Genomic DNA, 57,671 nt, shown 5'->3' on the forward strand with positions numbered 1-57,671 from the left:
AGCTAAGCTGGTGGATATTTACTAAGCAGAAAAAGTTATCGTTTATATGTTTAAAGCCAAGTACTGTCATTAACTTGTGTTAATTTGTCTGCGGAAGTCTTGTAATAGGTGCTTTGTGTAAAGGCATCTTGACTACCAATAGAACAAACGGTTCCTTGAGATAAGGTCTTAGACAGCTTTTGTCCCTTTTGGTTATAAATGTGTGCTGTTGTCGTTGTTTCCAGACGGAAATCATTGGGAGATGCCGTTTCAATCATACTGTCATCAGTTTGAGTGTCTTTAGTTAAAATTTTAATATCACTAGCCTTGACGAATTCATCTTTCGATAGACGATAGTAAAAGCCTTGTGGCGTTAGATTTTTGTATGATGTCGTTGTTGCAGCTTGAACAGTGTCAGTTAGTGCAGGGATGCTTGTTACGCCTGTACCAATTACTAATAGAGAAGTTAAAAGTAGTGTCTTTTGTGTTAATTTCATAAGTTCTACCTTCTTAGATATTTTAATAAAATGTCTTTTCAACAATAACTAGAATAATTAATATCCTGTTATCAAAAAATATCATAACTTATCGGAAACTGAATGTCGTGTTTGGCGTGTAGCCATTCAGTATACAATCGCGTTGTGCTAGTTAAATATGCCACCTCCAGGAACAAGAAATTTAGGTCGGGGGACCGATTCGAGCCAAAGAGCGGTCTCAAATCTCGATTTTGAACCTCGCAAAAATACGCGAGTTTCAAAACTCGTCCCGTGGTGTAAGATCTAAAGCTCTAACGCCACCTTCACAGCGACCTAAATTCTTGTTCCTTCCGGCTAGTTTATTCGGCTTTTTTGATTCCGAATTATTGGAGTATCGAAACTTAAAGACGATTTAGAAATTTTTAATTTTTAGATACATATCAAGTTATGACAAAAAATAAATCATATGCATAATTTAAATTGGTGGCTATAAATCAACTAGCACGGCACGTTATACAAAAGAGACTGCAAAGAAAAGTAGTTTTTTTTATGCATTACAACAAAGAACCCAGCAATCCAAAATCGGATTACTAGGTTCTTTTGCTTTAGTGATTGAAAGTTGACTATGTTTCGTCGTACTTCCGTTTTATTAACTTAATTTCTTGATCCAGTGTTTTAGCACAACAAGTAATGCTAGGAAGAAACCACCGATAATCAAGAGTAAGTTATTTTCATTACCAGTCTGAGGTAACTTGTCCTTGCCATAACCAATACCTGTGTTTGCGTTAGGCATTGTTCCAACACTTGATGAGCTGCCATTGTTGTCAGTCGAAGGATAAACTACGCTAGGACCAGGATTTGGACTTGGTTTAGCGGGTTCACTAGGATTTGTGACAGGAGGTGTAGGTTTGCTTGGTTCAGTAGGACCAGGGTTAGTAACAGGAGGTTTTGGTTTACCGGGTTCGGTAGGACCGGGGTTAGTAACGGGAGGTTTTGGTTTACCAGGTTCGGTAGGACCAGGGTTAGTAACAGGAGGCTTTGGTTTACCGGGTTCAGTAGGGCCAGGGTTAGTAACAGGAGGTTTTGGTTTACCAGGTTCGGTAGGGCCAGGGTTAGTAACAGGAGGCTTTGGCTTACCGGGTTCGGTAGGGCCAGGGTTAGTAACGGGAGGTTTTGGTTCACCGGGTTCAGTAACACCAGGTTCAGTAGGTGTTGGCTTGTCTGTGGCTGTTACCTGAGCTTCCTGATCTTTGGTAATTGTGAACTTAATAGGAGTTGTATTAAGTTCATAACCGTCAGGGGCTTTTGTTTCAACAAAGTAATAGTCGCCAGCCATAAGGCTAGGGATTGTAAATTTACCATCTGCATTAGTTTTTAAATCAACTAACATAACGTCTTTGTTGCTATCTAGTAAATCATAAACTGCTCCGGGTAAAGGAGTTTGTAATGTAGCACCATATTTAGTAAAAACAACACTACCAGTATCGAAGTCAGACAAAATTGGATTATTGAGTTTAGTTAATTCAATAGGTGTTGTTTGACCAGCAACCACAGTGAATGGAATTGGTGTATTGCTAGGTAAATATCCTGCAGCGGGCTTTGTTTCAACAAATTGATATTCGCCAGGTGCTAAATCGGTGATAGCAATTTCGCCCTCACCATCTGTGACAAGATTTTCTTTGATTACGTTGCCATCTTTATCAAGCAAGTTAAAGGTTGCTCCGGCAATTGTGTCTCCGTATAAAGCATCGATTTTCTTTAGAATGACAGCGCCTTTTTCAGGTGTATCTTTTTGTTCAGCACTGACATCAACTTTATCATTATCAGGAATGGTAATTTCGATTGGTGTAGAGTTTAGAACATATCCATCAGGAGCTTTAACTTCAGTTAAGGTGTAGCTGCCGTAAGGTAAGTCGTTAATTCTTATTTGACCATCTGCGTCAGTTGTAATAGCTGAGTCAACAACATTGCCTTTGCTATCTTTTAGTTCATAGATAGCACCAGCTAAAACTTTACCAGTTGTGACATCAGTTTTGGTTAAAGTAATTGAACCAGTATCTGGTTCGCCGCCACCTGTACCGGAACCACCCCAAGAAGTTGAAGAGTCAACCGTATGTTCACCTTCACTTGAACCCATTGTGGCATGGTTTGTCCAAGTGTTTGTACCGCTCAGATTAGGATCGATTACTCTGACGGTATAGTAAATGTCAACAGCCGTAGTAATGGTACCAGGGAATGTAATAATAACCTTGTTACCACTAGTTGTAACAGTCGGAGATAGTTGTTGACCATTACTTTGGAAACTGCCATTTACAAACGATCCGGCCATTGCTGTCAATGAACCAGGGATATATTCTTGGTTAGGGCCAAGCGTATCAGTAAGAACAACATTTGTTAAAGTCTGACTGTTTGGATTAAAAGCAAGGTTCCAAGCTAATTCATTTGGAACTTTTCCGGAAGTTTCGGTCATAGCGTAGCCGGAAATCCAACCATTTTTATTGAACATCCAATTGCTACCGTCGTTACCATCGCCGTTATTAGAACCTTTAGCAATGAATGATAAGGTACCATGACGATTTTTGGTAGTATTAGATAAAGCATCGTTAAAAGTGATTGTACCAGTCGTTTGACCAGCTTTGATGGAAGCAGTACCGATTTGAACGTTGTTTGAATCATAAATTGGGAATGTTAAATCATTTACTTTTGTGATACCACTAGGAAGTTCAAATGTTACAGTATCGCCACTGTTGATTTTTTCACCGTCAGGAATATTCCAGTTGTAATTGATATTGAAATTCTCCCAACTGTAGAGATTACTTGAAGGATCAACCGGATTCCCTTTCATATCGGTAATGACGGCATCTTTACCAGTTAAACCTGAAACTATAAGTTCAGCTTTAGGTGTCGTATCGACGGTGCTGATTGTTGCTGTGGTAGTTTTAGTTGTAGAAGCAACAGTGTTGATCACAGGAGCTGCCGTTTTAGTCGTACTAGCAACGGGGCTAGTTACAGGCGGAGCAGTTTTTGTGGTAGTCGTGAGACTCTTTAGAGCGCTGCTGCTACTAGTTACTGGCGGAGATGTCGCTGTAGTGGCAGTAATTGGTGGAGAAGTTGTTGCCGCCTCAACAATTTGTGCGTTCGGCATAATCAGAAACCAGAAGGCAATGAATAGGCCTACAATAGCTATACCAATTAACGACATAGCCATCAGTTCTCTTTTTATTAATTTCATTTTTCAGGCCTCCAGTAAGAATGGAGTAAATTATTTATTTAGAATGTAATATCCTTATTCGCTATTACGCCGAAATTATATGGCCTAAGGTGGTAGAAAGTAAACTAAATTAACCATTTAATATTTTATACTGGTATATCAACATTTTTAATATATACCAATTTTAAATAGGCAAGAAAAAAGTCTTAAAATCATCAGACATATTATCTGCTGATTTTAAGACTTTTTGTTTTTGTAGTTTAATATGCCGTCTCCAGAATCGAGAAATAGTTACTGGCTATGCTATGCGGACCAGTCTGAGCCAAGGTCTCATACCTCGGTGTGAAGCCTCGCAAGCAAGTCTCCAAACACGCCCGGTGGTGTAAGTGCTAAAGCACTTACACCACATTCACAGCCAGTAACTATTCTCGATTCTTCCGACTGAAGTTTTTTTATGAATCTAAATTTCTTGCTTCTGGAGGCGGATTATTACAACCTCCACAGAACATTTAACTAGTACTAAGTGTATTCTATATATTTTGTAGTCAAGATAGATTGTAAGCAGATGAATTATCTGACTAAACCTCAGAATATTCGGCGGATTCTTTCGTGAAATCTATTTCGTTGAACCGCGATTTTCTGATGATGAAGAAAATAATTGTTAACAAGATAAAGGCGAGGGTGATTGATAAGATAATCATTATATCTGGGATGGCAGAATCACCAATCATTAAAGTTTGTCTCAAAGCAGCAACGCTATAACTCATTGGTAAGTAGGGATGAATGGCGTTGAAAAAGTTGTTTGATAGTTGAATTGGATAAGTTCCGGCTGATCCACCTAGTTGAAAGACTAATAAAATCATACTGAGGAATGAACCGACTTTTCCCAAGACTAAGTTCAACCAACAAACAATTGACATAAACATGCAGCTGGTTAGTAATAAAACGACAAACGTTGGAAATGATTGCACGGGTGCTAAACCATCAATTAAACTTAATAAAATGAAGACAGCAAGTGATTCACCTAAGGCAAAGACACCAGTTGTCGTAGCTTTACTTGCCCACCAAGCGATACCTGTTCTAGGAAACTTTCTTGGTGTATAAATGTCAAACATGAGATTGAAGGCGAGGGCTCCAACGAAGAGGGAAACGGACAACATATATGGCGCCATGCCGGTTCCGTTATTAGGGGCATCGTCACGTTCCGTATGCTTAGTTGTTGCTGGTTGAGCAATTTGATCGTAGGTTAGGTTGGTAGCCTTGATATTAGATTTTTTAGCTCCCTGTGCTAATTGGTTCGTCAATGTTTGGTTGCCAGAAGTAATTTGGTTAACCCCAGTTCCTAATTGTGCAGAACCTGTGGCTAAAGTTTGAGAACCGGAAGCAATTTGGGTTGCACCGTTAGTTAGTTGACTGGCACCACTGGTTAACTGTGAACCTTTGGAAACTAACTGATTGATGCCACCATTCAAGCTAGTAGCTCCAGTTGCTAATTGGTTGACTCCCGAAGTTAAGCTTGGCATTTGCGAGTTCATTTGACTGATACCACTACTCAAAGAATTAGCACCACTAGTTAAGGCCGAGCCATTATTGGCCAATTGATTTGTCCCAGAACTTAATTGATTAGTACCTTGAGCTAATTTGGAAGTATTGGCATTGATATCGGTGATACCTGAGTTTAGTTGGGACATTCCTCCTGCAACAGTACCTAATTGGGTAGTTAATTGTGAGGAACCTGTAGCTAGTTGTGCAATAACGGTGGATAAGTCGTTTTGAGATGAACCAATTGTTGCTTGAAGCGTATTTAGTTGGGTTGCGGCAGTGGCTTGTGTTGCCATTAAATCATTGATATCTGAGCTTAGGGTATTAGCGGCTTTAGTTAAGCCATCGCTATTTGAACTATTAACAGCTGTTAAAATCGCACTTTTTTGTGTAGCTGTTAAACCTTGCTGATCAGCTACTTGAGAAATTTTACTTGTTGTTGTCTCATTTTGATCACTAATAGCTTGTTGCAGATTAGTTAAATCAGTTTTAATCGTTTGAGCCTGTGTAGAACTATTGTCAGTTAATTGTTTTTTCATGTTTGCAATCGAATCGTCCAGTTGACTGGAATTGGTATTTAAACCAGAGCTGACTTTTTGAAGGTTAGTAGTCAAATCCTGACTAGCTGTGTGTAATTGTGACAAGCCAGAGTTCAATGTATTGGCACTATCTGATAGTTGGCTAGTACCATTTCCTAAAGCAGTAGCACCGGAATTCAAGGTGCCAGCAGCAGAATTAACAGAAGCTACACCTGTCGTGTAGTTTTGAAGACCAGATGTTAAAGCTAGTCCACCGTTATTTAATTTACTGACACCATTAGCTAAGCTATTAGATTTATTGTTGAGTTGATTTAGACCATTACTCAATGTCTGAGAACCAGATGATACTTGATTGACACCGGCAATGTATTGGTTGAGGCCTTGATTCAAAGTTTTAGTTCCACTTGCAAAGGTTAAAGAACTTTTAGATAAAGTATTTAAGCCATTAGTAATTTGTTGATTGGAACTTTCAACTTTTGTGCCACCAGTAGCTAACTTTTGACTGCCAGTTGCTGCCGTATGCATTCCTTTAGATACTTGTTTAATGGAATTGAACATGGTTTTGGAATAAGTCTTTGTAACTTGTTCGGAGACGGATTGAGCAGCTTTTTGAGCGGCCTGAGCAGTCATTTTGGAAGCTGTAAAGTTATGACCAGCGCTTGTTTCGTAGTTTAATACCATTTTCTGTGGTTTTTTGTCGAGTAAAGTCGTGGCATTTTTTGAGAAATTCTTGGGGATAGTAATGACCATGTAGTATTTACCATCCGACAAGCCTTTGTTGGCAGCAATGCTTGAATCCAGAATGTGAAAATCCATTGCAGTAGATTGACTGAGGCTTTTGGTTAAATCCTGTCCAACTTTTAATTTTGTTCCCTGATAATTAACATTTTTATCGTGATTAACAACCGCTACTGGGAGATTTTGCAGTTCTCCGTAAGGGTTCCACATTGATTTCAGGAACGTGACCGAATAAATTGATGGAATAAAAATCATAACTGCGAATACGATGACCATTAATTTGTGCTTTGCTATGTATTTCCATTCTGCTTTAATCATAGGTTTGCTCCTTTGGAAAATATGTTATAGTTGTCTTGAAAAATAATAATACACAACTGTGGCTTAAATAATAACGCAAAATAATTTCAAATCCACAACATAAATCCACAATGTGTGTAATATCTTTGAAAAACATAATCAGGTGAGAAAGAATGAAAAAAGTTGATCTTAGAGTTCAGAAAACTAATTTGGCTTTGCAACAGGCATTTCGGCAGTTGGCTAGCACAACGAGCTATCGAAATATTACGGTTAAGGAACTGACAGAAACAGCACATATTAATCGCAAGACGTTTTATCTACATTACGATTCAATTGAAGATTTTTCCGATACTGTGGTGGATGAAATTGCTGATAAATTATTGCAATTGATGATGGAGAAACCATTGCGACAAGGATTAGCTGAACCAGGTTTTATTTTTGACAAAGTTTTAGATTTTTTCCAAGAATCACGAGAGTTTTATACCATCATGATGACTTCAGACGACTACAGTTTTCTTGCACGGAAAGTGGAAACCAAGTTAGCAAAAGGTTTATCAGAGGCAATTTATAAGGATTTTGATATTTCCAAATTAGATTCGTTTGTCTGTGCTAACTTTTTGATTCGGAATACTATGATGCTGTTTCGAATTTATAATGGTGATCGGATGAACCTTGAAAGAAATGAGTTTCGAGACCGTTTGATTCGACTTGATTCCAGTGGACTAAGCTCCTTTATTGATGTTGAAAGAAATATAAGAAAATAAATTTTTTTAGAATAAATACAAATTAATAAAAAAGCGCTATCATTATAGTAGTTATTATGTTGGAAACGCTTTTAATAGACAATTAGTCTGATGATTTCTAATTTACTAATTAATAGAGGGGAGGGAACCTGATGGAACTTAAACAGAATTTAAATCAAAAACAAGTTCAAGGGTTGTCTTTAACGCAAGGAATGCGGCAATCAATTTTAATTTTGCAATCGGATGCCATTGATTTGGCTGATTATTTGAATGAACAAAGTTTGGAAAATCCACTCTTTGATGTACGGGTCAATTTGGATATGCCATTTATCGATAATGAGGGTAGTGGTTCATATCAAATTAAGGATGAGCAACAGTCGTTGTTTGAATATTTGTTGGACCAAGTCCAGCTGACAATGCGGAAAACTCCGTTGCGTGATTTAGTTGTTTATTTAATTGAGCAACTTGACCCAAACGGTTATTTAACATTATCAGATGAAGAAATTTTTGAAGAAGTAGACGATATCACACCAATTATGTTGCTGGATGCGAAGACTTTATTGCATCAACTCGATCCTCCCGGGATAGGGGCTCGTGATTTACAAGAATGTCTTTATTTACAAGCTGAGGCAGACAATGCTGATAAGGCTGTTATGTCAATGTTGAGTGATAATTTTGATTTATTTACTAAGCATGAATGGAAAAAGTTAAAACGTGCTTTGAAATTGTCCAACACTGATTTGCAAGAAGATATTAACTTTATTCAATCGTTATCAGCTAACCCTGGACAGCGTTATACATCACAAAATGAACAATACGTTGTACCGGAATTAGCCGTGAAGAAGAATGGCGATAAATTAACATTATCAATTACTAAATATGGTCAACCACAATTGATCTTTGCGGAAGAAACTTATGACAATTTAGTTAAATCTACTGACGAAGACGTTAAGAAGTATATTCGAGATAAATATAATCAATATCAAACCTTGGAATATAACTTACAACGTCGAATCGACACTGTTTCCATTATCGGTAAATGCATTGTGAAGAATCAGTATAAATTCTTTATGCAAGAAACTGAATCATTGGCACCATTGTTGATTCGGGATGTGGCTCAAAAACTTCAAATGAGCGAGTCAACAGTCAGTCGAACAATTAATGGTAAATATATCCAAACTGATTTTGGTATCTTTGAATTGAAACAATTCTTCTCACGTCGCAGTAAAGTAACTGTGGGTGAGGATCAATCAGTTGATCAAGTGAAGAATAAACTCAAAGGAATCTTGGATGCTGAGGATAAAAAGAAGCCTTTGAGTGACCAAAAGATTTCCGATATGTTTAAAGATGATGGTTTGCAAATTGCTAGAAGAACCGTAGCCAAGTATCGTGAGCAGTTGGGTTACCCATCGACTAGTCGCCGTCGAATTTAGTTAGAGAGTGTAAGGCGACCGCTTAGATTCCGAGCAATTTCCTAGCTCTCCGAATTATCCGCGTATTTTGCGGATGATTTGGGGAGCGTATTTTGCGGATGATTTGGGGAGCGTAGAAATGCACAGGAATCTGTCGCCTGAAACTCGTTTTAGTTAGAGAGCGAAGGCAGGGTGGTCAACTCCCGAGCATTTGCATGACTTCACGAATTATCCGCGTACTTTGCGGATGATTTGGGAAGTTAGGCAAAGCGGAAGGAGTTACCCTGCCGTAGCTCGTTTTAGAGCCACTGAATATATAAACCAAAAAATACTAGCAGTTCAGAATGAAATCGGATTACTAGTATTTTTTTTGCCCAAATACTCGAAAACTAACCATGTTTTCTTACACTCTTTCTTTTTGGCACGAAATATTTGTATAATGAACTAACCGAGGGGAGTACATTATATGAATATTGGACAATTGATCAATCAAATCGTTTTGATGTTTTGTTTAATGCTAGTTGGGGTTTTAATTAATAAATTAAAATTTATGCATTCACAGACGTCGAGTGATTTAACAAACGTATTATTGTACATTGTTTCACCATGTTTGATTATTAATGCTTTTGAACAACCATATTCTGGTAGCCGAATCAAACAATTTTTATTGGCTATTGCGGGTGTCTTTTTGCTATATATCATTGAGATTATTGTTGCTAAATTAGTCTTTGGACGTTTGAAGAATCAAAATTTACGACGAATTGCCCAGTATGGCAGTATTTATTCAAATGCTGGCTTCATGGGGATACCACTAATTAGTTCATTATTTGGCTCTGAGGGTGTTTTCTTCGCCGTCGTGTCATTGGCAGCGTTCAATATTTTCAGTTGGACACAGGGAGTTTCATTGTTCAAAGATAATGATAATGGAACAGTCGAGAAAACTGATTGGCGTCAAGTGTTGTTAAATCCTAATATTATTGCTATTTTTCTAGGTATTTTATTATTTATCTTCTCAATTAAAATCCCAGCTACACCAAATCAAGTCATTAAATATGTTGGGTCTATTAATACGCCTCTTTCAATGATTGTCATTGGTAACAGTTTGGCAAATATCAAATTTAGTCGTGATATGTTGAATAAAGAAATTGGCTTGACGATTTTATTAAGAAATTTATTGTTCCCAATTATTGGAATCGTGTTATTGAAAGTTATCGGCGTGACAGGAATTGCCTTTTATACCACCGTTGTCATGGCAGCTTGTCCAGTTGCAGGGCTAGTTGTACTGTTTACCTTGCAGGTTGACGGGGATACTGCTCCAGCCATTTCGTTGATGAGTTTATCAACTATTTTAAGTTTAATTACGATTCCGTTAGTGTTTGCTTTAGGAAATCTGATATAAAAACAAAAAAGTTATCAATTCATTTAAGGATTGATAACTTTTTTCATTCACCATGTTTTTTGCCACGAATAACGTGATCAGCGTGTTCGAGCATTTCGTTAATAACGTCCAAAATATGTGGATCATCTAGCCGATAATAATTAAATTTACCTTTTTTTTCAGAACTAACTAGCTGATGTTTTTTTAAAATTGATAATTGGTGGGAAACAACTGATTGCTCTAAATTAAGCATTTGACCGATTTCATTGACGTTCAAAGTATTGTCTTCTAATAACTTTAACATCTGTAAACGGTTGGGGTTACTCAATAATTTAAAGATTCGTTCCGATTCAATCAAATGTTTTGAATCAATCAATTTTACTTGCTCTTCTTTAGCCATTGTTATAAGTCCTTTGCAATGTAATTACATCTAGTATACAGCAGAAAAAGCTTAGAATAAGGCAATAAGGTGGCTAACTAAACCACTGTCCCAGAAGACGTACAAACCGATTAGCACGTAACAAACTTTCATCAACTTCTCACCGTGAGCTTCCATGACTTTCGAAACAGCAGGGATGTCAGCGACTATTTTGATTAAGAGAACAACCAAAATAGTTAAAGTACCAATAAATAAGAGTGTAATGAAAAAATTAGGAATCGTTTCACCAACTAAAACAGGCAGGAAAATAGAAAGATTACAACCAGCACAAACTGATAAGTAGGTAATCAGAGTACTAATAGTTTCTGATTTACGAGTGGCTTTTTGATTATCCACATCGTCATCGTCATGAAAAGCCATGTAGATAGGCAGGATACCTAAGATACCTAAAATCCATTCTGGCATAAAAGCAGCCAAAGCTTTACCAACAACAAAACTGGCAGTTAATAGGATAATATTTCCCAGCAAGTAACCCAGCATGACATGAGATAATTTATACTTCTTGAGTAAAAAAATTAACATGAAGAAAAAATCTAAATTAACACTTAAAAAAGTTAAAGCTAAAATCCAATAATTCAAAGAAAGCCTCCTAAAGATACATGTTATAGGTAACATATGTTATATACAACATATATAATACAACCACCATTAATATTTGCAATAAAAAATCAGTCGATAAGTTACTCCAGTAAACAAAAAAATAATCAAATTATTTCCTACTTATTTGGAAATAATTTGATTATTCATTTTAAGTTGATATATACATAATATTGAATAAATTAGCTTCCGGTTACCCCTTTAAGCTGTCATGAAAGAACTCCACAGTAATATCAAACAAAGGCTTAAGGATGGCAACAATCATCAAGGTCAAATCGACGAATAACAGTTTAATCATCCAGGCGACTGACATATCGGTCGTAAGGTGGAAGTAGAGGGCGAAGAGGCCCAAGAATACCGCCACGAACGCAAAAATATAAATTACAACCAGACCGATCAATTCTTCTGTTTCGTTTTCTTTGTGTTCCATAATAATCTCTCCTTTGAAGCCGAGCGCAAATCTTCCTCATTAACACCCCACGTTTTGTATACGCTTACATTATACCATTTTTTGGAACAAAAAAAGGCGCAAATCCATGTTAGACATGAGTTTGACGTCTTTTTTTTACAAGTTCAAATATTTACTTTCAATATAATAACCATCACTCAATTCAGCCCAGACACTGTAGTTGTCTAGTTGGACAATTTGCTTAACGAAAACATTTTGACCACCACGATAACGTTGATTATCCATGTCACCATAAGGTGTTTTCCAAGCTGTGATGTATTGGTCTTGGTAGTACATTACTTTAACTGAACGCTTGATTGGCATTTGGTCGATAACTGAGTAGGTGTAGCTGATATTGCTAGCCGTTTCAGCTAGAGGACTGTTTAGCATTTCTTGGCGTGGCGAAGTTTGTTTGATTACACGAGTTTTAATGCTTTCTGTCGTAGGAATCCAAGTGTTGCCACCGAGGTTGTACCAAATTGTACTGTTATAAGTTTCTTGAACAGCACGGTAAACTTTCCAAGTTGTTCCATAAGGCAATGTTTTTTCAAGTGGATTCTTGCTTAAAGGCTTGCTGAAGACGTGAACATTATTAGTCGTTTCAACAAACAAGTTTTTATTGATCTTGTAATCTTTCGTTGGCAAAACATTATAAACGTATTCTTGTTCTTGAACGTGTGAAGTAAATTGACCGTTAGCTTTTCTTGGTGAGTGAACTAAGAAATGGTCAGCTTCTTCAAGCGGTTTAGTGTCGAATTGACGGTTCAAATCGCCTTCAAGATATTGTGGATCAGAAATCAAGTTACCGTCGGTATTGCGGTGATAAACGATAACAGGAGCAGATAACTGACTCGCATAAACTAGATAGATTCCGTCAGAATTAGGGATAAATGTTTGTTGGAAATTAGTCACTGATGACAAAACATATCCTGGAATTTCTTGCCAAGGAATATCTAGCTTATCTAAATAATGTCCCTTGATCGTAGTTGGTTCGGCGATTTCTTGGCTAAGTGAGTCAACATAGTGAACTTTGATTTTAACATCATCGCGAGCTATTTTTTTGACTTTAGGTGAGAGTACATTATTTTCCATAGTTCTTTCCCCGTTATGGGAAAAGCGGTGCGTATTCTTATTTCCCATAATAATCCCTTCTAACATTAAATTAGTGTCATTCTAACATGAAAAAAATCCCCGAATCGCCTTTATATAGGTATCTTAAAGATATTTAAAAGAAACCTAACAAAGAGTAAAGAAAATTTTAAACATTTCTATTTTATGTCGTCCAGAAAACTATTGAATTGATTCCAGTTTTTTCTAGATAGGTCGTGACTGGAATATTAATTAATCTAAAAGTGGCATATTTGCACCTGTTAGTTTATATATTTCATTAAAAGTCAAATAATCTTTCTTATAAGTTAAATCATTTTAGCAAAGATATAATTATAGAAACTGATAATATTGACGAATTGTCTGATGATATACTTTTTATACATAAATAATGTAAGGGGTTTAATGATGCGGAAATCAAAAAAACGTTGGTTAATTATACTTATATTTATTTCCTTATTATCTGCCTCTTCGTTCAATCAAAGATATAAACAAGTAAAAGCTGACGATGCGGAGACGACAGTGGTAACGCCATATAAAAAACCAAGTGGTGATGCTAGTTCATTCTTAGGACTACGTACTAGAAGTGGCTATATTTTACAACCAGCTGAGCAGACATATATTGAGCTTGGTCAGACGAAAAGTATTTATGCGGATGCGAGAAGATCTTTGGCAGCTCAATTGGTTTGGGGAATACCTTACCCTAATCGAAGTTATCAGTGGTATAAATCAACTGATGGGAAAAACTGGTCCAAGGTATCTAGCAAAGAATCAGGAACTAAAAATACCTTACCTTTAACTCCAAGTGAAGTTGGGACAACATATTATCAATTAAATACTTATTGGACAGACTGGATTGGCTTCACTAGGAATAAACAATTGTATTCCAATGTAGCAACAGTTAATACAGTGCCAGAACCGGTTGACGCTGAAGATGTAAAAGTAACTACTGATGACGATTATTTGTACAATTCAGTTAATGATATCGTTAATACTGAAACATACGCCCATGCAACTCCAATACCAGCCAATTTTACAGGTACGGTTACTTGGAGTGTGGACGATACTAACTTAGCAACAATCGATTCAGAAACTGGGTTGATTACGGCTAATACAAATCGACTGGGTGGTGATTTAACTGTCACTGCTACTATGCACAATCCAATTGGTGATGATATTCAGGGTTCAACAAAAATTACGATTGGTGGCGGGCTAGAAGATCAAACAGTCCATGCCGGAAATACAGCTACCTTTGACCTTCGTGGTAACGTCGGTGATTTAGACGATGATGATGAGGACGATAGTGATGGTAATAGTGAATACACAGTTAAATGGTACAAAGAAGATCCAATAACTCACTCCAGAACGCAAATTCAAAAGGATAATCCACAGGCACTTTCATACACAACACCAGAGACCACTTTGGATGATGATGGGACGATTTTCTTAGCTATCGTACAAGTTAAGTATAATGGTAAGACATATTCGTACACGACAGCTGATGCTTATTTACACGTTTTACCAGAAGGTGGACCGGATTTATCTCTAACAAATACTTTGAGTAATGAAACTTATAAAGATAATAATAATACGGATACAGTATTGTTTGGCGTTAACAACGGTGATTCAATCAAGTATACCGATACCGTTAAAAATGAAAGTACTTCGGGAACTTTGAAAGATGCTAAATATACGTTGCCTTTACGTAAAGGGACTCAAGTTACGAGTGTTAAAGTTGATGGAAAAGATACAACTGATTATGAAACTGTTGCAAACGATGACACAAATAGTGACGATTTAGTTATCTCAGGTTTAAATTTCAAAATAAATGAAAGCCATTCAATTGAAGTTAACACGACAGTATCCGGAATTGATTCCAAGACAAGCTATACATCAGTACCGTATATCACAGGTAAAAATGATGACAACAATACATATCAAAAATTTGGTAATGATGAGACATTGAATTATACAACTAACTCTGTTGTAGTAAGCAAAGTTAGAGATATTGATTATGGAACGATTAATAGCGTAGGTACAGGAAAGACATTGGCACGTCAAGATGAATTGAACTTGCCAAATAATATGATGGAACTGGAAGACATGCGTCGTAATAAAGAACCACTAACAGTAACTGTTTCTCAAGACGCACCTCTACAAACCAAGACAGGGGATGTATTTGCTGGAAATCTACGTTTTTATAAAGATGGAGATTATACTGATTTGTTAGAAAAACCAGCAGTCGTTGCTACAACCAAAAAGGATGAAGAACTACTCTCACTTGGTTGGGACAAAGATAATGGAATTCTGTTATATCTCCAATCGAAACTAAACGTTGCAGGAACATACAAAACAACCTTGAGTTGGACAATCTCCGATAGTGTTTAGAAATTTAAGTAAAAAAGTAGTTATGAAAAGTTGAAATAAACTTTCTCATAACTACTTTTTTTGATTCTAAATTTTCGACATTAGAATAAGAAAGATGTTTAATATATCCAAAATGTACATTTAGGAGAAAAACATGAGCGAACAAACATTACCAGAAGCAATCAATAATTTCGTGAATTACACCAATTCAGCCGATTCAGAAAACTTCGTCAAATCATTTACCGAAGATGCAGTTTTGAATGACTGGGGAACAGAATATCAAGGTCAGAAGGGCATTGCCAGTTGGAATCAAACCGATAATATTGGGAAGAAGTCACAATTTAAAGTAGTTGATGCCAAAAAGGAGAACGACAACACATGGATCGTTAATCTAAAAGTGACAGGCAATGGTTTTAATGGCGTAAGTCCTTTTGAGATGGAAGTTAAAGACGATTTGTTACAGAGCGTTAAAATTTTACCAGACTAAAATAAATGTGTTTTGTTTTTTTGATTGACCACAATTTGTTTTAATAAACAGTAAAATTAGTCATATCCACGGAAAAGGGCTAATAATTCTAGCCTCCGGGTGTAGGAACGAAAGCCAGCAGTGACGGTGGTGTTAGCACTTTAGTGCTTACAGCACAGGACGTATTTTGAGATTCGCGTACTTTGCGAAGCTCAAAATCGAGTCTCGAGACCTTGGCTCGAGACGGTCCCACAGCAGGCTTTCGTTCCTACGCCCAGAGGCGGCAGCAAACAATCACAAAAAAAGCTCGACCAGTAATCCAATCAGGATTTGGTCGAGCTTTTATCATCAGCACCACTAATTATTCTTCAGTATCAGGTGCACTATACTTAGAAATTTTAATTTCATCTTTATCGAGATGTGCTTCTAGTTGCTTATCCTTTGGATGATCCAAGAAGTAGTCAGCAACTTTATCTTCAATTTGTTCTTCAATCACACGACGGAGTGGACGAGCACCCATCTTAGGATTGTAGCCCAAATCAACTAGCTTATCTTTAGCATCCTTAGTTACATGAATGCTTAAACCTTGATCGGCAATCATCTTGTTAGTATCTGTCAACATCAAATCAACGATGTGCAATAGATTGTCCTTTGTTAATGAGTTGAATTCAACGATACCATCGAATCTGTTCAAAAATTCAGGTTTAAAGAATTCTGACAAACGGTTCATAACTGAATTAGTTGTACCAGCTGATTCAGCACCGAAACCAACATTAGCTTCTTGCATGCCTTGTCCGGCGTTAGAAGTCATGATAATGATAGTATCCTTGAAACTAACAGTTCTACCTTGAGAGTCTGTCAAACGGCCATCATCGAGAATTTGCAAGAACATATGCATAACATCTGGGTGAGCCTTTTCGATTTCATCTAACAAAATCAAACTGTATGGATTACGACGAACCTTTTCAGTCAATTGACCGGCTTCTTCGTAACCAACATACCCTGGAGGCGAACCGATTAACTTAGAAACTGAATGTTTCTCCATATATTCAGACATGTCGAAACGAATCATTGAATCCTCAGAACCAAAGAGTTCTTCAGCGAGTTGTTTAGCAAGTTCAGTCTTACCAACACCAGTAGGTCCGACAAATAGGAAGGAACCAATTGGACGACCAGACTTATTGAAACCAACACGGTTACGACGAATAGCACGAGCTACATCACCAACAGCCTTGTCTTGTCCAATAATGTGACCTTTCAAATCAGATTCCAAGTTCTTCAATTGAGCTTGTTCGTTTGATTGAAGTTCACCAACTGGAATATTAGTCTTTTCTTCAATAATCTTTTCGATTTCCTTGTCAGTCACAATATTTTGACCAGCAGGTTCGTCTTTATTACTATTCTTCATATCTTGGAATTTAGTAACTTGATCACGATAGTAGGCAGCTTTTTCGTAATCTTCATTACGAAGGGCAGCTTGCTTTTGCACTTCGGCATCAGAAATCTTGTTATCTAAGTCTTCCATATCGACGTGGTTGATTTGTAAGTTCTTCTTAGAACCGGCTTCATCAATCAAATCGATCGCCTTGTCAGGCAAGAATCTATCCTGAATGTAACGAGCTGATAATTCAGCAGCAGCTTTAATTGCTTCATTAGAGTATTTTACATGATGGTAATCTTCATATTTAGGTTGTAGACCCTTAAGGATTTGAACAGTTTCTTCAACAGTAGGTTCATTAACTTGAACTGGTTGGAGACGACGTTCCAAAGCTGAATCCTTTTCAATTGTCCGATATTCATTTAAGGTTGTTGCACCAACAAGTTGAAGTTCGCCACGGGCTAGGGCAGGTTTCAAAACATTCCCAGCATCCATACCGCCTTCAGCATTACCAGCACCAACAATCTCATGAATTTCATCAATGAATAAGATAATGTCTTTTTGTTTTTGAAGTTCGTTGATCAATTGTTGCATTCTTTGTTCGAATTGACCACGAACACCAGTACCTTGAACAAGTGAGACAACATCAAGACGTACGACACGTTTGTGTTGCAACTTTTCAGGTACATCACCGTCGACGATCTTTTGGGCAAGACCTTCAACAACGGCTGTTTTACCAACACCTGCTTCACCAATTAATACAGGGTTGTTTTTTGTTCTTCTATTTAATATTTCAATTACACGACTGATTTCTTTGTCACGACCAATTACTGGGTCGATTTGTCCTTTTTTAGCAAGGGCAGTAAGATCGACACCGTATTGATCTAAGACTCCGTTACCTCGAGGTCTGCGGCCATTTCCATTGCCGTTACCAGTTTGGGTTTGGGGACCTTGTTGCTCGAAAGCATTAGGTTGTTGTCCGCCATTCAAAGCGTTGAACAAGTCTTCAAAACTAGAAAATCCACCGTTTGGATTTTGTGCCATATTATTCATACCTTCGTTAGCTTGATTTCTTAACTTTTGATAACAGTCTTGGCAGAGATTGATTTCCGTCCTTTGACCATTAACACTTGTATAAAGATGAATTGTTGCTTCATTCTTATGACAATTTTGACATAACATTCGCACCCCACCTTTCCTTAATCACAGGATACAACGGTAGTATATAATTAGCACTCGAGTAATGCAAGTGCTAAGTCTTGGATTTTTTTAAAATTTATCAAAATAATAGTAAGGAAAATTAATTTTTCAAATTTATGTGAAAAAAATTGATAATATAAACGCTTTCAGGCTCTAGTGTTGTAAGCGTTAAACGTCTTATCGATCTTGACTTATCTTAAGCTTTTTTGGATAAACCACTTGTGAAAATTTAAAGATAATGGTAAGTTAATTAGTGAATATTTGTAGTGTTACTACAGAATTTTATAATTATATGGTGAGGTATTTATTATGGAAAAGAAAGAATTTCACATTATTGCAGAAACAGGAATCCACGCACGTCCAGCTACTATGTTGGTACAAACAGCAAGTAAATTTAGCTCAGATATTAACATTGAATTCTCTGGTAAATCAGTAAACTTGAAGTCAATCATGGGTGTTATGTCACTTGGTGTTGGCCAAGGTGCTGACGTTACAATTACAGCTGATGGTGATGACGCTGCTGATGCAGTTGCAGCTATTGCTGATACTATGACAAAAGAAGGTTTGGCAGAATAATGGTTAAGACTATTAAGGGAATTGCAGCCAGTGATGGTATCGCTACTGCTGAAGCATACCTTTTAGTTCAACCAGATTTGTCTTTCACAAAGAAAAGTATTTCAGACACTGACGCAGAAGTTAGTCGTTTAAAGGGTGCTATTTCGACATCAGATGATGAACTTACTAAGATCAGAGATATCGCTAAAGAATCTCTTGGTGAAGAAGAAGCTCAAGTCTTTGATGCTCACAAGATGATTTTGGCTGATCCAGAATTTACGGGTGCAGTTGAAAAAGAAGTTACTGACAAGAGTGTTAATGCTGAACAAGCATTGCACGATATTTCAGAGAACTTCATTGCTATTTTTGAGGGAATGACAGATAACCCATACATGCAAGAAAGAGCCGCTGATGTACGTGATGTTACAAAGCGTGTTATGGCTCACTTGTTAGGTGTATCACTTCCAAACCCAGCTTTAATCGACCACGATGTCGTTATTGTTGCACATGATTTGACACCTAGTGACACAGCTCAATTGAACAGCTATGTTAAGGGATTTGTTACTGATATCGGTGGTCGTACAGCCCACTCAGCTATTATGGCACGTTCACTAGAACTACCAGCTGTTGTTGGTACTGATACAATTACTACTGATGTTAAAGAAGGAGATACAGTTATCGTTGATGGTTTGAATGGTGCTGCTATCGTTGATCCTTCAGATAGTGATATCAAACATTATCAAGAATTAGCTAAGAATTTTGCTGACGAAAAGGCAGAATGGGAAAAATTAAAGGACGAACCTTCAGTTACTGCTGATGGCAAGCACTTTGATATTGCAGCTAATATCGGTACACCTGATGATCTCCAAGGTGTTATTGAAAATGGTGCCGAAGGTATCGGTTTGTATCGTACAGAATTCTTGTACATGCAATCAGAAAGTCTTCCAACCGAAGAAGATCAATTCAAGGCCTACAAGAAGGTTCTTGAAGGTATGAAAGGTAAGCCAGTCGTTGTCCGTACTATGGATATCGGTGGTGACAAGCATCTTCCTTACTTACCACTTCCTGAAGAAATGAACCCATTCTTAGGTTACCGTGCTATCCGTATCAGTTTGGATAGACAAGAAATCTTCAGAACTCAACTAAGAGCTTTGCTACGTGCATCTGCTTTTGGTAAGTTACGTATCATGTTCCCAATGATTGGTACTTTGCAAGAATTTAGAGATGCTAAGAAGGTCTTTGAAGAAGAAAAGGCTAAGTTAGTTAAAGATGGCGTTGAAGTTTCAGACAGCATTCAATTAGGAATGATGATGGAAGTTCCAGCTGCTGCTGTTCTTGCAGACCAATTTGCTAAAGAAGTTGACTTCTTCAGTATTGGTACAAACGACTTGATTCAATACACTATGGCTGCTGATCGTGGTAATGAACACGTTTCATACCTCTACCAACCATACAACCCTTCAATCTTAAGATTGATCAAGCATGTTATTGAATCAGCTCATAAAGAAGGCAAATGGGCCGGCATGTGTGGTGAAGCCGCAGGTGACAACACAATGCTTCCATTGCTATTGAGCATGGGTCTAGATGAATACTCAATGAGTGCTACATCAGTTCTTCGTGTAAGAAGCTTGATGAAGAAGTTGAGTACTAAGGATCTTGCTACATTGGCTGATCGTGCCGTTAATGAATCAATCACTAATGAAGATAACAAGAAGCTTGTTGAAGAATACTTGAACAAGTAATAATGTAAATTAAAAGAGACTTGCAGAAATGCAGGCCTCTTTTTTTTATGCCGTCTCCAGGAGCAAGCAAGAATGCCTGCTGTGGGACCGTCTGGAGCCAAGGTCTCCAGACTCGGTTTTGAGCTTCGCACAGTTCACGAATCTCAAAACACGTCCTGTGCTGTAATGGCTAAAGCCATAACACCACTGTCACTGCTGGTATTCTTGCTTGCTCCCTCCGACTAAGTTAACTGATTTTTTGAAATAGTATTGTACAGTCAGGTGCTAATACATAAGTTCCAAATTAATAAATAAAGTAATTTTTATTCTATGAAAATAATTAATTGTATTTGGAATACATATAGATTTGCCGTCTTTGTGGTAACCTTTTCATATGAATACTAAATGATGTGGGGATTATTGAATGACAAAATATCGGTGGCAAGCTAGTGCTTTGGTTTTAGTTACTTTCATGCTGGGTTGTAATGAATTTATGGTTGTCGGGGTACTTTCGGATATTGCTAAGTCTTTGTCGGTAACTGTTGCGACGGCGGGGTACTTGGTGACGATTTTTGCGATTGTCTATGCGATTAGTACGCCTATTATTACGATTTTGGCTAATCGATTTGACCGTTATAAAACGTTGATGGTCTTGCTGGTTATATTTTTGATTGGTAATACTTGGAGCGGTTTTACCACTAGTTATGGGTGGTTTTTGGTTTCGCGAATGTTGACCGCAGCTGTAGCTGGTTCGATTGAATCGTTGGTGATTTTGTTTGCCAATGATATTGCCCCTCGAAGTAAACGTGCAATGTTGATTTCTTGGATTGCGGCTGGTTTTAGTATTGCCTCAGTTGTTGGGGTACCGATTGGAACGGCAATTAGTACAGCAACTAGTTGGCATGTGGCTTTCCATTTGATATCGGTACTTAGTTTTTTGACAGTTTTAGTTATGGCTTGGTTGTTGCCCAAGAATATTAAGCAAGTGTCAGGTGGTATTAAAGATCAATTGGTTTTGCTGACGGATAAACGAATTTATTTGGGTGCAGCCTTGATACTTTGTTCGGCAGCGGCAATGTACTCTTATTACACTTACATTAGACCACTACTGACAACTGGCTTGGGGTTTGGAATAGTTGCATTAAATTGGTTGTTATTTGCCATCGGACTGGTCAGTATTATGGGTAATCAATTATCCGGCACGGTCGCAAAACGCAGTGGTTTAAAGAGTATGCCAAAGTTTTACGTGGTTAATATTGTCTTGTTATTATTATTTCCCTTGGCAATGAATAATGCTGTGACTGGCTTTGCTTTGTTGATTGTATTGACGTTGATAATTACCGTGGTAAATTCACCAATACAGATTCACTTCTTAGATGTAGCTGAGGCTGATTATCCACAAGCAATTTTGTTAGCTTCATCTTTAAATGCCATATTTTTCAATATCGGTATTTCAGCAGGTTCGGCAACAGCAGCCTTAATATTAGCTAACAGTGATTTAAAGCAGTTAGGACTTGGTGGAGCGGCATTTGATATCTTAGCATTAATAATTGTAGTAGTGTTGAATCAAACAATACTTAAATATCAACAAGCAAAAATAACTCACGAAAAAGACTAGTATTTGTTTTACTAGCCTTTTTTTACCACTAAAATTTCGGGATTCAGGTATTATGTGTTTGTAGTATAGGTCATAAAAATACGATTAAGTGGGGATGAATACATGATTATTGCTCCATTATTTATTATTTTATTATTGCTAGCTATTGCAATTGTACTTTGTATTATCGGTTTTAAAATAACGAGAAAGTCGACTAAATTCAAAAAAAGTACTAGTGATATTGAAAATTTGCAACTCTCAATTAATCTGGCTAGAAAATATCCTCAAGAACTTCGCCATTTAAAAAAAATATATCTAATATTTTTAATATCTTATTTGGTCATTCTTATGAGTTTAGCTGCCATTATTGCCGGCTTATACATGGAGTTTATGTATAGTGATCAGACGATTACTAGTGTAGGTTTTCTAATAGCCTTTGTGTCGATAATAGTAGAAATGATTTTTTTACGGAAATTATTATTGTTGAGGATTAAAATGCAAACGAATCTGAAAGAAAGTTCTGATGAACAAAATCAACAGAGAATTATACAGTATATTGCATCTAATCAGAATATAATTGAGGGCCAAAAGTATATATCAATAGCATTTGCATTAATTTTTATCATCGTATTTATTATTCGATATGAACTCTTTTGAAGAGATGCTTTAATCCAAAAAGGAACATTGAAACCATCGGTTGGTTTTAATGTTCCTATTTTAATTCAATTTTTAAATTTTTACCCATGGCAGAAGCCAACTTAGTGAGCGTATCAATACTAGTATTATTGCCATTTTCAATTTTAGATATGGTGGAAACTGGAACACCTGAATGTTTCGATAGGTCAGATTTTGTCCATTGCAATTTTGTTCTGCATTGATGAATGGAAACAGCAATTGCTAAATAAATACTTTCCCGTTCGAAGTCTAATTTAAAGTCTGGATCTTGTAGCTCTTTTTCAAGTAGATTATCGAGAGTATTATTTTGGGCCATAGAGTAACTCCTTTATAAAATATTATTTTACAATCCGCCATGCAACAAAGTAGTTAAATATTTATCAGCAGTTTCTTTATCCACATCGGGTTGTTCAAAAAGACACCATTCCAGCATCCCCACAATCAAATCGCTATAAAAACGAGCTAACAACTTAGGTGGAACTCGTTTTGAAGTGCTAGGTAAGCAGTATTCAACAATAATTCTATTAGCTTCTCGTTTCAAATAGCCTGCTGTATTGTGCCACAAATGAGAGTCAACACCGTTACTTTTCTTAATGTTTTCCAATAAAGGTTTGTTACTGTGGAAAAAGTCGAGTAGGAGATTGAAAGTTTCAATTAATCCATCTTCATTACGGGTAATGTCAGGTATTTTTTTGAAAATATCGCGTCCAATGTATGACCAAAGATACTGCAATAAATCTAATTTATCATCGAAATAGTTATAGAAGGTGGCTCGAGGGTATTCACTCTTTTGGCAAATATCGTTAACGGTAATTTTATCGAATTCCTTTTCACCTAATGCTTCAAACATGGCAATTCGAAAAGCTTTAAGGGTTCTTTTTGCACCAAGTGTCAGGTGCTGAGTAATGTCAATCTTCATTTCCTAGTTTCCCCCAAAATTCATTTATACATTTAATCATTAGTTTTAGTCTAGCATATTGTAAACGTTTTACTTAAATAAATGAGTGTCTAAATTTTTACAAAATATAAATAGTGTCTAAATATAGGCTAATATATAAAATTTGTCTCTTGTATAAGAGTTTCATTGATTTTATTATTATCAGTGAATTTTCAGAAAGTATTATGATGGTATTCATGTAAGGAGATAGAGCTATGCAAAAGAAGTTGAGTCGATATATTGCAGCTTTGATTGGTTGGATCATTGTGGTTGTTATTGCTTTAGTAGCGATGCCGAATGTTTCGCAACTGGTCAGAAATAAGGGGAATTTCACATTACCCAATACTGCTGAAAGTCAGAAAGCTTCCAATATTGAAAAGAAAGCCAATGGCAATAAGGCCGTTCGAACTTATACAGTTGTTTTCAAAAATGATAGTGGGGGCAAACTTTCGTCTTCACAGGCAACTGATATCAATGATAAATTAAACGAATTGAGCGACAAAAAGTTACTCAAAGTCACTAATGTCATGGGTCCGAGCGATAACGCTGAAACTAAAAAGCAATTGATTGCTAAAGACAAGACGACCCAATTAGCTCAGGTCACGGTCAAAAAGAACAACTATGTCGGGCAACAAGTTAAAGAGTTACAACGACAATTAAGTGTTTCGGGTATCAAGACTTATGTCACTGGTGTTGACGCCTTGAACGATGCCTTTTCAACTGTAACTGAAAAGGGGATTCAAAAGACGGAAGTTATTGCGGTGATTTTTATTTTTATCGTTTTAATTTTAGTCTTCCGTTCACCAATCGTACCTTTGATTTCCTTACTCAATGTCGGAGTAGCCTTTGCCACTTCATTGAGTATCGTCATGAATTTAGCACAAAAAGTTGATTTTCCAATTTCCAACTTTACTCAAGTCTTCCTAGTTGTTGTCTTGTTTGGGATTGGGACTGATTACAATATTTTACTTTATAACTACTTCAAAGGAGCATTAGCTAGGGGACTCTCGGCTAAAGAGGCTTCACATGAAGCTCAGATTCACGGTGGTCGGACGATTCTTTATAGTGGTGTTTCCGTCTTCATCGGTTTTTCAGTTTTGGCTCTAGCCAAGTTCTCGTTCTATCAAAGTGCTGTCGGCGTTGCCATCGGTATTTTAGTATTGCTGGCTGTTTTATTGACGCTCAACATGTTCTTCATGCAAACGTTAGGTGAAAAAATGTTTTGGCCTAGCAAAGTTACTGCTGGCGGTGGCAAGAGTCGGATGTGGTATGGTTTATCGAGATCGGCCTTAGCCTATCCAGTTGTCATGCTCGGTATCATTGCTGTCTGTGCAGTGCCATTTTTCATCAATCAAGATTCAACCTTGAACTTCAATAATGCCGATGAAGTGCCTGATAGCTATCAAGCTAAAGCAGGCTATCAAATTATTCAAAAGCATTTCAGTAAAGGGATGTCTGCTCCAGCTAACGTTGAAATTGAGGATAATTCCAAGATGACAACACAAGCTAAGTTGGCAGCCATTGATGATTTAACAACTTACTTACAAAAAGAACCAGGCGTTAAAACAGTTACATCAGCAACTGAACCTGGTGGTAATAAAATTCAAAGTATGTATCTCAAGAACCAATTAGTTACAATTACGAATGGTTTAACAACTTCAACTAAAGGACTTGAGAAAATTAAGTCCGGTTTGAATTCAGCTAGTTCGCAATTACAGAGTGCCAATATTAGCGGCAGTACCGCTCAAGTTCAACAATTAGCTAACGGTACAAGTCAATTACAAAGTGGAGCTCAACAGTTATCAAGTGGTATTAATCAATATACTGCTGGAGTAAATAGTGTTAACAGTGGTGTTCAAAGTGCTAATAGCCAATTGCCAGCGTTGACAAGTGGTGTTTCAACTTTGAGTAGTAGTTCAGCTCAGCTAGCAACTGGTATGTCACAACTACAATCACAAGTTAGTTCATTGTCTGGTCAAGCTACTCAATTGTTAGCTTTGATGCAAGCTTCTGGTCAAAATACAGGAGCTGCTAGTGGTGAGATATCACAATTACAAAGTTCAATCAGCCAATTGAGCGCTGGTTCAACAGCTTTGTCCTCCGGAATTTCACAATTGTCAGGTTCAATGCCTGGACTAACTTCAGGTATGTCAACCTTGGCTAGTGGCACAAGTACCTTAGCTGCAACTAGTTCAACCTTAAATTCTGGTAGCCAAAGTGTTGCCAGTGGTGCAACGACTGTTAATAGTGGTGTTCAACAAATGAATACGCAGTTGCAACAAATGGCTGTGGAAGTTACTCAGCTTGAAAGTGGATTATCTTCAGCAAATGATGGATTAGATACAATTGCTCAAGGTAATACAACAATGAAGAATTATTTAGATGGCTTACGGACCTCATATGTTGGTGATACGTTCTATCTACCAAAGGATACAATCAAGAGTAAAGCCTTCAAACCAGCACTTGATGCTTATATGAATGATGATCGAAAGATAGCTTCATTGACGATTATTTTCAAGGGTGACCCTAATAATGAGACAACTTCGAAACAATTAAAGACGATTCAATCTGACATGAAAGCTAAATTAAAGCATGGTCCATTGAAGCATGCGAAAGTCGCTGTCGGTGGTCAAACATCACAAAATAATGATTTGAGAACGTTGGCTAACGGTGACTTTGGTCGGACAGCAACAATTATGACGATTGGTATTGGCATTGCCTTGATTGTTGTAACTGAATCAATTTTGCAACCAATGACGATTATCGGAACATTGTTGTTAGCCTATGAAGTTTCGTTAGGTATCACAAGAATCTTCTCGAAACTAGTTTTGCATGACAATATGTTGAGCTGGAATACACCGTTCTTTACATTTATCATGTTGATGGCGTTAGGTGTTGATTACAGTATCTTCTTGATGATTCGATTTAAGGATGAACCAATGCCTGATTTGAAAGATCGGATGTTAAATGCGGCTACATCAATAGGAACGGTTGTTATTTCCGCAGCTATCATTTTGAGTGGTACCTTCGCAGCCTTGATGCCATCAGGTGTCACGACATTGATTCAAGTTGCATTAGGCGTTATCTTCGGATTGATTATTCTAGTAATAATCTTGCCTTTGACAATGTCATCGTTGATTAGTTTGACTACATGGCATGATAAACGCTTGTTTAGAGTTAAGAAACCTAAAGACAAAAAGAAAAATAATGATGATGCTAGTGATGTAGCGGATTCCAAAGCATAAAAAAACAGCTGTCATGAGAATTTCATTTCTCGTGGTAGCTATTTTTGACTTTTGTATTGTTCGTAATAGGTGTTGATAATTAGGGCAATGAGAATTAAAAGGATTCCAAAAAGTGAACCCTTTAGTGAAAACATTTTTTTGGTTTCGAGAGCAAGGTTCATATTACCGATGTAAAAAAGAACGATAGCTTGGAATATAAAGGCAATGGTATGATTTTTCAAGTAATCAAGAGTGTTTTTGCGAAATTTTTGCATGAACATAAAAATCCCTCCTAATTTAAGTTGCTTATTAGTCATAGTATATTACTGAAGATAGGAATAAGTAAACTCTAGAAAGATTAGCAAATCATTGAAATATCCATTAAAGTCAATTCCAGCTTGATTTCAATCATGGAAGAAATTTTTCAATGTATGTTACCCTAATATAAGAGTTTTTATGAGAGGGGACATATGAAGAATAAAGTTATTCGTAATTTTTTAATATTTGTCATCTTCTGGTTACTAATCACGCTAGGGATGAATATTATGCAGCAACGACCATTGTTTTACAGTTTTCCATGGGAAGTATTGTTGATCTTCCTACTATCACTAATTCAAATTGTTACCAATTATCCACGTAAAGTTATTTGGGGCATTTACTTCGTAGTCTTCTTTATATTTATGTTGTTAACAGGTGGGTATTATAATTGGACATCACTAATAACATTTGCGATGATGTCAGTGTTTATGAGTGCGATAACGTATTTCATTGGAAATCAGTTTAAAAAAGGTGAACACGTTAAATGAGAAAATTATCATGGCTGATTTTGGGATTGGGAGTTCTTTTATTAGCCGGTTGTAGTGTTAAAAATAATCAAACAGAGCAACAAGCACAAAAACTTCAACAGACGATTCGAAAGAATCAGAAAGTTTGGCAAAAACAGAAGTCAGCTGCGGTTAATGTTAATCAAAAAGATTTAGCACCATTCGTAGCGACCATACCGACCGGTTATCATGATGAAGATATGTCATTGTCACGTTTTAAAAATGGCAGTCAGCTAGTCGTTCAAGCACAAGTAGTTAATCTGCAGGCTGAAAAACCAACGTTGGTAACAGAAACCAAAACCACACTTTATATCAAAAAAGTATTGGCTGGTAACAAGGATTATCAAGGAAAGACCATCAAAACTGAATTGTCAGGTGGACTTACGACCGCAAAGTTTAAATATACAAGTCTAGAAGGTGAATACATCGGTAAACAGTATGGCGTCAAAAATCCTCAAACTGAAGTTTATAATGATAATCCCAATAGTCCATTACCAAAGATTGGTCAAACAATTATCGTTGGACTAAATCCATTTCGTCCAGAGAATGAACATGATCTTAAACAACATCAAGAAAATGGTTTAACAACCAAGAATTTTTACGTCATTAATAATCCCGACGTTACTTATTGGGTTAAACGTGATGGAAAATATCAGCTAAATAATCCAGCCTTTTCGAAACGGGATAATGTCAAGAAATATCCTAATTTGAATGGATTATCTAAATATTTTAATCAGCATCTAAATGGTTAAAATTCATACCGTAAGTTAAAAGAAGTTGAATGATTAAATGTCATTCAACTTCTTTTTGATTAGAAAATTTTTCTATAAATTTATTAAGATCAGAAATGACATTTTACAAAATGTACGTTATTATCCGCTAGCTTATCATGATTTTTGTGTTGTGTAGATTAAATTGATGAAGTATTATTAAAAATAATATAATAATTTTCTAATCTAAGAAGGCGGAATATGGATAAGTTTAAGAGGCAAATATATTTAGCAACATCGGCATCCCTGATATCAGGTTTTGGCAATGGGATGTTCTCCTTCGCCATTGATTTGTATGTTCTAAGAGAATCCTCATCGCCCTTATGGTTTGCTGGAACTCAAATAATTTCGCCATTAATCGCCTTTTTTCTTTCTCGTAAAGTGGGAGATTTGATAGATAAATACCCTCACAAAAAAATACTTAGTTTGGCGTATATTGCAGAAATTATCGTGACCCTAAGTTATTTCTTCTTATTGCAACTTAAAGTATCAATGACGGTAAAGTTCTTAATGACGTTGGTTGTATTGGTATTCCTTAATATATTTAATTTAGTTGAGCAATCATCATATCAAGCATCGGTTATTAATTTAGTGCCGAAAGATCGCATCCAAAAATTGAATTCCATGCAACGATTAGCAGCGTCATGCTCACAAATTTTTTCACCAGCACTTGGAGCTTCGATATATTCTTTATTAGGAATGCACAATATGATTTCAATTAGAATCGTGACGGTTCTAATGTCATTAATTTTGATTTCAATGATTGATTTTTCAGCAGCAGCAAATGACGTAATAGATGCGAAAGAAAAAGTAACAAAACAGACTAATCTAAAAATTCACGAAATATTAAAAGGCAATAGGGTATTGTTATATGCGATTATCATGTCCATTGGCGTTAATATCTTTTTAGCAATATCTAATATTGCACTACCATTTTTAATGGTACATATTTTGAAATTCACGAATGGTCAATATGGCTTGCAACAAACAATGGTCGGAGTCGGCTCGATTTTGGCAGGCGCTTTTCTCTCAATGGGGAAGAATATATCAAAACCAGTTCGAGTAAGTATGATTGCGATGATAAACATATCCATTTCATTGATGATTTTTGGAATAACAGGAATCGTGAATATTTCTCACTTATTTAGTTTGGTAGTATTCCTAACCGTTTCAACAATTATGGGCGCATCCCTAGTTGCAATGGAAATACCAATGAGCACATATATGCAGGCGTCAGTTCCCAAGAATATCCAAGGAAAAGTCTTTTCATTTGTCTTTGGAGCATCTCAGATAGCAATGCCAGTTGGAACAATAATTGGAACAGTGTTCGTATATAGTCCGTTTATTTTATTAATTATAAGTGGGGTACTTATGGCAGTTTTCGTCACATTTAATTATTTGAAAAATGGTAGGTCTGTTGCTAAGATATCGTAATTATTTGAATTAACTCTAGTGAGTTTCAAGCTTGCTAGAGTTTTTTAATTGAGACAATAAATCCTAAACCAGCGAATAAACTAGTCGGAGTGAATGAGGGAGATGTTACCAGCAGTGAAAGTGGTGTTAGGTCGGTGATTTTCCGGCCTTACAGCACGGACGTATTTTGAGATTCGCGTACTTTGCGAAGCTCAAAATCGAGACTTGAGACCTTGGCTCAAGTCGGTCCCACAGCAGGTAACATCTCCCTCATTCACGGAGGCGGCCCCAATAGTTAAATTACTCTTAAACCTTCCCCAATATCAGCCACCCCAAAAACCTAAGAATTATAATTAATTATGAATATTTCAATATGGAGGGATTAATTTTGAAAAAAAGTACATCACTATTATTCAGTGGACTTTTAGTTTCAGGTATGGTCCTAGGTGCAACTGTTACATCAACAACAGTTCACGCTGACAATACTGCTACTACTCAAGCCACAGCTAACGTTACAAACAACGTTTCTTACTATGATCAAAATGGTAAATTTATCCTTAACAAGGATGAACAAGGAACAAAGGGTTCACCAATTACATTTGCCCCAGACGGATTTGCTATTCCAACTAACAACCAAGCTGTTTTCGGTGACGATGCCGCTACTGTTAGAGTTACTGTTAACGAAATGATTTCTGTTAAGGTCAACTATGTTGATCAAAATAACAAATTAGTTAACTCCGAAGTTGTTAACGGTGGTGTTGGTAATACAGCTAAATTGACTGATTTACCAGCCGGCTGCAACTGGGTCAACGATGCTGAACAAACAATTACTTTAGTTGATGGCAAGGAATACAACGTACCTGTTACTAAGAAGGTTTTCAACACAGTTATCTTTAAGACTGCTGATAATACTGAAGTTGGTCGTACCGAAGTCTTTAGTGACAAAGTTGGCGATGCAATTAACTTAACATCAAGTCAAATTCCTGCTGGCTACAAAGCTGACACAACTAGTTTGACACTTCAAACAGATAATAATACCCAATTTATTACTGTCACAAAGGATGCAGAAGCTGCTACAGGTACCGTTACTGTTAATGATCAACCAGCTCAACTTTACACAATTTACGGCAATACCATTACCGGTCGTACTTTGAAAGCTAACTCATCATGGAAGATTTTTGATACTAAGGTTATCAAGGGTAAGACTTATTACAAAGTTGCTACAAACGAATGGGTCGAAGCTAGTGCTGTAACTGTCAATAATGACACAACTAACACAGTGACACCATTTACAAGTACCGTTACAACTGGTAGCGTCGTTTCAAAATTGTACAACAAAGAAGGTAAGCTATTAACTGGTCGTGCTTTGGGTCCAAACACTGGCTGGAAGACTGCTAACAAGATGATCTTAAACGGTCACACTTACTATCAAGTTGCTACTGACGAATGGGTTGATGCAAGTACCGTTACTGTTGCTGGCGAAACAAGTACTGACAACAATGTCACACCTTCAACGGGTGTTGTAACAGTAGGGTCAAATCTAGCTCTTCTTTATACTAAAGATGGCAAAGCTATTACTGACCGTGCCCTAAGACCTGGTACTCCATGGCAAACAGCTAATAAGATGACTTTAAATGGAGAAACTTATTATCAAGTTGCTACAAATGAATGGGTTAAAGGTAGCGATTTAGCTAAATAGTTAGAGAGTGGAGAAGTGGCGGTTAGCTCCCAAGCATTTTCGTAGCTTGATGAATTACATGCCGATTTTGCATGTGATTTATCAAGTTATGAAAAGCGGAAGGAGTTGCCACTTCGGAACTCGTTTTAGATAAAACAAAAAAATGTCACTTCATTAATTTTTGAAGTGGCATTTTTGTTATGCTTTGTAAGTTTCGGCAATCCATTCATGCGTTGAAACACGACGATAAGTTACGCCATCAACTGTTTTAGATTGGTCAGTATACCAAACAGAATCATTGGCAACAGCACGATTTTCGATTGGAACGACTTGATTGTCAGTATTAATACCAACAAGTGGGACAAAGTCGCCATGGGCATTATGAACTTTAATGACGTGATCATTTTGACCATTAACATCACCATAAGTTTTTAAATTATTATAGTAAGTTTTAATCAAGTCATTGAATTGGTCCATGTTGTAACCCCAAATACTGAAGTAATAAACAGGATCTTGGTGCGTCGTTTCATGCCACGTGTTGCTGGCTTGAGCATGGGAGATAACAGTTTGACCAGGGACATCTGGTAAATTGTATTGAATTAATTTTGAAGCAATGTAATAAGCGTCATTTGAAAGTGAGCGGGCAAAAGCATCGTAAGAATTTACTCGACAAAGTTCAACTTGAACGTAACGGGCATTGGCAGTTGGACCAGCTCCCCAAACAGCGTAGTCGGTATTATGAATGTTTAAAATCTTGTTATCATCAACAAAAGCGTGGACGTAAGTTTCTAGTTTAGGCCAATTAGCATTGAAACGGTCAGTGAATTGTTGAGCAGTAACATTAGCCTCCGAAGTTTCATGGACAACGACACCTTCGGGATGACCAACACCATTGCGATAGCCAGTCCATTCGCTGAAAGTACCTTCTTGGTTTTGAATCGCAGCCGGTTTGATTTTGTTGGAAATGATGTAATCGTTGATTTTTGAATCAGCTTTAACAGTCGTTATGTGCGTTAAGCCGATGATTGAAAATAACATAATAAAAGATGTGATAAAAAATAGTTTCTTTTTTGTGATAATGATTCCCCCTATAAGTTCCAATATTAAGAGTAGCATATAAGAAAGTTAGGAAAGTTTACAGAACCGTTACAACTAAAAAAATCCAGACAACCACTAGAGATTGTCTGGATTTTCTTAATTATGATTATAGTTAATATTAATTGTTTTCTTAGAATGTAACTTAATAGAACTGAGAGCATGTAATACTTGATACAACCCTAGACTACCAACGATTGCAATCACAGGTAAGAATTCAATTCGGTAACGACCTTGGATTTCAATCAACAGTTGAACGACCGCAAAAGCCATTAATGGCAATAACAAGAGATACAAATTATCACTGAATTTAGCTCGGAAAAGTTGTAAGGAACCAATCCATGAGAAGATGATCAAAATAATTGAACCTGTATATGCTAGAAAGTTAATTCGATCAACTGTTTTAACGGAGTGCGTCATACGAATATTAGCAGCGTCAGTCGCCATAGTTCGACTAGACCAGAGTCCTTGTGTTTTGTGAATGAAGAGGGATAACCAAGCGTGATTTTCGTTGAGATAGGCAATTTCTTTATGTAACTGAGCTTTCTCAACCTTACTCATCTGGTGACGTGTCTTATTAGGATTGATTAACTTGTCCATATCAGGTGAATAAGTTCCGTTGGATTGATAATTTAGTCCAGTTACAAATTTCCATTCAGGGTCATTGTTGGTCAAACCATAGGCGTTGATGCCAGTAGCTTTGATACCCCAACTTGAAAGAGAAAAGAGTACGAAATAAATTACGAGTGTTAAGAAGACTTTCATTGTAGCGTGATAATCTTTCTTCTTTAATAGTAGGTAAATCAATGCATAGACGACGATACCTGCGATAATAACTGGTCCAATCGGGCGAATTAAGCAACCACCGGTCAAAGTTATCCCAGCTAAAATGTAATATTTTAACTTATTTTGCATTATTAAGTAGAAAGTTATCAAGTAGAAAAGTGAACCTAAGTATTGGTTACTAGCCTGACTATTTAAGGCGAACCAATCGAGATCAATCATCAAAATGAGAATGGATAAACGGGCCATTTTGATATTGTGGAAAATTTTAATAACGAAGAGGTAAGTAAATAACAGGATTAATGCCTGATAAATAACGTTGAGAAATTGGATAGCAAAGATATGATAGCCAAATATTTTTGAAACAATCATTGCATAAACAAAGTAGCCTGACTGATAGGCATATTTGGAAAAATAATCATTGTCAGTTTGATAAAGTGGATCACCAACTTTGTAATTAAGTAGCCGATCCCAGAAATTACCGAAATCACTTAATTGCACTGACGGTACTTTGGAAATCCATAGCAGTGCTGTAATTGTAAAAATCATTAACATCGTAATAACAACGAGCCAATTGAGTGTTTTGTCGTCAGTCTTTATTTGCGTCAGCCCATAGCCAACTAGCAGGACTAGTAGGATAGAGGCAATGACAATTATGGAATTATGAGAATTTTGGAATAAAAAGTTTTGGTGATAGAAGACTAACATTAATAGAAAGGCCGCAGAAGTAAAGATGGCGACACAGGTTAGAATGGTTTTACTGATGATACTTTGAAATTTTTCGATAATGTTTTTCCCCCTTAAAAAAGTGGGTATCCTACAATGAATATGTCTGTTTAAGCATAAAGTGAATCCATTTACGAGTCAGTATGCCGTAATATTACGGATTGTCTTGCCTAAAAATCTAATACTCATGTTAAATGACAAAAGCAGCCAAAATATCGGCTGCTTTTGTTTTGTTATATATATCCCCAATAGGAGAAAATACCCTCAAGAAATATACTACACTAAGATAATTTATCTTTAAATAGCATTTAGGATGATATCCTTAAAAGGCAAATAATAATATGAGAGTATAAAAAAATTCTCGCCAATTAGCGAGAATATAATTATTTATTGAGGCACTTCTTTAATGCAGCAAGTTTACGACGGGCAACATCACAGGTAGTGCCGTCTTTAAAGACTAACTTATGTTCCTTACTGTCAACAGATTTAATGTTGTTAGGGTTCACTAGAAGGCTTTTGTGAGCACGATAGAAGTTAGGAAGTCGATCTTCGATAGCTTTTAAAGTATCAGGAAATTCAATTATTTCATTTGTTGAGTGTAAAAAGACATTATGATTATTTTCTGATGATTCAAAATAATTGATTTGATTAATGTCAAAAGCATACTTCTTGGAACTGATCTTGAAGTTGAACTTTTCGACATTTTGGTCACTAGAGGGAATAAGTCGTTCAATCGTTATATCTAAATCTTGGTACAGTTTCTTTTTGATACCATCTAAACCAATCTCTTTGGCGATATAGTCCAAAGGTTCTACCTTTCGATCAAAAATCAAAGTAGTTAGTTCCTCATGAGTAGTTATAAATACAATTTTAGAATTTAAATCTTGTTGTCGAATTTTTGTTGCTAAGTCAATACCTTTAATTTTTGAGTCAGGAAATTCTATATCTAACAAGAAGAATTTAATATCATTGGGATGGCTTTCCATATATATGCTTACGTCATTGGGATTACCAGTGGAGAGAATGATTTTCATACTAATATTTGGGTGCTTTTTTATGTAATCCTTTATCATCAGTTGATAATACATGCGTAATTCTTCGTTATCTTCACAAATTATTATATTTAATAACATTATTGATCTTCCAATACAGTTAAGATGGTTGAATAATAACCATCCTTTATTTTTGTCTGTAATAACAAATTATTATTTGAGTTGACAATCTCATTCACAGTCGCAAGACCTAAGCCACTATGATTTTTCTTAGTGGAGTAACCTGCGGTATAGATTTTATTTAGTTCAATGGTGTTTGATGATTTTAAACTATTCTTGATGACGAATTCTATATATCCGTCAAAAGATATTAAGGCAAAGTTTAATTCAGGTTTTTCAGCTTCGTGACTGGCGTCGATAGCGTTGTCTAACAATATTCCTAAAATTCTGGTTATATCAACAGAGTAATTAGAAGGAATATTGGCTTTGGTGTCAACTTCGAAATCGACCTTTATACTATTATTACTAGCATATATCAATTTGGAAATTAATATTCCTTTAATCAATTTATCTTTAATGCTGTATAAATTTGCTTTATTACTATCGGATGTTAGATTCATGCGTTTATAATTTAATAGTTTATCGATAGAAGGTTTTAAACTTTTATTGTCATTAGCTGATACAGATAGTGATAATAGAAGGTTTTTATAGTCATGTTTGAGCTTGCGTAATTCATTATTTCTTTTTTCTAGTTCATTGATATATGCATCGCGCTCATTCATTTGTTGAAGTTTGAGCTTAGTTTGCATTTCTCTAAAATGGCTGTAAATTAGCATTGTTATACTAACAGTCATGAAAATAATCGTTACGGTAATCATTAAGGTAGTTATTTTAAAATACCTTTGTTCAATGTTAAGGTATTTCGTTAAATTATCTAATGATAAATAAAATAAATTCAATATAATTAATGTAATTAAAATGATTCTTTTAATCACATTATCTTTTATGAAAGCCCTCAAATGATATCTTTTATCAAATGATTGAAATATATTAAGCGTTATTAATGAAAAGAAGTAATTTAATATTGAAAGGGTTGTAAATAAAATAACTGATTGACCAGCAGTTTTAGGATCGGATAAAGATGGTAGAACTCCGATAATAACAACACTCCCTAATCCTTGAGTAACTGTTGTTAGTAGTAAAGAAAATAACCAAACTAATAGTCTATCTGTAAGACTATGGTTTGACCTTATAAAAAATGCAGCTATGAAAACTACTAGAAAAGAACTTAAATCAGGATAATTAGATGAAAGAGTATCAAATAATGTGAGAAGTATGCAAATAATAAAAACTAATATATAATTCAACTTACTTTTAGACTTAGGTAATATACTAAAGTAAATTATAAATAATAATAATGTATTTAGAAAATCGTTGATGGCCCAAGCTGTATTATAAGTTAACACAATTGGTACCTGGTTAAACTATAAGAACTGTTGCTTTTAATAGTTAAACTTAATATATTTAACATAATTATAATCCCCCTATATAATATTATAATTATTTATTACAATATTGAAGATTTTATCATAAAGGACGTTTTTATGATGTGGGGAATACGTGAACGGTAAATTATATTCTTGAATGGTATACTTAATACTAATTTGAATATTCATGGTTGAGGTAGAAATATGTTTTTAGGATCAGTTATCTATGATAAAAGGCGTAGTTTAAATTTAACTCAAAATGATCTCGCTAATGGTGTTTGCAATCAAAATACAATTAGTAAGATGGAAAAGCATAATATGACACCGCAGATTGATGTCTTAATTAAGATTTGTCACCGATTGGACTTATCTTTAAATGATGTTTTCAGTGACTTTTCAAGTGATTCTAAGCAGGAACAAATTTTTGTTTTAGATTCAATTGAAGAGAATGTATTATTGAATGACATTTCTGAGATTGATACGAAGTTATCGTTAGTTAAAGATGATATCAATTCCAAAGATATGGCTCAATTTAGCTTTATCGAAGGTGTTTTGCAATTTTGGCAATCTAATTTAGAAAGAAGTTCATTTGAATTAGATAAAGTTGTTAAAGAAACGAAATCAGATAATGACAATATTTATACTTTGATGGCATATTTAATTAAGGCAATGATTTATTTAAAACAAAACCATCCTGATATGGCTGCTTATTACTGCAAAACAATTGCTGACTCGTTACAAGAAAATTTAAATATTGCTAATGCACAAGGAATTGAAATTCTTTTCATATGTAAGTCACTTGGGAAAATCTATGCGGATTTAAATCAAATTGATTTGGCAATTGAGATTTCAAAGCGTGGAATAAAATATGCTAATGAAAAACACTTGTCATATTTTATTGACGAATTAAACTATAATATTGCTTTAGCACTCAAACCAAAAGGTACTGATAATCAAGAATTTCAAAAGTACCAAAAGATTGCCTACTACTCAGCAATTTCTTTAAATCATGAATCTTTCCAAAAGAAAATTGAAAAAGAATTGTTAAATAAATAGTTAAGATTTATTTAATTAGTAGCTAAAAATAATCTTCTGATAGTATAGTGGATGTCGTAAAAGGGAATCTACTAAGGGAGATATTAATATGCAAACATTGGATCAATCAAAATCATATTATCGTCGTATCACAACACTCGATATTGTAACTATTTTGATGATAATAGGCTTGCTGTTCTTTACGAATGGATTTTTACTTTCATTATTATTGATTGTTGTTTATCCATTCAGTCATTCAAAAGTTTTAGTATCAGATATTGGGGATAAAAATACTAAGATTTGGGTTCGCAAGATGGACTGGGATGTATACCGCAAAGAACATCGCTTAGGTCCAGTTATGCAATATAAATCCCGTAGTACGGTTGATATGAAACAGGCTTAGCAGACTCTCGGGTCTGCTTTTTTTGTACCTAAAGGAGTACAATTAAATTAATAAATAGTTTATGGGGGGGGATTCGATATGAAAAAAATCACAACTTATTTAGCAGTTTTCGTTGGTTTATTATTTGGCGCTTTAACATTAACAAATACGACAACCGTTAAAGCTGATTCACCGCTACCTGCAGGTCGTTATAGTTTCGCAGTAACGAATAAAGCTCAAACAACCGATATGCAAGGCAATGTTACGGCAACTGTTTTGGATGCTGGTTCAGTTTGGAAAATCAACAGTGAATATACTCACGGTAATCAAACTTATTTCCAATTGGCACCCAATTTATTAGTAAATCAAAATGACGGGTACCTATATTTACCAAGTGTTGGAACAGTAACAATTAGCACTAAAACACCAGCACCGTTGTATGACCACAATGGAAAATTGATTACTGACCGTGCTTTGTCACCAAAATCATCTTGGTATACTGACAGAACTATTTTCCGTGATAAGATGACATTTTATCGTGTTGCGACTGATGAATTTGTTTCATTAGCTGATGCACTTGGTTAAATATTTGAGCAGACTATGTGTCTGCTTTTTTTAATTTAATGAACCTATAATTGGGTCAATAAATATGTTTAGGAGGCAAATATAATGAAAAAAGTTATGACATATTTATCTATTTCAATGGGTTTACTATTCGGATTATCAACTTTAGCTAACGTGACAACAGTTAAGGCGGATTCAGTTTTGCCTGCAGGACGTTATGCCTTTGCTGTAACAAGGACAACTGAAACAACCGATCAAAAGGGCGACTTGACCTCAACAGTTTTACCCAAAGGGTCTTCATGGCTAATCAATACCGAATATGATAAAGGTGACCAGACATTCTTTCAATTGGCACCCAATGTAGTGGTTAATTTGTATGCAGGCTATGTTTATACGCCAAAGGTCCAAGATGTAAAAGTCATTTCCAAAGGACCAGCATCTTTGTACGACCATAATGGACAATTAATTACTGACCGCGCTTTAGCTCCAGGCAGTGAATGGTATTCAGATCGAGTGATTTTCCTAGATCATGAGACTTACTATCGAGTAGCTACAGATGAATTTGTTTCGATTGGTAACGTAGAAGAATACTAACTTTTTTAGATTGGTATAGGTCCGATGGTTTATTTTTAAATCGTTGGACCTTTTTATATCAAAAATAATTTATCTTGTGGAACACCTGATGTGACAACCATATGTTCGTGTCAAGCAAAATATTTAGTGTTATCCACTTGAAATTTTCTCCATACTTTAAATTGAAAAAACCATTGCTAAGTCTTCGAGTTCGATATTAGAATAGTAGTTGCGACTTCGATTTTCGCTTTGAATTCTGCAGAATTCTTTAAGGTACAAGATGTAAATTTTGTCATTAAACTGCCGTTATGGCGGGACACAAAATGGTTCTATAGAAGTTAATAATAATAATTCAATACTACATATTGTTATTAATCCGAATTGAAGGTACTATATATTGTGTTATTAAAAAGTGTGGAGTGATTATTAATGGACGTAATTAATAAAGTTATTTTATCCGACGAATTCGTCGACGAAGTTAAGAAAACAATTAAACCCCACTGGGGTGAATTAGGCTGGGTTACATACAAGCGTACTTATGCGCGTTATATTGATGAACTTGGTCGGACTGAAAACTGGTCCGAAACTGTTAAGCGTGTGGTCGAAGGAAATATCAATCTTGACCCTCGTTTGAAAGATAATAATTTAACTGATGAACAATATGCCGGATTAGTTAAAGAAGCTCAAGATTTATATAAATTGGTCTATGGTTTAGCTGCCACTCCTTCAGGGAGAAACCTTTGGATCTCTGGGACTGAATATCAACATCGTAATGGGGATGCCCTCAACAATTGTTGGTTTGTTGCCATCAGACCCCAAAAATACGGTGATAGCCATATTGTGCCAAGCTATCTTCAAAAAGAACAACTTGCTGTATCAATGCCTTTCTCATTCATGTTTGATCAATTGATGAAGGGTGGCGGGGTTGGTTTCTCTGTCGTTCCTAGCAACATGAAACTAATGCCTGTTGTTGATAACAAAGTTGATTTAACTGTCATTATCGGTAAGGACAGTGCCTCATACAAAGATGCTATCGCTGCTGGTGCCGTAGACCGTGACGACTGGTTGGCAAAGCATGATATTGCCGATACACGTCACTATGAATTACCAGATACCCGTGAAGGTTGGGTTATCGGTAATGCCAATATGATTGATGCTCACTTTAACGATACGAATGATGGTTTCAAGGATGTTGTCCTTGATATTACTGATATCCGTGCCAAAGGTGAAAAAATCAAAGGTTTCGGTGGAACTGCTTCTGGTCCCGTACCATTGATTGAAATGTTCTTTGATATTAATGAAGTTTTAAATAATGCCGTTGGTCGTAAGTTGACTTCAGTTGACTGTACCGATATGGGTAACTTGATTGGTAAAACTGTTGTTGCTGGTAACGTCCGTCGTTCGGCTGAACTTGCTTTGGGCGGATCAACTGATGATGATTTCATTACAATGAAACAAGATCAAAAGAAACTTTATCACCACCGTTGGGCTTCTAATAACAGTGTGGCCGTTGATTCAGAGTTCAAACGTTATGCTCCAATTGCTGACTCAATTACTCACAATGGTGAACCTGGTATCGTTAATTTGGAATTATCACGTAACTATGGTCGTGCCATTGATGGCTATCAAGCAGGAATTGATGATGGCGTTGAAGGTACCAATCCTTGTGGAGAAATTTCACTAAGTAATGGTGAACCATGTAACTTGTTCGAAGTCTTTCCATTGATTGCTACCGAACAAGGCTGGAGTTTGGAAGAAGCTTTTGCCTTAGCAGCCCGTTATACAAAACGTGTTACATTCAGTAACTATGATTGGGAAATTTCACGTGATGTCATTCAAAAGAATCGCCGGATTGGTGTTTCAATGTCAGGTATCCAAGATTGGATTTTGACAACCTTTGGTAATCGTGTCGTAACTGGTTTTGAAGCTGCAACTGATTCTGAATCAGGCGAAACAATTCAAAAACCTATTTATGACCAACGTGTTGTAAAGAAGTTCGATGATTTGTATCACACCGTTGTTGAAGCTGATAAAGAATATTCAAAGGCCCTAGGCTGTAAACCATCAATCAAGCATACAACAGTTAAACCATCTGGTACTGTTGCTAAATTGGCTGGTGTTTCTGAAGGAATGCATTTCCACTATGCCGGTTACTTGATTCAAAGAATTAGATTCCAAGATACTGACCCATTGTTGCCAGCATTGAAGGCTTGTGGATATAAGATTGAACCTGATGTTTATACAAAGCATACAATGTGTGTTGAGTTCCCAGTTAAAGCGGCCAACGCTGATGACCCTAACTTTGCCTCAGCTGGTTCAGTTTCAATTGCTGAACAATTCGCTACACAGGCATTCTTACAAACATATTGGTCAGATAATGCGGTTAGTTGTACGATTACATTCCAACCAAAGGAAGCCGACCAAATTGCATCATTGATGTATCAATACAGACACGTCACAAAATCAACTTCATTGTTGCCATATAGTGGAGCTGACTTTAAACAAGCACCTAAGGAACCAATCGACAAGAAAATTTATCAAGAACGTGAAGCAGAAGTAAACGAAAACGTTGCTGATGTCTTCGCTAAACAAAACGATAATCACGATAAGAAAGATATTGAACTAGTCGATCAGTCAGATTGTGCTGGTGGAGCTTGTCCAATTAGATAGTTACTAGTTGGGTCGTCGTTTGATTTAATATATTTGAATAAGTAATTTAGTCCAGAGGCATCCATAATAGGGTGCCTCTTTTTTTGTCATCCGATTTAGTTTTTTCCATTATTAATAATCAATAATTTTTGAACTGATTTTTTCTTCTTAATTCAATATATCCGTAGGAAACATAAAATAACCAGTCAACAAACTAGCCGGAAGGAGCAAGAGATTTAGGTCGCTGTGCAGGTGGTGTTAGGGCTTTAGCCCTTACTCCACGGGACGAGTTTTGAAACTCGCGTATTTTGCGAGGTTCAAAATCGAGGGTCGAGACCGCTTTTTGGCTCGAGCCGGTCCCATAGCGACCTAAATCTCTTGCTCCTGGAGGCGGCCCACAAAAAAATAATCTTAATACTTTACTTTTTAAATTTACAGTCGTAAACTATGAATTGTTAAGAAGATTACAGATGTAAACTTAAACAAAGGAGGAAATGACATGAAAGAAGTTGAATCAATGAGCCGGGCTGAATGGCAAGTGATGCGGATCATTTGGACATTAGGTGAGGCCACGAGTAAACAGGTCATTGAAATCCTAGAACGAAAGACTGAATGGAAGGCCGCAACAATTAAAACTTTAATGATTCGGCTACAAAAGAAACATTTTTTGAAGGCTGAAGAAACCAAGCGTCCTTACATTTATCAACCAATGATTCAAGAAGACGATGCTATTCATGAAAGTGTTAATGAATTATTCGATAGCATTTGTTGCATGCGCAAAGGTACCGCAATTAATGACTTAATTGAAAATTCAGATATTTCGCAAAAAGATATTTCTAAGATACTCGAAACATTAAACAAAAAAGCTCAAACAGCGCCAGAAGAGGTCGAATGTGACTGCCTGGAAGCTGATTTAGATTAAGGGGATGATCTTATGAAAGATATGAATATGAAACACGAAGATATGAAGGAAGACATGAAAATGGACATGTCGAGTGGCCATGATATGATGATGCACGGTGGTCAGATGATGGATATGGGTGATTTAAGACAAAAGTTTTGGATTTCACTAGCTTTAGCCATTCCTGTATTTATCCTTTCACCTTTTATGGGAGTAAATCTACCATTTCAATTTCAATTTCCAGGTTCTGAATGGATTGTTTTGATTTTATCCACAGGCCTATACTTCTACGGTGGGAAACCATTTTTAACTGGTGCTAAAGGTGAATTAGCTGAAAGAAAACCAGCGATGATGACCTTGATTACCATGGGTATCAGTGTTGCTTATATTTACAGTCTTTATGCCTTTGTTATGAACGATTTATTACATTCCTCAACTAAAATCATGGATTTCTTCTGGGAGTTAGCTTCATTGATTGTCATCATGTTGCTAGGTCACTGGATTGAAATGAAATCTACTATGAGTGCTGGGAATGCTTTACAAAAAATTGCTTCATTGGTACCAAACAAGGTTCACATGATTCACGGCACAGAAACAATGGATCACGATATTTCAATGGTTAAATCAGGCGATATTGTTGAAGTTCGTGCTGGTGAATCAGTTCCCCTTGATGGACACATTATCGCTGGTTCTGGCTACATCAACGAATCATTGATTACTGGTGAATCAAAAGCTGTTAAAAAGGAACTTGGTAGTAAAGTTGTCGGTGGTTCAATCAACGGTGATAGCACAATTAAGGTGAAAGTTGATAAATCAGCCGGAGAAGGCTACTTGTCACAAATCAGTAAACTAGTATCTGATGCCCAAAATAATCGTTCTAAGACGCAAATGCTTGCTGATAAAGTATCTAGTTGGTTGTTCTACGCTGCTTTAGTTGCTGGTATCTTATCTTTCATTTACTGGTTGATTTTCGATGATATGAATACTGCTTTGAACAGATTAGTTACTGTTTTAGTTATTGCCTGTCCTCATGCTTTAGGTTTGGCAATTCCACTAGTTATGTCACGTAGTACTTCAATCGCTGCCACAAATGGTTTGATCATCCGTGATAACCAATCAATGGAAAACAGTCGTAAGATTGACTACATCGCTATGGATAAAACTGGTACTTTGACTGAAGGTAAATTTAACGTTAACGGACTTCAAAGTACTGATGAATCAATTGACGATAACAAGTTATTAGCAATTATCGCTGGTATTGAAAGTGGTTCAAGTCACCCAATTGCCAATAGTGTCGTTCAATATGCTCAAGATAAAAAAGTTACACCTGTTGCTTTGGAAAATATCAAAGCACTTAAAGGTTATGGTATGAGCGGAACTCTTGCAGGTCACGATTACTACTTGATTAACATGAAGTTCCTCAACGAAAATAAAATCGCTGTCGATAAACAATTAGTTCAAACATACTTGGATAAAGGTAATACAATTAGTTTCTTGGTTAATGACGGTAAAGTTTTAGGCTTCGTTGCTTTAGGCGATACTATCAAGAAGAATACAGTTGAATTTATCAAAGAATTAAAGGCTAGAAATATTACACCTATCATGTTAACTGGTGATAATAAAGATGCCGCAGCTATTATGGCTAAACAAATGGGTATCGATGAGTTCAGAGGCGAATTACTACCTGAGGATAAACACAAGGTTGTTGAACAACTCGAACGTGATGGTCACCATGTCATGATGGTTGGTGATGGTATCAACGATGCACCTAGTTTAGCTGCTGCTACAATCGGTGTTGCTATCGGTGCTGGTACTGATGTTGCTATCGACTCAGCCGATGTTGTTCTTTACAATTCAGACCCTGGCGATATCATCAAATTCTTGAAGTTGTCACACAACACATATCGTAAGACCATCGAAAACCTCTGGTGGGGAGCTGGTTACAATATTGTAGCTATTCCACTAGCAGCTGGTGTTCTAGCAGGTGTTGGCTTCGTTCTTAGCCCAGCCATCGGTGCTGTGATTATGTCATTGTCTACCGTCGTTGTTGCTTTGAACGCTTTGACACTCAAGATGTAAGGTGTTCGAACAAGTGATTGAATAAATTAACTAATCGATTACAAAGCTGTTGGTTATTGGAATCAATAATCTAAGCAAAAAAATTGACTATTTGATTAAAACGTAAAAAGTTTACAAAATGTTGTTCTAAATAGGATTGCCAATCAAAAAGGCAATCCTATTTTTTTGATTTTTGTTTAAAAATTGATTTGATTACAAAAGTAATTATTTACAAATTAAATATTTACTAATCAAATTACAGAATATCTTTTATATAAAGTTGAATTGTGAAGACATTAACTATTGCCAAAAGTTATTCGACACTATAAAATGGGGTTGAAAATAAGGTAGGTGACGAGAAATGGCAGTTATATCGTTTTATTTGGATGGACGAGATGAAAAATTGATCAAAAATTATGCGAGATCTAAAAATATGAGTGTTTCTGCTTTTCTTCGTTCAATAGCTGTCGAATCAATTGAAGACGACTTAGATGACCAACTCTATGAAAAAGCAGTGAGTGAGTCGAAAAACAACGAGCATGATATTTCTTTAGACCAGCTACATAAAGAGATGGAGGCATATTGCTGTGAGCATTCGAAGCAATGATAGGGAATAGGTGACTGTGAAGGGTTTTTGACTTCACAGCCATTTTTTTGTTTGCTGGCCGCCGCTGGAAGCGAGGGAGTCCACCTGCTGTGGGACCGCCTGGAGCCAAGGTCTCCAGGCTCGATTTTGAGCTTCGCCAAGTACGCGAATCTCAAAATACGTCCGTGGAGTAAGAGTGGAAGGCCGCCACTCTAACACCACTGTCACTGCTGGTGGGCTCCCTCGCTTCCAGTGGCTAATGTATTGAATACGTCGCCTCCAGGAACAAGAAATTTAGGTCGCTATGGGGACCGGTACGAGCCAAGGTCTCGCACCTCGATTTTGAGCTTCGCAAGAACCGCGAATCTCAAAACTCGTCCCGTGGTGTAAGGACTAAAGTCCTAACGCCACCTGCACAGCGACCTAAATTCTTGTTCCTTCCGGCTAGTTTATTCGTTGCTTTGTATTTAATCATAATAATAAAAGAACAATCAAATATCTTGAATATTTCGGCGGCAGTAAAAAAATAGCAAAGTTATTGACAAAGTTTTCGGCAGGGGTTATTCTTTATCCATCAAGTGAGTAACTAAACACTCACCTAATTAATGAACAGTGAGAAGGCTTAGTAAATTATGACAAACGCAATTATTTCGATGAAAAATGTTGTTAAAAAGTTTGGTAAAGAAACTGTTTTGAATCATATTGATTTTGATATTCCTCAAGGTAAGATCATTGGTTTGATTGGACCTTCTGGTGCTGGTAAATCAACTATTATTAAGATTATTTTAGGGATGGAAAAGACGCAAAAGGGCACTGCCACTGTTTTTGGTAAAATCATGCCTAACCGTCAACTCTTGAATCGAATTGGTTATATGGCACAAACTGATGCGTTGTATGAATCGTTGACTGCACGTGAAAATTTGCAGTTTTATGCCGATATGAAAGGTGTGGCCGGTCAAAAGGCTAGTCGTCAAATCTTGCATGTGGCAGAAGTTGTTGAACTAACTAATGACTTGAATAAACGTGTCGGTGGTTATTCTGGAGGTATGAAACGTCGTTTGTCACTAGCAATTGCGATGCTTGGTGACAGTGAAATTTTAATTCTAGATGAGCCAACTGTTGGGATTGATCCAGCGTTACGTCGCCAAATTTGGACTGAACTTCATAAATTACGTGATGAAGGGAAAACCATTTTAGTTACAACTCACGTTATGGATGAAGCTGAGTTGGTCGATGATGTGGCCTTGATTTTGGGTGGCAAATTGATTGCTTATGATACACCAGCTAATTTAAAGGCTCAATATAATGAAGATACAGTCGAGAATGTTTTCTTAAAGGTGGAGGACGAAAATGAAAAGAACGTGGTCTATCGCTAAACGTGTTTTAAAAGAATTATTACGTGATAAAAGAACTTTAGCATTGATGTTTCTAGCACCAATTTTAGTTTTAACTTTAATGAAAGTTGTCTTTACTGCCAATTCCACGACCAATGTCAATATTGCGACGGTTAATGTTCAAAGCAGTTTAGTTACGCAAATTAAGAAAGTGGACCACATTAAAGTCCACAAGTATTCGACTGAAACGAAAGCTAATAAAGCTTTGAAAGACCAAAAGGTCGATGGTATCGTGCATTACAAGAATGGTAATTTTTATGTTAAAAATGCCAATACGGATGCCAGCAAAACTGCTGCTACGAAAGCTGCCTTAAATGCCTCAATTGTCGCAACTAATATTAAAGAATTAAAAACAACTTTAACTGCAATGACAGCGGCCAATCCGCAAGCTGCTGCAATGATGCAATCGAAACAAAAGAAAGCTCCCAAGATTCATAATTCATATGTTTATGGTGACAAGGACACATCATTTTTTGATAAAATCTTGCCTATCTTGATGGGATTCTTCGTTTTCTTCTTCGTCTTCTTGATTTCAGGGATGGCTTTGTTGAAGGAACGGACAACTGGAACCTTGGATCGACTTTTAGCAACACCAGTTAGACGTTCAGAAATTGTTTTTGGCTACATGATTAGTTATGGTTTGTTAGCCATTATTCAAACATTGATCATAGTTCTATACACTATTTATGTTTTAAAGGTCGAAGTTCTTGGTAGTTTGTGGAATGTTGTGGTTGTAAATGTAATCTTAGCAATGGTTGCCTTGGCTTTTGGTATCTTAATGTCAACCTTTGCCAAATCTGAATTCCAAATGATGCAATTTATTCCTATTATCGTTATTCCCCAAGTATTTTTCTCAGGAATTATTCCTCTGGATACTATGGCACATTGGGTTCAAATAATTGCCTACATTTTGCCATTGAAATATTCAGGACAAGCAACGACTGATATTGTGATGAGTGGTTCTGGGCTTAGTCAAATTTTGGGACCAATTGGCGCATTATTAATTTTCTTGGTAGTATTAACTATCTTGAATGTACTCGGACTTAAACGTTACCGTAAGGTGTAGAAGGGACTTGATTTTTTGGCAGAACAACAGATATCACAAGACTTTAAAGCATGGGTAGGAGCATCAGACATGCCAGCTGGAAAGAAAAAAGTTGTTTTAGCAGCGTTAAGGCTTTTTTCGGAAAAAGGATTTGATGGAACAGCAACCAAAGAAATTGCGATTGAATCTGGTATGAGCCAAGCAACAATCTTTAAATATTTCAAAACAAAAGAAGATTTATTGTATTTCATAATTACACCGTTAATGAAAAATATTATTCCAGTGTATGTCGCCGATTTTAAAGATGCCATGGAGCAACGTCAGAACAATTTGGAAGCACTCATTCACTATGTGGTGCGCAGCCGATATAATTTTTTGGCAGATAATAGTGAAGTAGCATCGATTATGCTTGCAGAGATTTTGACCAAAGATAAAGTTAAAGCCAAGTTTATTGAGATGCTAGCAGAACGTGGTGGCGATATTGTCAAAGTGTTTACGAATTTAGCCGAAAAGAGTGGGGAGATTAGATCAGATGTTAAACCAGAGGCGGTGATTCGATTAATCGTCTCCCAGGTTTTGGTTTACTTTTTACAAAATCACAAGATTTTTGAACCTCGAGATCAAAAACAAGTTGATGAAGATCTCGCTGAGATTGAAAAGTTAATTATTACAGCTATTAAAAAATAATCGTTATGGCATAACTGATTTTTCCTAAACATGCAGCATAAACGTGGAACAAACCATAGCTTTTTCCGCTTAAACCAAATAAGAGCAGCAATCCAAAATCGGATTACTGCTCTTATTTGCCTTAATGCTCGAAAGCTGAACATGGTTTGTTCCACTCTCTATTTATAATATGGTAAATCTAAAAACGTAATAATTGTTTCAGTACCTTCACCGGGATGGGAATTAACGGTAATCGCATGGCCAAGTTTATCGACCATTTTTTTCGTTAAGTACAGACCCATACCAGTTGATTTACTGCCAGATTGTCGACCATTACTACCGGTGAAACCTTTATTGAAGATACGGCTGATATCTTGGTTCGCAATCCCGATTCCGTTATCTTTGATATGTAGTTCGATATTATTGTTCGTTGTTGTCGTAAAGATGGAAATCTTGCCACCGTTGTCAGTATATTTCAAACTATTTGCCAAAATTTGGTTAATAATAAAACTCAACCATTTTTCATCGGTTAAGACTTTTTTATCGGTCAAATCAAAATTAATTCCGATACGCTTACTAATGAAGAGGCGTTTATTTGTTCGAATACAAGCTTTGACAATGTCGTTTAAATCTTGCTCTTGAATCAAATAATCATTTGAGAAATTATTCAGACGGGCAAAGTAGAGCGCTTGGTCAACGAGATAATCAATCTGATCAATTTCTTCAGCAATTAAAGCTGGGTCTAAGTCATCATCTTGTGACAACTTCAACGCAGCCAACGGAACTTTGATATCGTGAACCCAAGATTCGGTATACTCACGTTGATCTTTTTGGTTTTGATAAAGTTCAGTCAACTCATTACGGTATTCCATGGAGATATTATTTATCTTTGTTTGGATAAACTTTTGTTCATTGTTGCGGGCACCGAATAACTCTTTTGATAAATCCTCTTGGTAGTTTTCCAGTTGTTGATACCAAGCTTTTTTGTGCATGTAGGAGATGGCCAGATTGACGACTAGAAAAACCATTGCTAGAACCCACGTATAAATTAAGGTTCCAATGTGAAAGTTAACTTGAGGGTCTAAGAAGAGCACTAATTCAACGAAAGTCATTCCTACTAGAACAATCAAAATGGAGTAGATATGATCACGTAAGTATTTAAAAAATGTCATGTTTTACCTCGTGTTAAATTGCCGCCTCCAGGAACAAGAAATTTAGGTCGCTATGGGGACCGGTTCGAGCCAAAGGGCGGTCTCGAACCTCGATTTTGAACCTCGCAAAGTGCGCGAGGTTCAAAACTCGTCCCGTGGTGTAAGCACTAAAGTGCTAACGCCACCTTCACAGCAATCTAAATTCTTGTTCCATCCGGCTAGTTTATTCGTTGTTTTTGATTCTGGATGGTTAAGGAATAATATATCCTTGTCCAACTTTAGTAACGATATAATTTTTCAAACCAAATTTTTCAATTTTACCACGTAGACGATTGATGTTAACTGTTAATGTGTTGTCGTCAACGAAACGTTCGTCGTCCCACATGAAGTTCAAAAGTTGCTCACGTGTCACAATTTTACCTTGATCTTTTAAAAGTCGTTGTAATAATTTGTATTCATTTTTTGATAAATCAATTTTATTGTCGTCGATTTCAACTGAACCGCTGGAGAGATTCAGCTTTAGACCATTGTGTTCGATTACGTCGCTGGTACTCTTTGTGAAATCGTATGTTCGACGTAAGAGGGCATTGATTTTAGCAATCAAAATATCGACTGAGAAAGGTTTTTCAACGAAATCGTCTGCCCCCATGTTCATAGACATGATTTGATCCATGTTAGAATTACGGGATGAGATGATAATTATCGGTGTTTTGGAAACTTTGCGAATTTCTTGGTTCCAATAATAACCGTCGTAAACTGGTAAATTGATGTCGAGTAAAACTAAATCGGGTTTATAATCATTAAATTGTTCAATGATATTATTAAAATCTTTGGTAATATAAGAATTCATTTGCCATTTTTCGAGATTCTCACTGATTAGTTGGGAGATAGATGGGTCATCTTCAATAATCATAATTTTAGCCATGATAAATTTCCTCCGTGCTAGAATAAAGACACTATATAGTATGATAACAATAATTAAGTCTATGGTGATAGTTAATTTTTTTGGTGGGGCCGCCTGTGGGTGCTATGAAGTTAACCTGCTGTGGGACCGCCGCAAGCATTGTGTCTCCAGGCTCGATTTTGAGCTTCGCAAGGACCGCGAATCTCAAAACTCGTCCGTGGAGTAAGAGCTAAAGCTCTAACACCACTGTCACTGCTGGTTAACTTCATAGCACCCACAGGCTAGGGTATTGTGTGGATTTGATGTCATTAGTTTTTACTTTATATAGGAAATTAAAAAAGGTTTTATAATTAACTTTCAAATAAGATTATATAAGAAAGTACACGTGGTGCTAATTAAGTCGTTATGTTATTTATTAAATTCAAAGTATAAATATAGACGTATAAATATAGCTTATTTTTTAGGTAACTATTACCATGCATAAAAAAATTAAAATATAATAGCTGGTTTTACAATCTACCAGCAGCATAGGAGAGTTAACTGTGCAAATTGCTGTAAAAAATATTTCGAAAGATTTTGGGCGTAAGCGTAATGCTGTTCACGCTATTAAGGATATCAGTCTTGAGGTCGACCATGGGGAGTTCCTAGGGATTATGGGACCTTCTGGGGCTGGTAAAACGACTTTATTAAATATGATTTCAACTAACGAACGTCCCGATCATGGTCAAATTGTGATTGATGGTTTGGATTTAACGCAATTACATGATCGTGATCAAGCTAAGTATCGTCGTAACAAGATGGGCTTTATTTATCAGAGTTTTGAATTGCTTGATTCTTTGAATGTAAAAGAAAATGTTATTCTACCACTTGCTTTGAATCGAGCCAATAAAAAGCTAATTGAAGAACGTTTTAATTATATGATGCAATTATTAAACATTGAGAAATTGTCTGATCGGGCGATTGATGAATTATCTTTAGGACAACGTCAGATTGTAGCGGCGGCCAGAGCGTTGATTAATCGTCCAGAAATTTTGTTTGCGGATGAGCCAACTGGTTCACTTGACTCTAAATCAGCGACAATTTTGTTGAACTATATCCAAATGGTCAATGAAAAAGAGAAGACAACGATTTTGATGGCAACTCATGATGCTTTTACAGCTAGTTATTGCAGTCGGGTCGTTTTTATTAAAGATGGAGTTATTTTCTCGGAAATTGTTAATCCGGGCAATCGTGATAAATTTTTTGAACAAATAATCAACATGCAACGAACGATTGGTGGAGGGGATTACTTCAATGTATCGAAAAATTATTAAACGTAGTCTTTCCAATATGCGTGACAGTTATTTGATTTATATTTTGGCATGTAGTTTTGCTATTGGGATTTATGGAATCTTGCTGTCAATTGGGGATAGCCCCTCAGTTTATATTGCGCTGCATTGGTGGGATTCATTCATTTATGACATTACGAATATTATGAGTAGTCTATTCGCCTTTTTCGCGTTTATTTACATGATTTATGTTGGTGGTTTTTTTGTTAAGCAGCAGCGGAATGAATTTTTGACGTTTGAAAAGTTAGGTATGCAACGTTGGGTCATTATAACTATCAGCTTTTTTCAAACTGCTATTGTGCAAGCAGTGGCTTGGTTGATTGGGTTAATGTTGATGCTGGTATTTCAAAAATTTATGGGAATGCTGTTATTTTATTTGATGCAAGTCCATTTTAATTTTGGAATGTATTTAAGTTGGGATGACTTGTGGTTAATTTTCCAAGTGTTCTTGATTTCAACTTTGATTTTGAGCGTAATCAATGCAATTAAGACGATGCGGATTTTGCAAAAGAAACAACGTCGGACAATTGTTAAAACACGTTGGTGGTTGCGGATTCCAGCAGGACTTTTCGGAGTTGTTTTACTGCTGAGTGCTCAAGTTGCAACGTTATATTTATTTAAAGATATGCGAACAATCAGTTATTCATCACGCCCACTTATGGAAGTGGCTTATATTATGGTGGCTGATATTTTTGGAACATATTTAGTTTATTACGGTTTCTTGCCAACTATTCTGAATGTCATGGAAAAGATGCGGTCGGTTTCTTATTCAGGTATTAACTTATTCTCATTCAAGTATATGAAAGAACGACTTTTTCAAAATATTTCTATTTTGTGGTTTGTAACTGAATTATCAGCGCTAGCTTTAGCTCTGTTGACGTTTTGTTACTTTGGCTATCAAGCAGTCCACCAAAACTATAACAGTGCCTATCCGTTCGAATTAGCGGCTAATAAGGACACGGTTAAGGTTATTGGTGGGGAGTTAAAGAAGAGTGATGCTAAGGTCAAAGGGAGCTATAAAACGGATGTCAAAATCAATTTGGTGTCCTACTATAGTAAGTCGAGTCAATCGTATATTCGCCAACCAATGACTTTTATGTCTTATTCAGACTATAAATCTTTGCCCAAACGAATGCGAAAATATAATCCGAAAATCAATGGACATGAATTTTTGAAAATTGATTATAATTCGTCGATTATGTATCACAATGATTCCAAGGAGCATGATATTGAAGTTAAGGACGCGCCGATGATTCAGACCGCAAAGCAGGGGCATTCGTTCCCTTATGGTAGTTCGATGCATTTTGGACCAATGATGATTGTGCCGAATAAATACTATAAAAACATGCCAAGTGAAGTGAAAGATACTTTCTATGGCTGGGACTTCAAAAAGGGTGATCGCCTAAGTAAACAGCAGTTACATAAACTTGGTAATTATCGGGATGCTTACTATATGAAAGTTGATTTCAAGTCGTCATTAGCTGATTCGACAATTGAGGTCATGAAAAAAGAACCCAACAAGTATGAGGCAGCAACCTATACTCAAGCTGGATTCTTACGCCAAGGTAATTTGAAGAAACAATTCAGACAAGGTGGCGGATTTTATTTATTTATCGTAGCACTGTTCAGCATTGCGTTATTAGTGGCGTTAGGTAGTGTCTTAACGTTAAGAATTTTGTTGCGGGATGATTATCAATCAACACAATTGCGGACATTACAAAAAATTGGTGTCGAAGAATCAGAAATTAAGGGAATCATCAGACGTGAAAATACCTTAACATTCTTGATTCCGATTGTCTTTGCATTGATACAGTCCTTTGCAGCTATTGCCATGTTTGACTTTGGTCGTCATATATCGAAGAATATCGTTTTAATATATGCAGGATATATTATTTTGTATGGAATGTTTGGAGTTATTAGTTTCCAAGTTTCATGGCGAGGGGTTAAGCAGAAGTTTAAGCTTTAAAAATGCCGTCTCCAGAATCGAGAAATAGTTACTGGCTATGCGGACCGGCCTGAGCCAAGGTCTCAGACTTCGGTTTGAAGCCTTGCAAGCAAGTCTCCAAACACGCCCGGTGCTGTAAGCACGGGAAAATCGCCCGTACTAACACCACTTTCACAGTCAGTAACTATTCTCGATTCTTCCGACTAGGGTCTTTTTATGAATTTAAATTTTTTAGTTGTAGGGTAGTTAGAATTTTCTCCAAATATTAGTTAATTGAATTAATAATAAAAAAGAACTAGATAAATTTTTACGATGATGTAAATTTTATCTAGTTCTTTTTGGATTTTGTTTTAATTTTTAATCGGCCAGCGAGTAGGCTTTAGAGAAGAAACCGAAATCTTCCTCGGTAGTGCCCTGGATTTGCTTTTGAATTTCTTCTTGAAGCATTAATTGCCAGGCTTTAATTTGGCTTGTTTCAGTGAAAGTGCGAATAATTAAATATTCTCTTGGACTTTCCCTGTTTTGCAAGGTAGCAGTTGCGTTAGAATTAAAGGAGTATTGGTGGGTACCAAAGAGTTTATCTTCGAATAATTTGGCTTGGTCAGCATTTAATTTCAAATAAGTCAAAGAATAAAGATTCTTCTGAGGGTCGTAAACTCCATTGATACTGCGATATTGTGCAAATGTTGATAACCTTTTTATTAAAAGATGGTCAGCATTTGCATGAAATAAGGGTTTTAATAAAGTATCAGCAGATGTTAGCTGACTCTTTAAAAAATTATATGTGCCTAGCTTTAATGTTATGTTCATAATTATTGAAATCCTTTCAACTAAAATATTTTTTGGAGGTTTTCCATGTTAGTTACAGTTTTAGGCTTTTACGGTGGTTATCCACATAATGGAAATGGTACATCTGGCTACTTATTACAGGCCGATGATAAAAAATTATTGGTCGACTGTGGTAGTGGCGTTTTAAATGCACTTTCTAAATATATGAAACCAACTGATTTAGATGCTGTCGTACTATCTCATTATCACCATGATCATACAGCAGATGTCGGTGTTTTGCAGTACGAATGGCTTGCCGCTAAGAAAGAAAGTCCACTTCCTATTTATGGTCATACACAAGATTTTGTCAACTATGCACAACTAACAGTTGAAAATGCCACAAAGGGAATCGCTTATAACGACTATGAACCAACTGAAATCGATGGTTTAACTTTCGAATTTCTCAGAACAGTTCATCCTGTTCCTGCTTATGCAATGCGTATTACTGATAAAGCAGGTAAGGTACTCGTCTATACAGCGGATACAACTTACTTTGACGGTTTGGTTGATTTCGCCAAGGATGCAGATTTGTTGATTGCTGATACTAATTTCCCAGAAGATGTCACGGGACGCAAAGCCCATCTTAATACCAAAGAAGCTGGAACGTTAGCTAAAGAAGCTAATGTGAAACGCTTGATGATTAGTCATCTTCCTCAAACAGTCGATTTGGAGACTATGTTAGCACAATCACAAAAGTATGCAGGGGATATTCCTGTTGTTCATGCATTCCAAGGACTAGAGATCGAAGTTTAAACACGGTCTAACAACGATTAGTTTTCAATGAAAGCTTTATAAAATTTAACTAATACAATAAATAAACTAATATTTATGTAATTTGTGAACACTTTACATAAAGGGCTATTTGTCGGGTACATTTTTTCACAAGTATATAAAATTCGAACAAGTATTCGTAACTTTTTATTGAAAAAGTATAGATTTTATTATGATAGTAAGTTACAATATTTATGTGTTTAAAGAGTTTGATACTACACAGGAAAGGAGAGATTATATATGGTAACCATTTATACATCTCCAAGTTGCACTTCATGTCGTAAAGCCAAGGCTTGGCTCGAACAACATGACATTCCTTACAAAGAAAGAAACATTTACTCAGAACCTTTAAATAAGCAAGAAATCAAACAAGTTCTTCAAATGACTGAAAACGGTACAGAGGAAATTATCTCTACTCGTTCAAAGGCATTCCAAAACCTTAAGGTTGATTTAGACGATTTAACAATTGATCAATTGTTAGATTTAGTTCAAACAAACCCAGGTCTATTGAAGCGTCCTATCATCATGGATGACAAACGTCTCCAAGTTGGATTTAATGAGGACGAAATTAGAAGATTCTTGCCTAGAAGTGTTAGAACTATGGAACTTCAAAAGGCTCAACTAATGGCTGGCTTATAAAAATAAAACTAGAATCACTATACTTTGGTATAGTGATTTTTTTTTACCCATCTCCGGCTAGTTTGATAGTTATTTTAAATGGTTTGTTAGGAATAAAATTGAAAAAACTGGAAAAGAGTTCTAAATACGGAAACGGCACTCAACTAATTTTGTATTCCTATGTAGTAATAATTAATTAGTTAATTTGATTTTGAAAAAGAACGGACAATTTTTTTGAAGTGTCTTATTTTTACTGTATTATTCTGCAATTTTTATTGAAAAATCGAGAAATAATACACATATTTCATTAAAGTGGATATTATCTAATGCTTGGCGCACTAAGGTTCAGCTTTGGGAAAATGGTTTTATATATATTGGAATAATACGATATTAATATATCGATATACTTATAGTACAAGATTACATAATTTTTAAGGATGGTTGAAATTATGGTAAAGTCGAGAGTACTTTTCAAGCCTAAGATTGTTCGTTATATAGTAAGACTTGTCATTTTATTGGGTATGGCTTTTTTGCCGTTTTTAGGTGGTCAGGTGGTCCATGCTGACGATGTGAATATTCAAGATGTGTTGAGTCAGGATAATGGTACAACTGTTACTAATTCAACTAACACAATCATGCCTTTAACTGTGGAAAGTGCGGCTGATCCGACTGATATTGCTAGTGGTACTTTTGGAGATGCTGATTGGAGTATTGATGCTAATGGGAAACTTAGTATTACTACATCAAAAGACGGATATACAATGTTACCGAAGCTGACAGCTATCAATAGTGGTCCAACCGATTTACCTTGGAAGAACTATACTAATCAAATTAAAAGTGTATATGTTGGTAAAAATGTTGGGGCTAACGCCCAATCTGATTATTTATTTTCTACTCTTCCAAATGTTGTCAGCATTGACGTTAGTAATTTGGACACTTTGATAATGAAATCTGCAGAATATATGTTCCTTAAAGATTCAAAACTAGTTGAAGTCATTGGTTTAGAAAATTGGAATATACCATATCTTACTTCTATTAGTCATATGTTTGACTCTGATTCAGCATTGACATCGATAGAAGGGATTGGGAATTGGGATACATCAAGAATCACAAACATTTCAGGTTTATTTAGTAATGCAAAATCATTGAAAGATATTTCAGAATTGGAAAAATGGGACACTTCAAGTATAACAAATATGGATTCTATATTTTATTCCACGACAATAACGGATTTTTCTCCTATAAAGAACTGGGATGTATCCAAAGTTACCAGTATGTCTTCGATGTTTACATACAATTCAAGTGTTACAAGTTTAGATTTTAATTGGGATACCTCTTCAGTTAAATTTTTTACCAATATTTTTTCAGGTTGCACTAATCTTAGTGTAATTAATGGTCTAGATAAATTTAAGACTGAAAATGCCACGAACTTAGATGGTATGTTCAATAATGATAATAAATTATTGTCACTTTCAGATA

The 57,671-nt window shown here is 36.2% G+C and carries 48 protein-coding genes (1 of these 48 running past the window's edge); 30 read left to right on the forward strand and 18 right to left on the reverse strand.

All coding sequences use genetic code 11. From position 1 onward, the window contains the following. Window positions 1–50: 50 nt before the first annotated feature. The 3 genes from FD31_RS08215 to FD31_RS08225 form a co-directional block, all read right to left on the reverse strand. Window positions 51–476 carry an SLAP domain-containing protein gene (locus FD31_RS08215; protein WP_057892293.1) on the reverse strand — a complete coding sequence of 142 codons (426 nt, stop codon included), beginning with the start codon at window positions 474–476 and terminating at the stop codon, window positions 51–53. Between the two features lie 628 nt (window positions 477–1,104). After that, window positions 1,105–3,687, reverse strand: coding sequence for an LPXTG cell wall anchor domain-containing protein (locus tag FD31_RS08220; protein WP_057892294.1), 2,583 nt, complete (start codon window positions 3,685–3,687; stop codon window positions 1,105–1,107). Between the two features lie 557 nt (window positions 3,688–4,244). Then, entirely contained in the window at window positions 4,245–6,803 is a 2,559-nt protein-coding gene (locus FD31_RS08225; RefSeq protein WP_057892295.1) for a YhgE/Pip domain-containing protein, read from the reverse strand. Window positions 6,804–6,955: 152 nt separating this feature from the next. Between FD31_RS08225 and FD31_RS08230 the strand changes: the two genes are divergently transcribed. From FD31_RS08230 to FD31_RS08240, 3 genes are all read left to right on the forward strand, one after another. Further along, window positions 6,956–7,546: a TetR/AcrR family transcriptional regulator gene (locus tag FD31_RS08230; RefSeq protein WP_057892296.1), complete on the forward strand. Its 591-nt coding sequence runs from the start codon at window positions 6,956–6,958 to the stop codon at window positions 7,544–7,546. Between the two features lie 131 nt (window positions 7,547–7,677). After that, window positions 7,678–8,958 (forward strand): RNA polymerase factor sigma-54, encoded by a 1,281-nt coding sequence (rpoN, locus tag FD31_RS08235; RefSeq protein ID WP_057892297.1) that lies wholly within the window; start codon window positions 7,678–7,680, stop codon window positions 8,956–8,958. A 445-nt stretch (window positions 8,959–9,403) separates the two neighbouring features. Continuing rightward, a complete protein-coding gene (locus FD31_RS08240) occupies window positions 9,404–10,336 on the forward strand; it encodes an AEC family transporter (protein WP_057892298.1) in 933 nt (310 codons plus the stop codon). 43 nt (window positions 10,337–10,379) lie between these two features. Here FD31_RS08240 and FD31_RS08245 read toward each other — a convergent pair whose 3' ends face one another. The 4 genes from FD31_RS08245 to FD31_RS08260 form a co-directional block, all read right to left on the reverse strand. Continuing rightward, entirely contained in the window at window positions 10,380–10,715 is a 336-nt protein-coding gene (locus FD31_RS08245) for an ArsR/SmtB family transcription factor (protein WP_057892299.1), read from the reverse strand. Window positions 10,716–10,766: 51 nt separating this feature from the next. After that, the gene (locus FD31_RS08250; RefSeq protein WP_057892300.1) at window positions 10,767–11,333 is read right to left on the reverse strand and encodes a cadmium resistance transporter; all 567 of its coding nucleotides are present in this window, start codon (window positions 11,331–11,333) and stop codon (window positions 10,767–10,769) included. A 211-nt stretch (window positions 11,334–11,544) separates the two neighbouring features. After that, the gene (locus FD31_RS08255) at window positions 11,545–11,781 is read right to left on the reverse strand and encodes a hypothetical protein (RefSeq protein WP_057892301.1); all 237 of its coding nucleotides are present in this window, start codon (window positions 11,779–11,781) and stop codon (window positions 11,545–11,547) included. A gap of 135 nt (window positions 11,782–11,916) precedes the next feature. Then, window positions 11,917–12,891 carry a MucBP domain-containing protein gene (locus FD31_RS08260; RefSeq protein ID WP_164480490.1) on the reverse strand — a complete coding sequence of 325 codons (975 nt, stop codon included), beginning with the start codon at window positions 12,889–12,891 and terminating at the stop codon, window positions 11,917–11,919. A gap of 420 nt (window positions 12,892–13,311) precedes the next feature. Between FD31_RS08260 and FD31_RS08265 the strand changes: the two genes are divergently transcribed. Beyond that, window positions 13,312–15,294, forward strand: coding sequence for an Ig-like domain-containing protein (locus tag FD31_RS08265; RefSeq protein WP_162258545.1), 1,983 nt, complete (start codon window positions 13,312–13,314; stop codon window positions 15,292–15,294). A 133-nt stretch (window positions 15,295–15,427) separates the two neighbouring features. Further along, the gene (locus FD31_RS08270; RefSeq protein WP_057892304.1) at window positions 15,428–15,760 is read left to right on the forward strand and encodes a hypothetical protein; all 333 of its coding nucleotides are present in this window, start codon (window positions 15,428–15,430) and stop codon (window positions 15,758–15,760) included. A gap of 340 nt (window positions 15,761–16,100) precedes the next feature. On the opposite strand, the gene FD31_RS08275 is transcribed toward FD31_RS08270, so the two are convergent. Continuing rightward, window positions 16,101–18,299 carry an ATP-dependent Clp protease ATP-binding subunit gene (locus FD31_RS08275; protein WP_057892305.1) on the reverse strand — a complete coding sequence of 733 codons (2,199 nt, stop codon included), beginning with the start codon at window positions 18,297–18,299 and terminating at the stop codon, window positions 16,101–16,103. A gap of 327 nt (window positions 18,300–18,626) precedes the next feature. On the opposite strand from FD31_RS08275, the gene FD31_RS08280 reads away from it, so the two are divergent. From FD31_RS08280 to FD31_RS08295, 4 genes are all read left to right on the forward strand, one after another. Next, window positions 18,627–18,893, forward strand: coding sequence for a phosphocarrier protein HPr (locus FD31_RS08280; RefSeq protein WP_057892306.1), 267 nt, complete (start codon window positions 18,627–18,629; stop codon window positions 18,891–18,893). Continuing rightward, window positions 18,893–20,614 carry a phosphoenolpyruvate--protein phosphotransferase gene (gene ptsP / locus FD31_RS08285; protein ID WP_057892307.1) on the forward strand — a complete coding sequence of 574 codons (1,722 nt, stop codon included), beginning with the start codon at window positions 18,893–18,895 and terminating at the stop codon, window positions 20,612–20,614. Before FD31_RS08280 ends, ptsP begins: the two co-directional genes overlap by 1 nt. Before the next feature lie 403 nt (window positions 20,615–21,017). After that, window positions 21,018–22,211, forward strand: a complete 1,194-nt coding sequence (locus FD31_RS08290; protein WP_057892308.1) for an MFS transporter — start codon at window positions 21,018–21,020, stop codon at window positions 22,209–22,211. A gap of 102 nt (window positions 22,212–22,313) precedes the next feature. Next, window positions 22,314–22,847, forward strand: a complete 534-nt coding sequence (locus FD31_RS08295; protein ID WP_057892309.1) for a hypothetical protein — start codon at window positions 22,314–22,316, stop codon at window positions 22,845–22,847. Between the two features lie 55 nt (window positions 22,848–22,902). Here FD31_RS08295 and FD31_RS08300 read toward each other — a convergent pair whose 3' ends face one another. After that, window positions 22,903–23,181 (reverse strand): helix-turn-helix domain-containing protein, encoded by a 279-nt coding sequence (locus FD31_RS08300; protein ID WP_057892310.1) that lies wholly within the window; start codon window positions 23,179–23,181, stop codon window positions 22,903–22,905. 27 nt (window positions 23,182–23,208) lie between these two features. Continuing rightward, on the reverse strand, window positions 23,209–23,784 hold the full coding sequence (locus tag FD31_RS08305; RefSeq protein ID WP_057892311.1) for a TetR/AcrR family transcriptional regulator: 576 nt from the start codon (window positions 23,782–23,784) through the stop codon (window positions 23,209–23,211). 233 nt (window positions 23,785–24,017) lie between these two features. Between FD31_RS08305 and FD31_RS08310 the strand changes: the two genes are divergently transcribed. Continuing rightward, a complete protein-coding gene (locus FD31_RS08310; RefSeq protein ID WP_057892312.1) occupies window positions 24,018–27,047 on the forward strand; it encodes an MMPL family transporter in 3,030 nt (1,009 codons plus the stop codon). 38 nt (window positions 27,048–27,085) lie between these two features. Here the strand turns inward: FD31_RS08310 and FD31_RS08315 are convergent, their stop codons facing one another. Further along, window positions 27,086–27,307 (reverse strand): hypothetical protein, encoded by a 222-nt coding sequence (locus tag FD31_RS08315; protein ID WP_057892313.1) that lies wholly within the window; start codon window positions 27,305–27,307, stop codon window positions 27,086–27,088. A gap of 189 nt (window positions 27,308–27,496) precedes the next feature. Between FD31_RS08315 and FD31_RS08320 the strand changes: the two genes are divergently transcribed. From FD31_RS08320 to FD31_RS08335, 4 genes are all read left to right on the forward strand, one after another. Beyond that, window positions 27,497–27,832: a hypothetical protein gene (locus FD31_RS08320; protein WP_057892314.1), complete on the forward strand. Its 336-nt coding sequence runs from the start codon at window positions 27,497–27,499 to the stop codon at window positions 27,830–27,832. After that, complete coding sequence (locus FD31_RS08325; RefSeq protein ID WP_057892315.1) at window positions 27,829–28,602, forward strand: hypothetical protein; 774 nt, start codon at window positions 27,829–27,831, stop codon at window positions 28,600–28,602. Before FD31_RS08320 ends, FD31_RS08325 begins: the two co-directional genes overlap by 4 nt. A gap of 219 nt (window positions 28,603–28,821) precedes the next feature. Then, a complete protein-coding gene (locus tag FD31_RS08330) occupies window positions 28,822–30,054 on the forward strand; it encodes an MFS transporter (RefSeq protein WP_057892316.1) in 1,233 nt (410 codons plus the stop codon). 367 nt (window positions 30,055–30,421) lie between these two features. Next, on the forward strand, window positions 30,422–31,732 hold the full coding sequence (locus FD31_RS08335; RefSeq protein WP_057892317.1) for an SLAP domain-containing protein: 1,311 nt from the start codon (window positions 30,422–30,424) through the stop codon (window positions 31,730–31,732). A 177-nt stretch (window positions 31,733–31,909) separates the two neighbouring features. On the opposite strand, the gene FD31_RS08340 is transcribed toward FD31_RS08335, so the two are convergent. The 4 genes from FD31_RS08340 to FD31_RS08355 all read right to left on the reverse strand — a co-directional run bounded on the left by FD31_RS08340 (window position 31,910) and on the right by FD31_RS08355 (window position 36,773). After that, the gene (locus FD31_RS08340; RefSeq protein WP_057892318.1) at window positions 31,910–32,749 is read right to left on the reverse strand and encodes a peptidoglycan recognition protein family protein; all 840 of its coding nucleotides are present in this window, start codon (window positions 32,747–32,749) and stop codon (window positions 31,910–31,912) included. 156 nt (window positions 32,750–32,905) lie between these two features. Then, a complete protein-coding gene (locus tag FD31_RS08345) occupies window positions 32,906–34,297 on the reverse strand; it encodes an ArnT family glycosyltransferase (protein ID WP_083483622.1) in 1,392 nt (463 codons plus the stop codon). A 401-nt stretch (window positions 34,298–34,698) separates the two neighbouring features. After that, entirely contained in the window at window positions 34,699–35,448 is a 750-nt protein-coding gene (locus tag FD31_RS08350) for a LytR/AlgR family response regulator transcription factor (RefSeq protein ID WP_057892320.1), read from the reverse strand. After that, complete coding sequence (locus tag FD31_RS08355; RefSeq protein WP_057892321.1) at window positions 35,448–36,773, reverse strand: sensor histidine kinase; 1,326 nt, start codon at window positions 36,771–36,773, stop codon at window positions 35,448–35,450. Before FD31_RS08355 ends, FD31_RS08350 begins: the two co-directional genes overlap by 1 nt. Window positions 36,774–36,998: 225 nt before the next feature. On the opposite strand from FD31_RS08355, the gene FD31_RS08360 reads away from it, so the two are divergent. The 11 genes from FD31_RS08360 to FD31_RS08410 all read left to right on the forward strand — a co-directional run bounded on the left by FD31_RS08360 (window position 36,999) and on the right by FD31_RS08410 (window position 48,668). Continuing rightward, window positions 36,999–37,850, forward strand: coding sequence for a helix-turn-helix domain-containing protein (locus FD31_RS08360; RefSeq protein WP_057892322.1), 852 nt, complete (start codon window positions 36,999–37,001; stop codon window positions 37,848–37,850). An 88-nt stretch (window positions 37,851–37,938) separates the two neighbouring features. After that, window positions 37,939–38,232: a hypothetical protein gene (locus FD31_RS08365; RefSeq protein ID WP_057892323.1), complete on the forward strand. Its 294-nt coding sequence runs from the start codon at window positions 37,939–37,941 to the stop codon at window positions 38,230–38,232. A 78-nt stretch (window positions 38,233–38,310) separates the two neighbouring features. Further along, window positions 38,311–38,796: a hypothetical protein gene (locus FD31_RS08370; RefSeq protein WP_057892324.1), complete on the forward strand. Its 486-nt coding sequence runs from the start codon at window positions 38,311–38,313 to the stop codon at window positions 38,794–38,796. Between the two features lie 84 nt (window positions 38,797–38,880). Further along, window positions 38,881–39,369: a hypothetical protein gene (locus tag FD31_RS08375; RefSeq protein WP_057892325.1), complete on the forward strand. Its 489-nt coding sequence runs from the start codon at window positions 38,881–38,883 to the stop codon at window positions 39,367–39,369. A 408-nt stretch (window positions 39,370–39,777) separates the two neighbouring features. Continuing rightward, window positions 39,778–42,018 carry a ribonucleoside-triphosphate reductase, adenosylcobalamin-dependent gene (nrdJ, locus tag FD31_RS08380; RefSeq protein ID WP_057892326.1) on the forward strand — a complete coding sequence of 747 codons (2,241 nt, stop codon included), beginning with the start codon at window positions 39,778–39,780 and terminating at the stop codon, window positions 42,016–42,018. A gap of 478 nt (window positions 42,019–42,496) precedes the next feature. Beyond that, entirely contained in the window at window positions 42,497–42,919 is a 423-nt protein-coding gene (locus FD31_RS08385) for a CopY/TcrY family copper transport repressor (RefSeq protein ID WP_057892327.1), read from the forward strand. A gap of 12 nt (window positions 42,920–42,931) precedes the next feature. Continuing rightward, entirely contained in the window at window positions 42,932–44,977 is a 2,046-nt protein-coding gene (locus FD31_RS08390; RefSeq protein ID WP_235805346.1) for a heavy metal translocating P-type ATPase, read from the forward strand. Window positions 44,978–45,317: 340 nt separating this feature from the next. After that, a complete protein-coding gene (relB, locus tag FD31_RS08395; RefSeq protein WP_057892328.1) occupies window positions 45,318–45,563 on the forward strand; it encodes a type II toxin-antitoxin system RelB family antitoxin in 246 nt (81 codons plus the stop codon). Between the two features lie 611 nt (window positions 45,564–46,174). After that, the gene (locus tag FD31_RS08400) at window positions 46,175–46,918 is read left to right on the forward strand and encodes an ABC transporter ATP-binding protein (protein ID WP_057892329.1); all 744 of its coding nucleotides are present in this window, start codon (window positions 46,175–46,177) and stop codon (window positions 46,916–46,918) included. Then, window positions 46,893–48,002 carry an ABC transporter permease gene (locus tag FD31_RS08405; protein WP_057892330.1) on the forward strand — a complete coding sequence of 370 codons (1,110 nt, stop codon included), beginning with the start codon at window positions 46,893–46,895 and terminating at the stop codon, window positions 48,000–48,002. The genes FD31_RS08400 and FD31_RS08405 overlap by 26 nt, the downstream gene beginning before the upstream one ends. Before the next feature lie 15 nt (window positions 48,003–48,017). Continuing rightward, window positions 48,018–48,668: a TetR/AcrR family transcriptional regulator gene (locus tag FD31_RS08410; RefSeq protein ID WP_057892331.1), complete on the forward strand. Its 651-nt coding sequence runs from the start codon at window positions 48,018–48,020 to the stop codon at window positions 48,666–48,668. A gap of 158 nt (window positions 48,669–48,826) precedes the next feature. Here the strand turns inward: FD31_RS08410 and FD31_RS08415 are convergent, their stop codons facing one another. Both FD31_RS08415 and FD31_RS08420 read right to left on the reverse strand, forming a co-directional pair. Continuing rightward, entirely contained in the window at window positions 48,827–49,819 is a 993-nt protein-coding gene (locus FD31_RS08415) for a sensor histidine kinase (RefSeq protein ID WP_057892332.1), read from the reverse strand. A gap of 229 nt (window positions 49,820–50,048) precedes the next feature. Then, on the reverse strand, window positions 50,049–50,723 hold the full coding sequence (locus FD31_RS08420) for a response regulator transcription factor (RefSeq protein WP_057892333.1): 675 nt from the start codon (window positions 50,721–50,723) through the stop codon (window positions 50,049–50,051). Between the two features lie 521 nt (window positions 50,724–51,244). Here FD31_RS08420 and FD31_RS08425 point away from each other — a divergent pair. After that, window positions 51,245–52,015: an ABC transporter ATP-binding protein gene (locus FD31_RS08425; RefSeq protein ID WP_057892334.1), complete on the forward strand. Its 771-nt coding sequence runs from the start codon at window positions 51,245–51,247 to the stop codon at window positions 52,013–52,015. Then, window positions 51,996–53,996, forward strand: a complete 2,001-nt coding sequence (locus tag FD31_RS08430) for an FtsX-like permease family protein (protein WP_057892335.1) — start codon at window positions 51,996–51,998, stop codon at window positions 53,994–53,996. Before FD31_RS08425 ends, FD31_RS08430 begins: the two co-directional genes overlap by 20 nt. A 336-nt stretch (window positions 53,997–54,332) precedes the next feature. On the opposite strand, the gene FD31_RS08435 is transcribed toward FD31_RS08430, so the two are convergent. Next, window positions 54,333–54,785, reverse strand: coding sequence for a hypothetical protein (locus FD31_RS08435; RefSeq protein ID WP_057892336.1), 453 nt, complete (start codon window positions 54,783–54,785; stop codon window positions 54,333–54,335). 45 nt (window positions 54,786–54,830) lie between these two features. Between FD31_RS08435 and FD31_RS08440 the strand changes: the two genes are divergently transcribed. The 3 genes from FD31_RS08440 to FD31_RS08450 all read left to right on the forward strand — a co-directional run. Next, window positions 54,831–55,556, forward strand: coding sequence for an MBL fold metallo-hydrolase (locus FD31_RS08440; RefSeq protein WP_057892337.1), 726 nt, complete (start codon window positions 54,831–54,833; stop codon window positions 55,554–55,556). Between the two features lie 258 nt (window positions 55,557–55,814). Beyond that, window positions 55,815–56,213, forward strand: a complete 399-nt coding sequence (gene spxA / locus FD31_RS08445; protein WP_057892338.1) for a transcriptional regulator SpxA — start codon at window positions 55,815–55,817, stop codon at window positions 56,211–56,213. Between the two features lie 428 nt (window positions 56,214–56,641). Continuing rightward, a protein-coding gene (locus FD31_RS08450) for a BspA family leucine-rich repeat surface protein (protein WP_057892339.1) crosses the window boundary here: on the forward strand, window positions 56,642–57,671 show its 5' end (the start). The gene runs 1,304 nt beyond the window's last position; only the first 1,030 of its 2,334 coding nucleotides appear in the window; the start codon lies at window positions 56,642–56,644; its stop codon lies off the right edge, out of view.

Source organism: Companilactobacillus nantensis DSM 16982, from assembly GCF_001435815.1.
Taxonomy (GTDB): Bacteria; Bacillota; Bacilli; order Lactobacillales; family Lactobacillaceae; genus Companilactobacillus; species Companilactobacillus nantensis.

Excerpts from the sequence above, each read along its gene's own strand:
- FD31_RS08215 (WP_057892293.1), bottom strand. The coding sequence starts at position 476 with ATGAAATTAACACAAAAGACACTACTTTTAACTTCTCTATTAGTAATT.
- FD31_RS08220 (WP_057892294.1), bottom strand. The coding sequence starts at position 3,687 with ATGAAATTAATAAAAAGAGAACTGATGGCTATGTCGTTAATTGGTATA.
- FD31_RS08225 (WP_057892295.1), bottom strand. The coding sequence starts at position 6,803 with ATGATTAAAGCAGAATGGAAATACATAGCAAAGCACAAATTAATGGTC.
- FD31_RS08230 (WP_057892296.1), top strand. The coding sequence starts at position 6,956 with ATGAAAAAAGTTGATCTTAGAGTTCAGAAAACTAATTTGGCTTTGCAA.
- rpoN (WP_057892297.1), top strand. The coding sequence starts at position 7,678 with ATGGAACTTAAACAGAATTTAAATCAAAAACAAGTTCAAGGGTTGTCT.
- FD31_RS08240 (WP_057892298.1), top strand. The coding sequence starts at position 9,404 with ATGAATATTGGACAATTGATCAATCAAATCGTTTTGATGTTTTGTTTA.
- FD31_RS08245 (WP_057892299.1), bottom strand. The coding sequence starts at position 10,715 with ATGGCTAAAGAAGAGCAAGTAAAATTGATTGATTCAAAACATTTGATT.
- FD31_RS08255 (WP_057892301.1), bottom strand. The coding sequence starts at position 11,781 with ATGGAACACAAAGAAAACGAAACAGAAGAATTGATCGGTCTGGTTGTA.
- FD31_RS08260 (WP_164480490.1), bottom strand. The coding sequence starts at position 12,891 with ATGGAAAATAATGTACTCTCACCTAAAGTCAAAAAAATAGCTCGCGAT.
- FD31_RS08265 (WP_162258545.1), top strand. The coding sequence starts at position 13,312 with ATGATGCGGAAATCAAAAAAACGTTGGTTAATTATACTTATATTTATT.
- FD31_RS08270 (WP_057892304.1), top strand. The coding sequence starts at position 15,428 with ATGAGCGAACAAACATTACCAGAAGCAATCAATAATTTCGTGAATTAC.
- FD31_RS08275 (WP_057892305.1), bottom strand. The coding sequence starts at position 18,299 with ATGTTATGTCAAAATTGTCATAAGAATGAAGCAACAATTCATCTTTAT.
- FD31_RS08280 (WP_057892306.1), top strand. The coding sequence starts at position 18,627 with ATGGAAAAGAAAGAATTTCACATTATTGCAGAAACAGGAATCCACGCA.
- ptsP (WP_057892307.1), top strand. The coding sequence starts at position 18,893 with ATGGTTAAGACTATTAAGGGAATTGCAGCCAGTGATGGTATCGCTACT.
- FD31_RS08290 (WP_057892308.1), top strand. The coding sequence starts at position 21,018 with ATGACAAAATATCGGTGGCAAGCTAGTGCTTTGGTTTTAGTTACTTTC.
- FD31_RS08295 (WP_057892309.1), top strand. The coding sequence starts at position 22,314 with ATGATTATTGCTCCATTATTTATTATTTTATTATTGCTAGCTATTGCA.
- FD31_RS08300 (WP_057892310.1), bottom strand. The coding sequence starts at position 23,181 with ATGGCCCAAAATAATACTCTCGATAATCTACTTGAAAAAGAGCTACAA.
- FD31_RS08305 (WP_057892311.1), bottom strand. The coding sequence starts at position 23,784 with ATGAAGATTGACATTACTCAGCACCTGACACTTGGTGCAAAAAGAACC.
- FD31_RS08310 (WP_057892312.1), top strand. The coding sequence starts at position 24,018 with ATGCAAAAGAAGTTGAGTCGATATATTGCAGCTTTGATTGGTTGGATC.
- FD31_RS08315 (WP_057892313.1), bottom strand. The coding sequence starts at position 27,307 with ATGTTCATGCAAAAATTTCGCAAAAACACTCTTGATTACTTGAAAAAT.
- FD31_RS08320 (WP_057892314.1), top strand. The coding sequence starts at position 27,497 with ATGAAGAATAAAGTTATTCGTAATTTTTTAATATTTGTCATCTTCTGG.
- FD31_RS08325 (WP_057892315.1), top strand. The coding sequence starts at position 27,829 with ATGAGAAAATTATCATGGCTGATTTTGGGATTGGGAGTTCTTTTATTA.
- FD31_RS08330 (WP_057892316.1), top strand. The coding sequence starts at position 28,822 with ATGGATAAGTTTAAGAGGCAAATATATTTAGCAACATCGGCATCCCTG.
- FD31_RS08340 (WP_057892318.1), bottom strand. The coding sequence starts at position 32,749 with ATGTTATTTTCAATCATCGGCTTAACGCACATAACGACTGTTAAAGCT.
- FD31_RS08345 (WP_083483622.1), bottom strand. The coding sequence starts at position 34,297 with ATGTTAGTCTTCTATCACCAAAACTTTTTATTCCAAAATTCTCATAAT.
- FD31_RS08350 (WP_057892320.1), bottom strand. The coding sequence starts at position 35,448 with ATGTTATTAAATATAATAATTTGTGAAGATAACGAAGAATTACGCATG.
- FD31_RS08360 (WP_057892322.1), top strand. The coding sequence starts at position 36,999 with ATGTTTTTAGGATCAGTTATCTATGATAAAAGGCGTAGTTTAAATTTA.
- FD31_RS08365 (WP_057892323.1), top strand. The coding sequence starts at position 37,939 with ATGCAAACATTGGATCAATCAAAATCATATTATCGTCGTATCACAACA.
- FD31_RS08370 (WP_057892324.1), top strand. The coding sequence starts at position 38,311 with ATGAAAAAAATCACAACTTATTTAGCAGTTTTCGTTGGTTTATTATTT.
- FD31_RS08375 (WP_057892325.1), top strand. The coding sequence starts at position 38,881 with ATGAAAAAAGTTATGACATATTTATCTATTTCAATGGGTTTACTATTC.
- nrdJ (WP_057892326.1), top strand. The coding sequence starts at position 39,778 with ATGGACGTAATTAATAAAGTTATTTTATCCGACGAATTCGTCGACGAA.
- FD31_RS08385 (WP_057892327.1), top strand. The coding sequence starts at position 42,497 with ATGAAAGAAGTTGAATCAATGAGCCGGGCTGAATGGCAAGTGATGCGG.
- FD31_RS08390 (WP_235805346.1), top strand. The coding sequence starts at position 42,932 with ATGAAAGATATGAATATGAAACACGAAGATATGAAGGAAGACATGAAA.
- relB (WP_057892328.1), top strand. The coding sequence starts at position 45,318 with ATGGCAGTTATATCGTTTTATTTGGATGGACGAGATGAAAAATTGATC.
- FD31_RS08400 (WP_057892329.1), top strand. The coding sequence starts at position 46,175 with ATGACAAACGCAATTATTTCGATGAAAAATGTTGTTAAAAAGTTTGGT.
- FD31_RS08405 (WP_057892330.1), top strand. The coding sequence starts at position 46,893 with ATGAAAAGAACGTGGTCTATCGCTAAACGTGTTTTAAAAGAATTATTA.
- FD31_RS08415 (WP_057892332.1), bottom strand. The coding sequence starts at position 49,819 with ATGACATTTTTTAAATACTTACGTGATCATATCTACTCCATTTTGATT.
- FD31_RS08420 (WP_057892333.1), bottom strand. The coding sequence starts at position 50,723 with ATGGCTAAAATTATGATTATTGAAGATGACCCATCTATCTCCCAACTA.
- FD31_RS08430 (WP_057892335.1), top strand. The coding sequence starts at position 51,996 with ATGTATCGAAAAATTATTAAACGTAGTCTTTCCAATATGCGTGACAGT.
- FD31_RS08435 (WP_057892336.1), bottom strand. The coding sequence starts at position 54,785 with ATGAACATAACATTAAAGCTAGGCACATATAATTTTTTAAAGAGTCAG.
- FD31_RS08440 (WP_057892337.1), top strand. The coding sequence starts at position 54,831 with ATGTTAGTTACAGTTTTAGGCTTTTACGGTGGTTATCCACATAATGGA.
- spxA (WP_057892338.1), top strand. The coding sequence starts at position 55,815 with ATGGTAACCATTTATACATCTCCAAGTTGCACTTCATGTCGTAAAGCC.